General features: G+C 70.8%; 55 protein-coding genes and 4 pseudogenes (1 of these 59 cut by a window edge). 31 read left to right on the top strand and 28 right to left on the bottom strand.

Features of this window, described 5'->3' with window-relative positions; translation table 11 throughout:
- A protein-coding gene (locus ABZW32_RS09705) for a VOC family protein (protein WP_356213634.1) crosses the window boundary here: on the top strand, positions 1-138 show its 3' portion. It extends 294 nt beyond the left edge of the window; the window shows 138 of its 432 coding nt (coding positions 295-432); its start codon lies beyond the left edge, outside the window; its stop codon occupies positions 136-138.
- Between the two features lie 73 nt (positions 139-211).
- Here the strand turns inward: ABZW32_RS09705 and ABZW32_RS09700 are convergent.
- Positions 212-976 (bottom strand): annotated as a pseudogene (locus ABZW32_RS09700) (transposase); the annotation flags it as partial.
- An 81-nt stretch (positions 977-1,057) separates the two neighbouring features.
- The gene (locus ABZW32_RS09695) at positions 1,058-1,615 is read right to left on the bottom strand and encodes a hypothetical protein (protein WP_356213631.1); all 558 of its coding nucleotides are present in this window, start codon (positions 1,613-1,615) and stop codon (positions 1,058-1,060) included.
- A 65-nt stretch (positions 1,616-1,680) separates the two neighbouring features.
- On the opposite strand from ABZW32_RS09695, the gene ABZW32_RS09690 reads away from it, so the two are divergent.
- Positions 1,681-1,860, top strand: coding sequence for a hypothetical protein (locus ABZW32_RS09690; RefSeq protein WP_356213628.1), 180 nt, complete (start codon positions 1,681-1,683; stop codon positions 1,858-1,860).
- Here the strand turns inward: ABZW32_RS09690 and ABZW32_RS09685 are convergent.
- Complete coding sequence (locus ABZW32_RS09685; RefSeq protein WP_356213625.1) at positions 1,836-2,219, bottom strand: hypothetical protein; 384 nt, start codon at positions 2,217-2,219, stop codon at positions 1,836-1,838. The two genes, ABZW32_RS09690 and ABZW32_RS09685, sit on opposite strands and share 25 nt — an antisense overlap.
- 650 nt (positions 2,220-2,869) lie before the next feature.
- Between ABZW32_RS09685 and ABZW32_RS09680 the strand changes: the two genes are divergently transcribed.
- Positions 2,870-3,787: a permease gene (locus ABZW32_RS09680; RefSeq protein ID WP_356213700.1), complete on the top strand. Its 918-nt coding sequence runs from the start codon at positions 2,870-2,872 to the stop codon at positions 3,785-3,787.
- Entirely contained in the window at positions 3,784-4,620 is an 837-nt protein-coding gene (locus ABZW32_RS09675) for a TIGR03943 family protein (protein ID WP_356213622.1), read from the top strand. Before ABZW32_RS09680 ends, ABZW32_RS09675 begins: the two co-directional genes overlap by 4 nt.
- Positions 4,621-4,734: 114 nt before the next feature.
- On the opposite strand, the gene ABZW32_RS09670 is transcribed toward ABZW32_RS09675, so the two are convergent.
- The gene (locus ABZW32_RS09670) at positions 4,735-6,471 is read right to left on the bottom strand and encodes an amidase (RefSeq protein ID WP_356213619.1); all 1,737 of its coding nucleotides are present in this window, start codon (positions 6,469-6,471) and stop codon (positions 4,735-4,737) included.
- 173 nt (positions 6,472-6,644) lie between these two features.
- Between ABZW32_RS09670 and ABZW32_RS09665 the strand changes: the two genes are divergently transcribed.
- Positions 6,645-7,280, top strand: coding sequence for a TetR/AcrR family transcriptional regulator (locus tag ABZW32_RS09665; RefSeq protein WP_356213616.1), 636 nt, complete (start codon positions 6,645-6,647; stop codon positions 7,278-7,280).
- Between the two features lie 68 nt (positions 7,281-7,348).
- On the opposite strand, the gene ABZW32_RS09660 is transcribed toward ABZW32_RS09665, so the two are convergent.
- On the bottom strand, positions 7,349-8,386 hold the full coding sequence (locus tag ABZW32_RS09660) for an alcohol dehydrogenase catalytic domain-containing protein (RefSeq protein WP_356213613.1): 1,038 nt from the start codon (positions 8,384-8,386) through the stop codon (positions 7,349-7,351).
- Between the two features lie 621 nt (positions 8,387-9,007).
- Here ABZW32_RS09660 and ABZW32_RS09655 point away from each other — a divergent pair.
- Both ABZW32_RS09655 and ABZW32_RS09650 read left to right on the top strand, forming a co-directional pair.
- Positions 9,008-9,337: a hypothetical protein gene (locus ABZW32_RS09655; protein WP_356213610.1), complete on the top strand. Its 330-nt coding sequence runs from the start codon at positions 9,008-9,010 to the stop codon at positions 9,335-9,337.
- Positions 9,338-9,577: 240 nt separating this feature from the next.
- Complete coding sequence (locus ABZW32_RS09650) at positions 9,578-10,312, top strand: alpha/beta hydrolase (RefSeq protein ID WP_356213607.1); 735 nt, start codon at positions 9,578-9,580, stop codon at positions 10,310-10,312.
- Positions 10,313-10,450: 138 nt separating this feature from the next.
- Here ABZW32_RS09650 and ABZW32_RS09645 read toward each other — a convergent pair whose 3' ends face one another.
- Entirely contained in the window at positions 10,451-11,410 is a 960-nt protein-coding gene (locus ABZW32_RS09645) for a DUF998 domain-containing protein (protein ID WP_356213604.1), read from the bottom strand.
- On the opposite strand from ABZW32_RS09645, the pseudogene ABZW32_RS09640 reads away from it, so the two are divergent.
- Positions 11,376-11,723: pseudogene (locus ABZW32_RS09640) on the top strand (DUF6193 family natural product biosynthesis protein); the annotation flags it as partial. The gene ABZW32_RS09645 and the pseudogene ABZW32_RS09640 overlap by 35 nt on opposite strands.
- Before the next feature lie 176 nt (positions 11,724-11,899).
- On the opposite strand, the gene ABZW32_RS09635 reads toward ABZW32_RS09640, so the two are convergent.
- Positions 11,900-12,832 (bottom strand): hypothetical protein, encoded by a 933-nt coding sequence (locus ABZW32_RS09635; RefSeq protein WP_356213601.1) that lies wholly within the window; start codon positions 12,830-12,832, stop codon positions 11,900-11,902.
- A gap of 177 nt (positions 12,833-13,009) precedes the next feature.
- Positions 13,010-13,525, bottom strand: a complete 516-nt coding sequence (locus ABZW32_RS09630; RefSeq protein ID WP_356213598.1) for a hypothetical protein — start codon at positions 13,523-13,525, stop codon at positions 13,010-13,012.
- A gap of 241 nt (positions 13,526-13,766) precedes the next feature.
- Here ABZW32_RS09630 and ABZW32_RS09625 point away from each other — a divergent pair, with 241 nt between their 5' ends.
- Complete coding sequence (locus ABZW32_RS09625) at positions 13,767-14,492, top strand: dienelactone hydrolase family protein (protein ID WP_356213596.1); 726 nt, start codon at positions 13,767-13,769, stop codon at positions 14,490-14,492.
- Between the two features lie 39 nt (positions 14,493-14,531).
- On the opposite strand, the gene ABZW32_RS09620 is transcribed toward ABZW32_RS09625, so the two are convergent.
- A complete protein-coding gene (locus ABZW32_RS09620; protein ID WP_356213593.1) occupies positions 14,532-14,963 on the bottom strand; it encodes a hypothetical protein in 432 nt (143 codons plus the stop codon).
- Positions 14,964-15,254: 291 nt separating this feature from the next.
- Between ABZW32_RS09620 and ABZW32_RS09615 the strand changes: the two genes are divergently transcribed.
- Complete coding sequence (locus ABZW32_RS09615) at positions 15,255-15,710, top strand: hypothetical protein (protein ID WP_356213698.1); 456 nt, start codon at positions 15,255-15,257, stop codon at positions 15,708-15,710.
- Here the strand turns inward: ABZW32_RS09615 and ABZW32_RS09610 are convergent.
- From ABZW32_RS09610 to ABZW32_RS09600, 3 genes are all read right to left on the bottom strand, one after another.
- Positions 15,707-16,264, bottom strand: coding sequence for a hypothetical protein (locus ABZW32_RS09610; protein ID WP_356213590.1), 558 nt, complete (start codon positions 16,262-16,264; stop codon positions 15,707-15,709). The two genes, ABZW32_RS09615 and ABZW32_RS09610, sit on opposite strands and share 4 nt — an antisense overlap.
- Positions 16,264-16,845 carry a hypothetical protein gene (locus ABZW32_RS09605; RefSeq protein WP_356213587.1) on the bottom strand — a complete coding sequence of 194 codons (582 nt, stop codon included), beginning with the start codon at positions 16,843-16,845 and terminating at the stop codon, positions 16,264-16,266. The genes ABZW32_RS09610 and ABZW32_RS09605 overlap by 1 nt, the downstream gene beginning before the upstream one ends.
- 565 nt (positions 16,846-17,410) lie before the next feature.
- Positions 17,411-18,262: an NAD(P)H-binding protein gene (locus ABZW32_RS09600; protein ID WP_356213584.1), complete on the bottom strand. Its 852-nt coding sequence runs from the start codon at positions 18,260-18,262 to the stop codon at positions 17,411-17,413.
- A gap of 105 nt (positions 18,263-18,367) precedes the next feature.
- On the opposite strand from ABZW32_RS09600, the gene ABZW32_RS09595 reads away from it, so the two are divergent.
- Positions 18,368-18,745 (top strand): helix-turn-helix domain-containing protein, encoded by a 378-nt coding sequence (locus ABZW32_RS09595; RefSeq protein ID WP_356213580.1) that lies wholly within the window; start codon positions 18,368-18,370, stop codon positions 18,743-18,745.
- Positions 18,746-18,902: 157 nt separating this feature from the next.
- Positions 18,903-20,141, top strand: coding sequence for a serine hydrolase (locus tag ABZW32_RS09590; RefSeq protein WP_356213577.1), 1,239 nt, complete (start codon positions 18,903-18,905; stop codon positions 20,139-20,141).
- Between the two features lie 41 nt (positions 20,142-20,182).
- Here the strand turns inward: ABZW32_RS09590 and ABZW32_RS09585 are convergent, their stop codons facing one another.
- Positions 20,183-21,052: a glycosyltransferase gene (locus tag ABZW32_RS09585; RefSeq protein ID WP_356213574.1), complete on the bottom strand. Its 870-nt coding sequence runs from the start codon at positions 21,050-21,052 to the stop codon at positions 20,183-20,185.
- Positions 21,053-21,373: 321 nt separating this feature from the next.
- Between ABZW32_RS09585 and ABZW32_RS09580 the strand changes: the two genes are divergently transcribed.
- The gene (locus ABZW32_RS09580) at positions 21,374-22,942 is read left to right on the top strand and encodes an alpha/beta fold hydrolase (protein WP_356213571.1); all 1,569 of its coding nucleotides are present in this window, start codon (positions 21,374-21,376) and stop codon (positions 22,940-22,942) included.
- Positions 22,943-22,964: 22 nt separating this feature from the next.
- Here the strand turns inward: ABZW32_RS09580 and ABZW32_RS09575 are convergent, their stop codons facing one another.
- The gene (locus tag ABZW32_RS09575; protein WP_356213568.1) at positions 22,965-23,672 is read right to left on the bottom strand and encodes an SDR family oxidoreductase; all 708 of its coding nucleotides are present in this window, start codon (positions 23,670-23,672) and stop codon (positions 22,965-22,967) included.
- A gap of 502 nt (positions 23,673-24,174) precedes the next feature.
- Between ABZW32_RS09575 and ABZW32_RS09570 the strand changes: the two genes are divergently transcribed.
- The 4 genes from ABZW32_RS09570 (at position 24,175) to ABZW32_RS09555 (ending at position 26,886) form a co-directional block, all read left to right on the top strand.
- A complete protein-coding gene (locus tag ABZW32_RS09570; protein WP_356213565.1) occupies positions 24,175-24,600 on the top strand; it encodes a lactococcin 972 family bacteriocin in 426 nt (141 codons plus the stop codon).
- A gap of 161 nt (positions 24,601-24,761) precedes the next feature.
- Positions 24,762-25,397, top strand: a complete 636-nt coding sequence (locus ABZW32_RS09565) for a DUF6518 family protein (RefSeq protein ID WP_356213563.1) — start codon at positions 24,762-24,764, stop codon at positions 25,395-25,397.
- A 16-nt stretch (positions 25,398-25,413) separates the two neighbouring features.
- Positions 25,414-25,851, top strand: coding sequence for a transposase family protein (locus tag ABZW32_RS09560; protein ID WP_356213560.1), 438 nt, complete (start codon positions 25,414-25,416; stop codon positions 25,849-25,851).
- 324 nt (positions 25,852-26,175) lie between these two features.
- Positions 26,176-26,886 carry a CDP-diacylglycerol diphosphatase gene (locus ABZW32_RS09555; RefSeq protein WP_356213557.1) on the top strand — a complete coding sequence of 237 codons (711 nt, stop codon included), beginning with the start codon at positions 26,176-26,178 and terminating at the stop codon, positions 26,884-26,886.
- Between the two features lie 70 nt (positions 26,887-26,956).
- Here ABZW32_RS09555 and ABZW32_RS09550 read toward each other — a convergent pair whose 3' ends face one another.
- A complete protein-coding gene (locus ABZW32_RS09550; protein WP_356213554.1) occupies positions 26,957-27,256 on the bottom strand; it encodes an antibiotic biosynthesis monooxygenase in 300 nt (99 codons plus the stop codon).
- Between the two features lie 363 nt (positions 27,257-27,619).
- Between ABZW32_RS09550 and ABZW32_RS09545 the strand changes: the two genes are divergently transcribed.
- Positions 27,620-28,663 (top strand): hypothetical protein, encoded by a 1,044-nt coding sequence (locus ABZW32_RS09545; protein ID WP_356213551.1) that lies wholly within the window; start codon positions 27,620-27,622, stop codon positions 28,661-28,663.
- Between the two features lie 107 nt (positions 28,664-28,770).
- On the opposite strand, the gene ABZW32_RS09540 is transcribed toward ABZW32_RS09545, so the two are convergent.
- On the bottom strand, positions 28,771-29,142 hold the full coding sequence (locus ABZW32_RS09540) for a hypothetical protein (protein WP_356213548.1): 372 nt from the start codon (positions 29,140-29,142) through the stop codon (positions 28,771-28,773).
- A 268-nt stretch (positions 29,143-29,410) separates the two neighbouring features.
- Between ABZW32_RS09540 and ABZW32_RS09535 the strand changes: the two genes are divergently transcribed.
- Positions 29,411-31,630, top strand: coding sequence for a hypothetical protein (locus tag ABZW32_RS09535; protein WP_356213545.1), 2,220 nt, complete (start codon positions 29,411-29,413; stop codon positions 31,628-31,630).
- Here ABZW32_RS09535 and ABZW32_RS09530 read toward each other — a convergent pair.
- Complete coding sequence (locus ABZW32_RS09530; protein ID WP_356213542.1) at positions 31,597-31,959, bottom strand: hypothetical protein; 363 nt, start codon at positions 31,957-31,959, stop codon at positions 31,597-31,599. The genes ABZW32_RS09535 and ABZW32_RS09530 overlap by 34 nt on opposite strands.
- Positions 31,960-32,166: 207 nt before the next feature.
- Positions 32,167-32,724 carry an inositol monophosphatase family protein gene (locus ABZW32_RS09525; RefSeq protein ID WP_356213539.1) on the bottom strand — a complete coding sequence of 186 codons (558 nt, stop codon included), beginning with the start codon at positions 32,722-32,724 and terminating at the stop codon, positions 32,167-32,169.
- A 140-nt stretch (positions 32,725-32,864) separates the two neighbouring features.
- Here ABZW32_RS09525 and ABZW32_RS09520 point away from each other — a divergent pair, with 140 nt between their 5' ends.
- A complete protein-coding gene (locus ABZW32_RS09520; protein WP_356213536.1) occupies positions 32,865-33,770 on the top strand; it encodes a LysR family transcriptional regulator in 906 nt (301 codons plus the stop codon).
- A gap of 194 nt (positions 33,771-33,964) precedes the next feature.
- On the top strand, positions 33,965-34,261 hold the full coding sequence (locus tag ABZW32_RS09515) for a hypothetical protein (protein WP_356213533.1): 297 nt from the start codon (positions 33,965-33,967) through the stop codon (positions 34,259-34,261).
- Positions 34,262-34,365: 104 nt separating this feature from the next.
- On the opposite strand, the gene ABZW32_RS09510 is transcribed toward ABZW32_RS09515, so the two are convergent.
- Positions 34,366-34,707 (bottom strand): HopJ type III effector protein, encoded by a 342-nt coding sequence (locus tag ABZW32_RS09510; protein WP_356213530.1) that lies wholly within the window; start codon positions 34,705-34,707, stop codon positions 34,366-34,368.
- A 284-nt stretch (positions 34,708-34,991) separates the two neighbouring features.
- On the opposite strand from ABZW32_RS09510, the gene ligA reads away from it, so the two are divergent.
- Positions 34,992-37,076, top strand: coding sequence for an NAD-dependent DNA ligase LigA (gene ligA, locus ABZW32_RS09505; protein WP_356213696.1), 2,085 nt, complete (start codon positions 34,992-34,994; stop codon positions 37,074-37,076).
- A gap of 275 nt (positions 37,077-37,351) precedes the next feature.
- Complete coding sequence (locus ABZW32_RS09500) at positions 37,352-38,320, top strand: SGNH/GDSL hydrolase family protein (protein ID WP_356213527.1); 969 nt, start codon at positions 37,352-37,354, stop codon at positions 38,318-38,320.
- 61 nt (positions 38,321-38,381) lie between these two features.
- Here ABZW32_RS09500 and ABZW32_RS09495 read toward each other — a convergent pair whose 3' ends face one another.
- Both ABZW32_RS09495 and ABZW32_RS09490 read right to left on the bottom strand, forming a co-directional pair.
- The gene (locus ABZW32_RS09495; protein WP_356213524.1) at positions 38,382-38,645 is read right to left on the bottom strand and encodes a hypothetical protein; all 264 of its coding nucleotides are present in this window, start codon (positions 38,643-38,645) and stop codon (positions 38,382-38,384) included.
- Between the two features lie 263 nt (positions 38,646-38,908).
- Positions 38,909-40,714, bottom strand: coding sequence for an alpha/beta fold hydrolase (locus tag ABZW32_RS09490; RefSeq protein ID WP_356213521.1), 1,806 nt, complete (start codon positions 40,712-40,714; stop codon positions 38,909-38,911).
- Between the two features lie 394 nt (positions 40,715-41,108).
- Here ABZW32_RS09490 and fabG point away from each other — a divergent pair, with 394 nt between their 5' ends.
- Entirely contained in the window at positions 41,109-41,903 is a 795-nt protein-coding gene (gene fabG, locus ABZW32_RS09485) for a 3-oxoacyl-ACP reductase FabG (RefSeq protein ID WP_356213518.1), read from the top strand.
- 474 nt (positions 41,904-42,377) lie between these two features.
- On the opposite strand, the gene ABZW32_RS09480 is transcribed toward fabG, so the two are convergent.
- Together ABZW32_RS09480 and ABZW32_RS09475 are read right to left on the bottom strand one after the other, a co-directional pair.
- Positions 42,378-42,986 (bottom strand): ester cyclase, encoded by a 609-nt coding sequence (locus ABZW32_RS09480; RefSeq protein WP_356213515.1) that lies wholly within the window; start codon positions 42,984-42,986, stop codon positions 42,378-42,380.
- A gap of 64 nt (positions 42,987-43,050) precedes the next feature.
- The gene (locus tag ABZW32_RS09475) at positions 43,051-43,425 is read right to left on the bottom strand and encodes a DoxX family protein (RefSeq protein ID WP_356213512.1); all 375 of its coding nucleotides are present in this window, start codon (positions 43,423-43,425) and stop codon (positions 43,051-43,053) included.
- A 116-nt stretch (positions 43,426-43,541) separates the two neighbouring features.
- Here ABZW32_RS09475 and ABZW32_RS09470 point away from each other — a divergent pair, with 116 nt between their 5' ends.
- Positions 43,542-44,021 (top strand): MarR family transcriptional regulator, encoded by a 480-nt coding sequence (locus ABZW32_RS09470; protein WP_356213509.1) that lies wholly within the window; start codon positions 43,542-43,544, stop codon positions 44,019-44,021.
- Positions 44,022-44,695: 674 nt separating this feature from the next.
- Positions 44,696-45,109 carry a peptidoglycan-binding domain-containing protein gene (locus tag ABZW32_RS09465; RefSeq protein WP_356213506.1) on the top strand — a complete coding sequence of 138 codons (414 nt, stop codon included), beginning with the start codon at positions 44,696-44,698 and terminating at the stop codon, positions 45,107-45,109.
- Positions 45,110-45,973: 864 nt separating this feature from the next.
- Here the strand turns inward: ABZW32_RS09465 and ABZW32_RS09460 are convergent.
- Entirely contained in the window at positions 45,974-46,348 is a 375-nt protein-coding gene (locus ABZW32_RS09460; protein WP_356213504.1) for a hypothetical protein, read from the bottom strand.
- A 684-nt stretch (positions 46,349-47,032) separates the two neighbouring features.
- Between ABZW32_RS09460 and ABZW32_RS09455 the strand changes: the two genes are divergently transcribed.
- From ABZW32_RS09455 to ABZW32_RS09440, 4 genes are all read left to right on the top strand, one after another.
- Complete coding sequence (locus ABZW32_RS09455; protein WP_356213501.1) at positions 47,033-47,245, top strand: hypothetical protein; 213 nt, start codon at positions 47,033-47,035, stop codon at positions 47,243-47,245.
- Positions 47,232-48,632: an amidase gene (locus ABZW32_RS09450; RefSeq protein WP_356213498.1), complete on the top strand. Its 1,401-nt coding sequence runs from the start codon at positions 47,232-47,234 to the stop codon at positions 48,630-48,632. The genes ABZW32_RS09455 and ABZW32_RS09450 overlap by 14 nt, the downstream gene beginning before the upstream one ends.
- A gap of 28 nt (positions 48,633-48,660) precedes the next feature.
- Positions 48,661-49,227: a TetR/AcrR family transcriptional regulator gene (locus tag ABZW32_RS09445; protein WP_356213495.1), complete on the top strand. Its 567-nt coding sequence runs from the start codon at positions 48,661-48,663 to the stop codon at positions 49,225-49,227.
- 218 nt (positions 49,228-49,445) lie between these two features.
- Positions 49,446-49,919, top strand: coding sequence for a nuclear transport factor 2 family protein (locus tag ABZW32_RS09440; protein WP_356213492.1), 474 nt, complete (start codon positions 49,446-49,448; stop codon positions 49,917-49,919).
- Positions 49,920-50,725: 806 nt separating this feature from the next.
- Here the strand turns inward: ABZW32_RS09440 and ABZW32_RS09435 are convergent.
- Positions 50,726-51,076 carry a hypothetical protein gene (locus ABZW32_RS09435; RefSeq protein WP_356213489.1) on the bottom strand — a complete coding sequence of 117 codons (351 nt, stop codon included), beginning with the start codon at positions 51,074-51,076 and terminating at the stop codon, positions 50,726-50,728.
- Between the two features lie 298 nt (positions 51,077-51,374).
- Here ABZW32_RS09435 and ABZW32_RS09430 point away from each other — a divergent pair.
- Positions 51,375-51,863 (top strand): annotated as a pseudogene (locus tag ABZW32_RS09430) (hypothetical protein); the annotation flags it as partial.
- Between the two features lie 443 nt (positions 51,864-52,306).
- On the opposite strand, the pseudogene ABZW32_RS09425 reads toward ABZW32_RS09430, so the two are convergent.
- The 3 genes and pseudogenes from ABZW32_RS09425 to ABZW32_RS09415 form a co-directional block, all read right to left on the bottom strand.
- Positions 52,307-52,417 (bottom strand): annotated as a pseudogene (locus ABZW32_RS09425) (DUF1330 domain-containing protein); the annotation flags it as partial.
- Positions 52,418-52,420: 3 nt separating this feature from the next.
- Entirely contained in the window at positions 52,421-53,854 is a 1,434-nt protein-coding gene (locus tag ABZW32_RS09420; protein ID WP_356213486.1) for an MFS transporter, read from the bottom strand.
- Positions 53,851-54,213 (bottom strand): MarR family transcriptional regulator, encoded by a 363-nt coding sequence (locus ABZW32_RS09415; RefSeq protein ID WP_356213694.1) that lies wholly within the window; start codon positions 54,211-54,213, stop codon positions 53,851-53,853. Before ABZW32_RS09415 ends, ABZW32_RS09420 begins: the two co-directional genes overlap by 4 nt.
- Positions 54,214-54,624: the final 411 nt, after the last annotated feature.

Below are 54,624 nucleotides of genomic sequence, written 5' to 3'. Positions count from 1 at the left end.
CTGGCCACACTCGAGGCCGAATGTGCACGGCTGATGGCGCTCGGTGCGAAACACGTGCTGACGCAGCGCGCTGATGGCGTCAACGAGTCGTGCATCACGATGCAGGACGTCGAGGGCAACGAGTTCTGCCTCGCCTGATTCTCGTCCGAGACTGCGAGGTGGGGGAGCCGTCTCCCGGGGACCTTCTAGGTCCCGCATGCGGCGGGAGGCATCCCGTGAGAGCGAGGTTGTGTAGGCGGCCAATGCCGTGCATCGCGTGGCGCACACCATCGCCTCTCAGGCGGCAGTCTCGCAGGATCTTCCAGGTCTTCATCCGGGCGAAGGCGTGCTCGACGCGGGCGCGAACCCGTTTGTGGTCGTGGTTGTGTTCGGCCTGCCAGTCAGTCAGTTCGCCGCCCCGGGGTCGGCGGTGCGGGATGACGAGGCCGGCTCCAGGATAGCCGCCGTCGGCGATCGTGGTTGTCCGGCCGACGGCGGCCTCGGCCCCGGATTCCTCCCCTGCCCTGCAGTCGTTGCGGTTGCCGGGCGGGGGCCGGCCCACCGCCACAACCAGGCGAGTGTCGGCGTCGATGACCACCTGGTGGTTCGTCGAGTAGCGGTAGTTCTTCGACTGCTCGGCTCCCTGGTGGTCGCGGGTGGGTACCAGTGTCCCGTCCACGATCAGCACCGCGTCCTTGGCGAATCGCCTACGCGGGGCGAGCGCGAGCCTGGGGGCGAGATGGTCGGTGACGCGATCGGCGGTGGACTTCGACACTCCGAAGAGCGGCGCGAGGTGGCGCAGAGTCAAGTTGGTGTGCCAGTAAGCGGCCACCAGTAGTACCCGGTCTTCCAGGGACAGCTTCCGCGGTCGGCCACGGCCCGGCGCGTCGCCGCCCTTGCGGCGCAGCTGCCTCATCAACGTGCCGAAGGCGCGCGGGCTCAGTCCGAAGAACGGGGCTATCCACGATGGCTCAGATGCCGTGATCACACCAGCCACGGCCGAGACCATCCCACGGCAAGATCACTTACGGGACAGCCCTTAGGGGCGCAGCCGCCTGAGGAGTCGACGAGGACGTGCTCAGCCGGTGGCTCGTGGAGTGTGCAGCGACCGGGCGAAGCCGGCGAGCGTGTGGAAGTCGTCCTCACGCAGGCCGACCCGCGGGTTGACGTGGTGCAGGAGCCCGGACCCGCGATGGTGGGCGGTCACGTACGCCTGATCCAGCTCGCTCTGTTCATCGTCCACCCAGGCGAACGGGCGGCCGTTGGCGTAGTCCACCAGCGGACCGGTCTTCCAGTGGACTCCATCAGGGCGTTCTTGCAGCACGACGTCGCCGAAGTCGACGAAGGGGAGGTCCGGAAGACCGAGTACCGGTGCGATCCACCGGTTGGCGTCGTCCATCCACGTGGTGGCCCAGCACAGCTCGAAACCGAGCCGGAGCAGGAATCGGCCGTGCTCGGGGTTGAGCCAGACCTGCGGGGGGCGGCGCCGCCGGGACGGGCGGCTCCTGTGCCCTTCACGGGCCTCGCCGTCCAGAGGCGTTCTGAGCGTGGTGTAGCCGTCGGGGCATCTCTCCGGCTCGGCCGCATAAGGGTTGAGCGGCCCGTCCACGTCGAGGAACAGCAATGGTCGGTTCACGTTTTCCCCCGGTCGTGCTCGCTCTCGACTGCCCGGAGAAGCGTATCTGCGGAGATCGTCTCGGCATGGGGCCGGCCCGTTTGATGATCATGACGGGGCCGGTCCCCACCGCCACCCTGGAGCTGCACTCCGGCAGGGGCACCCCCGGCGGGACCAAGACCGTCGGCCGGATCCTCGACCGCGTCTGCCGCTCCTGCTCACGCGCCTGCGAACCAGGACATCAGGGCGCGGTGCACACGACATAGGCGTATGCCGAGGCCTCGCCCGTGGAGGTGTTTCGCACGCCGATTTCCCAACCCGTCGCGGTCGGGGCCGAGTCGGTGAGGAAGGTGGACGTGCTGCTGGTCCGGCCGCCTCCACCGGTCGGTACCAAACCGGAAGGGCAGTTCGCCATGGCGAAGGCGAAGCCACCCGCGGGGATCGTCACCGTCGGGCCGGAAATCGGGAAGTGCTGGGACAGCGGCGCCGCGACCCCGGGCGCGGCGGGCCGAGCGGGCTTCGGCGGGTCGTCGCTGGATGCCCCCGCCGTCGAGGTGGTCACACCCGTGACGAGGAGCACGGCGGTGGCCACGACAGCCAGGGCAACGGGGCGGATCGGCTTCATGTCTGCCTTCCTTGGAGCAACGGAGCTGGGGACACCCTTGTGCTCCCCGGCTCCACCGCGGTGATGCGCCCACCCACTCGTCCGGTCCAGGAAGAAACGTATGTGCGGGTATCAAACGAGTGACCCCCATACGCTGCGGTCGGTTCGGTCGGTCCTTGCCGCGGAAGCGGGAGAGGAAGCGGGGGAGCGGGGGAGGAAACCGGGGCCCCTCGGTCGCCGGAGCGCTGATCGCGACCACCGGCGCCACCGGCGCGATCACCCTCGACGCGCTCGGCTACGCCTGCGCGGCTCTGCTGATATGTGGCGCCATGCGTGAATCGTCCCCAGTGGGAGTGATATTCGTACATCCATTTGCCGCACGTTCTGATGGGGGGCCAGGTCGGGTTCTCGCAGGTCACACCGGCTGTGACGTCCACTGGAGGGGTGGGGTGTTTTGCCGATTCTTGGAGGGAATCATCATCTCTATCGATAATCCGGCGAATTCGGGGAGGTAGATTTTTCGACCCCAACGTCCGACACGCGGAGATGGCATGTACAAGACGGCCGAGCTTTCCGGGGAAGCGGAGGCGACCGGCAGGGCCCCCGCGCCATCCGGTGACTCCTCCCCCCGGGTTTCGATCCCCGGGTGGATGTACCCGTGGTGCATGGCGATGGCTTGCTGCGGTGTCGTGATTTCGGTCGGCTCCGGATGGCTGGACGCGGCGGCGGTGCAGGCGTGGCGGACCGTCTGCCTTGCCGTCACGGTGCAGGCCCTGCCGTTCCTGCTGCTCGGCACGGCGCTGTCCGGTGCAATCAATGCCTTCGTGCCGGAACGGGTGTTCAGCCGGATGCTGCCCAAGCGGCCGGCGCTCGCCGTCCCCGTCGCCGGTCTGGCCGGGGTGGTACTGCCCGGCTGCGAGTGTGCGTCGGTCCCGGTCGCCAACAGCCTGATCGGCCGGGGCGTCACCCCGGCCGCGGCCTTCGCGTTCCTGCTGTCCGCGCCCGCCATCAACCCGGTCGTCCTGACCGCCACGGCCATCGCGTTCCCCGGAAACCCTGCCATGGTCCTGGCCCGGCTCATCGCCTCGCTCGCCACCGCCGCGGTGATGGGCTGGCTCTGGCTGTGGCTGGGCCGCGAGGAGTGGCTGCGTCCTGCCGCGCGGTACACCGGCCATCAGACGGGGCACAGCCGCTGGAACGAGTTCCGGCTCGGTTTCCAGCACGACTTCCTGCACGCCGGGGGCTTCCTGGTGCTCGGAGCGATGGCGGCGGCCACCTTCAACGTGGCGGTCCCCCGCTCGGTCCTCGACGTGGTCTCCGGTTCGCCGTGGCTGTCCGTACTCTTCCTGGCGGGTCTCGCCATCGTCCTCGCGGTGTGCTCCGAGGCCGACGCCTTCGTGGCGGCCTCACTCACGGGCTTCTCGCCCATGGCGCGGCTGGCCTTCATGGTGGTCGGTCCGATGGTCGACCTGAAACTCATCGCCCTGCAGGCGGGCACGTTCGGCCGGCCGTTCGCGGTTCGCTTCTCCGCCGCCACGACCGTCGTGGCGGTGCTCTCGAGCGTCCTGATCGCAGGAGTGCTGCTGTGAATCGCCCGGTACAGGTGGTCCTGCTCCTGCTCAGCGGCTTCGGACTGCTGCACGTCTCCCTGTTCACCGACCTGTGCCTGAGGTACGTCAAGCCGGGCATGCAGCCGCTACTGGTCGCCTCCGGGGTGCTGCTGCTGGTACTGGCGGCGGCGGAGGTCTGGTCGTACGGCAGGCAGCGGACGGAACACGGGAATGAAGGGGCTCACGAGCGCACAGGCCACGGTGGCGATGACGATGGCGGGGCCGACGAGCCCGACGACGCCGTGCACCGACACGACCACGACCACGACCACGGCTACGGCCACGGCCACGACCACTCCAGCGTCCCCCGGGTGGCGTGGCTGCTGTTCCTGCCCGCCCTGAGCATGCTCGTCTACGCCCCACCAGCCCTCGGCTCGTACACCGCCTCCCGCGACTCCGCCAAGGTCGTGACGGAGCAGCAGCGCTTCGAGGAACTGCCCGCCACGTCGCCGCTGCCGATCACCCTCACGCAGTTCACCCGGCGGGTACAGCAGGACCGCACACAGGCCATCAAGGGGCGGACGGTCGAGATGAGCGGCCTGGTCACACTCGACAGCGGGGGTGACGGCTGGTACCTCACCCGGATCATCATCTCGTGCTGCGCCGCGGACGCGCAGTCCGTCAAGGTCCGCGTCCACGGAGCACCCGCCCTGCCCGCCGACACCTGGGTCTCGGTCACCGGCACCTGGCACCCCGGCGGGACGCTCGGCACGATGTCCGCCCCGGCCGAGCTGGACGCCCTCACGGTCGCAGAGATCGACCGGCCGGTGAACGGGTACAGCGACAGTCTGCCGCTCGTTCCGTCCGGTTGACGGCGGAGACCGGAACAGGCCGACAGCGGTGACCTCGCAGCGGTTACCACCGCTGCGAGGTCACCGCCCACGCCCACGGGCACGACCCGCTCGAACGAGGTCCGTCAGGTCACGTCACTGCGCCGACAGGCGCGGGGTGCGCGGCGGCACCGTGCGTCGGCTGCCGGTCTTCTCGAAGGCCGCCGCGAGGGAGAGCAGGGCGTTGTCGTCGTAGGCGCGGCCCGCGAAGGTCAGCCCGACGGGCATGCCGGTGTCCGTCATGGTGCCCATCGGTACGGTCACGGTCGGAATGCCGAGGTGGCGGGGGACCAGGTTGCCGTTCGCGACCCAGACACCGTTGCGCCAGCCGAGGTCGGCCGACGCCACGTCGACGTCCATGTCCGCGGGGCCCACGTCCGCGACGGCGGGGAAGACCACGGCGTCCAGGCCCAGCCCGTCCATCCACAGTTCCAGGTCGGCGCGGCGCGTCTCCTCCAGTCCGCGCAGCCCCTGCTCCAGGTGCGGCATGTCGGTGAGGGACGCGTACGGGTGCTCGCGCACCAGGCGCGGGTAGTCGCCGATCGTGTCGTCGAAGCCGTCGTAGCGGTCGGGCAGTTCGCCCTCCTGCTTGGGCCAGATGCGGGTGGCGTCGACCTCCGCCAGGGTGGAGAGCGCCGGGTCGCCGTTGGCGCGCAGGAAGTCGTCCCAGGCCCAGGCGGACAGGTCCTCGATCTCGAAGGTGAGGTACTCGCGGCTGACCAGTCCGCGGGTGAACAGCGAGGGCGTGCCGGGGCGGTCGGACTCGTAGTTGGTCACGACGGGGAAGTCGACCTCGACCACTTCGGCGCCTGCGGCCTCCAGGTCGCGGCGGGCGGCTTCCCACAGGGCGATCACCGACGGGCGTGTCTCGATGCGCTGGCCGGTCTGGCCGCCGATGCCTCCGTCGGGGTTCGTTCCGGCGTCGGGGTCGGCGTTGATGTACATCCGGGGCACGCCGACCCGCTTGCCCGCGAGCGCGTCGGACGCGGCCCCGGCGTCGGCGGGTGCGAGCGTCGGGTACGAGGCGGGGCGCAACTGCGACGGGGAGGGCAGTGCCACCCACGGCTGTGCCCGCCACAGGTCCCCGCGCGTGTCCGGGTCGTCGGCCACGATGACGTCGAGCAGTTCGAGCAGGTCGGCCATGGTGCGGGTGTGCGGGACCACGACGTCCATGGTCGGTACGAGCGGCCAGTTGCCGCGGACCGAGATCACGCCGCGGCTGGGCGTGTAGGCGCACAGCGCGTTGTTCGAGGCGGGGGCGCGGCCCGAGGACCAGGTCTCCTCGCCGAGGCCGAAGGCGCCGAACGACGCCGCCGTCGCCGTGCCCGAGCCGTTGGAGGAGCCGGAGCCGTACGCGCTGGTGAGCCAGTCGGCGCTGTACGGGCTTTCCGCGCGGCCGTACACGCCGCGCTGCATGCCGCCGTTCGCCATCGGCGGCATGTTGGTCAGGCCGATGAGGACCGCGCCGCCCGCGCGCAGCTGCTCGATGGCGAAGGCGTCGCGCTGGGCGACGAGGTGCTCGAAGGCGGGGGAGCCGGAAGCGGCGGTCAGCCCCTTCGCCAGGTAGCTGTCCTTCGCGGTGTACGGGATGCCGTCCAGCGGGCCGAGCGTGGCGCCGCGTGCGCGGCGTGCGTCGGAGGCCTCCGCTTCCGCGCGGGCGTCCGGGTTCATCACGACCATCGCGTTGAGAGCGGTGGCCGTACCGGGCCGGTCGTACGCGTCGATCCGCGCGAGGTAGGCGTCGAGCAGCCCGACCGAGGTGGTCTCGCCCTTCTCCAGCGCCTCGCGCAGGTCGGCGATACAGGTCTCCACAACATCGAATCCGCGCGTCATGAGGGTGTCTCCCGGGTGGTGGGTCGTACGGACGGGCCGCCGGCCGTCGGGGTGGCCGCACACGCGGCCGTCACACTCCCCATCGTCCTGACTAGATTTTCAGTCTAGACTGAAAGTCTAGATTTTGGGAACCTAGACTTGGGCGCTGGAATTCCGGAACCGAAAGTGAGCTCATGCCGACGTCAGGGACCGGGCCCGCGCTGCCCGACAGGAAGCGCCAGCCCAGCGGGGACGAGGCGCGGGGACGGGCGATGCGGGCCGCCATCAGCGTGATCGCCGAGAAGGGCACCGCGGCCCTGCGGATGTCGGACATCGCCGCGCGGGCCGGCATGAGCACCGGGCACATCCTCTACCACTTCGGCAAGAAGGACCGGCTCCTGCTCGAAGTCCTCGCGTGGAGCCAGGCGGACCTCTGGGCCCGGTTCCAGCAGGCGGCCGACCAGGCCGCGTCCCCCGCCGAGAAGCTGGACCTGTTCGTCCGCTTCTACCTGCCCCGCCACCAGGGCGACGAACGCTACGCGCTGTGGACGCAGGTACTGGCCCAGCGCCACGACGAAGCGGGCCGGCACATCCTCACCGCGCTGCTGGACGGCTGGGACGAGCGACTGGAAGCCATCCTTCGTGAGGGCCGGGACCTGGGACAGTTCGCCGACGTGGACCTTCGCGAGTTCACCATCCGGGCCGTGGCCATGCTGAGCGGTCTCTCCGAGGACGTGATGTTCGGACGGTCCCGCTGGCAGGACACCTCAGCGCACGCGTTCGCCCTGTCCGCCCTGGAGCGCGAGCTGCGCCCGACCGGCCGGGCGTGATGACCCTTGCGGCCGCCGATCCCGCCGTTCGCGGGACGCATCGCGCCCGACATCACGACCGCGGGCGCTCACGGGCGCACCACGACCTTGAGGCTGGTGCGGTCGTCCATGGCCTTGTAGGCGTCGGCGACGGCGTCGAGACCGACCTCGGCGTCGAAGACGCGGCCGGGTTCGATGCGGCCGGCGAGCACGTCCTCGATGGCGGGTTCGAGATAGGCGCGCACGGGGGCCGGGCCGCCGGCGAGCTGTGCGTTCTTCCCGAACAGTGACCCGAAGCCGACGGGAGCCTCCTCGTACTGCGGGACGCCGACGCGGGAGATGATCCCACCGGGGCGCACGATGCCGTAGGACTGCTCGTAGGCGGGCATCAGGCCGACGGCCTCCAGCACGACGTGGGATCCTTCGCCGCCCGTCAGGTCCATGACCTTGGCGATGCCCTCCTCGCCTCGTTCGGCGACGACGTCGGTGGCGCCCCACTCCCTGCCGAGGTCGGTGCGGGATGTGTGGCGGCCCATGAGGATGATCCGCTCGGCGCCCATGCGGCGGGAGGCGAGCACCGCGGACAGGCCCACCGCGCCGTCGCCGATGACGGTGACGGTCTTGCCGGGTTCGACGCGGCCCATGTGGGCGGCGTGGTAGCCGGTCAGGTAGACGTCGCTGAGGGTCAGCAGCGAGGGCAGGAGCGCGGTGTCGACGTCCGCGGGCAGCTTCACCAGGGTGCCGTCGGCCTGGGGGACGCGGATCGCCTCGGCCTGGGCCCCTCCGACGCCTCCGACGCCGTACCAGCCGCCGTGCGGACAGGCGGTGTGGAAGCCGTCCCGGCAGATCGGACAGGTGTTGTCGGCGTACGCGAACGGAGAGACGACGAAGTCGCCGCGTTCGAGGCCGGTGACCGCCGAGCCGGTCTCCTCGACGACGCCGAGGAACTCGTGCCCCATCGGGGCGCCCTCGCCGGTCCTGTCCATCGAGTGATAGGGGTGCAGGTCGGAGCCGCAGACGCAGGCCATGGTGATCCGGACGATCGCGTCCGTCGGCTCGACGATCTTCGGGTCGGGGACGTTCTCGACCCGGACGTCGCCGGGGCCGTACATGAAGGTCGCGCGCATGATTCTTTCCTTCCGAGGGGACGATGTCCGGCGTGCCGCAGGTCGGCGCGGGCCCGGTCGGTGGGGGCGTGCTCGACGACGGTCGTGCGGCGCCGGTGTTCCGTGCGCGCCATGATCACTCCCATCCGCATCGATTCCCACGACGACGATTCCCACGACGACGAATCCCGCGTTGTACACGCGGCACGCACGCGACTCCACACAGCTACCGCGCGGCGGCTCCGGCCCTGCAGCGGCTCGCCCGCAGCGGGCCGGCCTTCACCCCCGCCGACGGTGAGCGGCACGCCGCTCGGCCCCGCTCGGCCCCGCGCGTAGCGGGGCGGACCACCGCTGGCGCCGTCGGCGCCGTGTAGGAACACCGCCCCGTGCACCACCGTCCGCTCGGCCGCACCGGCGTCCGGATCGGCCCGCTCTGACTGGGCGCCATGATGTTCGGCCCCTGGGGCAATCCGAGAGACACAGGCCGGTGCCCGGCCATGGTGCCGTCCGTGAGATGCCGCAGGACAAACCGGACGATAGGATTGACCGGCCATCAGTACGGCACAGCGGCTCGACCGCTGCCGCGGGACTGGCAGCCGTCGCGCCGCACCGGCCGTACCGCCAGCATCCAAGGCAGGTTGAATGATGAACCGGACACGTCGTCTCGCAGCCCTCACGCTCCTGGTGGCCCCCGCTCTCGTGGTGGGCCCCACCGTCGCCGCCCATGCCTCGGCCCCCGCGGCTCCCGCCGCCGCGAAGTGCAACGTCGAGGTGGACTCGGCCGGCAAGTACCACGTGTGGGGCCAAGGATTCCCCGCCGGTACGACGGTGACCTACTCCGGCTCCACCTCGGGCTCGGTCCCCATCGACAAGTCGGGACGCTTCGACCTCGGCGGTCTCACCGGAGCCAAGTACACGGTCAAGACGGCGGACGGCAAGACCACGGTCACCTGCGCAGCGGTCCAGCACTGAGCCTCAGCCCCACCACCTTCGGGTCAGTGCGCACCCGACCGGTCCCGGGGCACCGGAGCCCGCGCGAAAACCCGTTGGCGGACGACGGCCGCCGCTGCTAGTTTTCCGGAGGCCGTGCGAGAGAACGAGGAGGTGGTACCCGTGAACGCAGTATCGACATGGGTGCTCTCCTCCGGGGTCACGGTCGGGCGATAGATCGTCCGGGAGCGCCGTTCATGAGCACTCCCGAAAGGCACGACCGTGCACTTCACTTCTGAACAGCATCTCGACGACGGCGTCCTGGAGCGCGAGTTCACCCTCGGCGAGATCCCCGGCATCCTGTGGACGCCGGCTTCCGCCTCCGCACCGGTGCCGCTGATCCTGCTCGGCCACCCCCCGCTCGGACTGCGCACGATGTACCCCCGCCTCGTGGACCGGGCCCGGCACGCCGTGGCGGACGGCTTCGCCGCGGCCACCATCGAGCTCCCCGGAAGCGGCGACCGGCCGCGTTGGGCCGCCGCCGAGCAGGCCCGCGCCGACCTGCGCCGGGCGATGCGAGCCGGCGAGCCGGTCGGGGACGAGGTCGTCGACGCCCTCGTCCTCCCGCTCGTCGACAGGGCGGTCCCGGAATGGCAGGCCGCCCTGGACGCCCTCCTGTCGCTGCCCGAGATCGGTGGCCCGGTCGGGTACTCGGGGGGCGTGATCTCCATCGGCGTCCGCCTCGCGGTGGTCGAGCCGCGCATCGTGGCCGCCGGACTCTTCGCCGGGAGCCTCGTGCCGCGCGCCGTCTTCGAGGAGGCCCGCCAGGTCACGATCCCGCTGCACGTCCTGCTGCAGTGGGACGACGAAGGCAATGACCGGCAGGCGTCCCTGGACCTGTTCGACGCCTTCGGTTCCGAGGAGAAGTCACTCCACGCCAATATGGGCGGGCACACCGGCGTCCCGCAGTTCGCGGGGGACGCCGCGGCCCAGTTCTTCACCCGGCACCTGAGGTGAGACCGGGACGTCAGACCACAACCACCGGCGGACGGTAGGCCGTTCCGACTCCTCCGCGCGCCTGCGCCTGTGCCGCGTGCCCCTGCCGACTCGGCAGGGGCACGCGCGCCCTCACGGATGCAGGCTCCGACACGGCTCTCAGCCCGCGCGGCTCAGACGTGCTGCCGGTACCGCCTCGCGCCTGCGACCTGACCGGCGGATGACGCCCTGAACGCCGATGGCCAGCGCCCAGAAGAGGAGAGGAAGAGCGGCGACCCGTTCCATACCTCCCATGCCGAGACCGAGGTAGCGGTGGGAGAGGAACAGTACGAAGGCCGTGACCGCCGTGACTCCCAGCAGGCCGGTGGACCACCTCAGGGGGGCCGGTACGTCTTCCGCCAGACCGGGCCCCGCCAGAACGAGACCGACGTTGCCCGCTGCCATGATGAGGACGGCCCCCAGGACATGCTGGTTCTCGTTGACGTCCGCGGGAGCCAACCCGGCCAGGACGAATCCCGCGCCGGCACCGGCGAGCAGCAGGCGGGCCACGGCAGCGGCCCGGCCCCTGCGCCAGAGGAAGCCGCCGATCATCACAGAGCCGAGGACGAGCAGCACTCCCAGAGCAACGAATGAGACGTTCATCAGACCGTGCTCGGGGGAACAGACGTACCGGGGCTCAGGCTCTGGCTGCAGGGCGCAGTGAGCGTTGCCCAAGTCGCTGATGTTGTTCCGCGCCCAGCTGTACGGTCTGGCCCAAGCCGACTCGACGATCCCGTGGACGATGAAGAACTGCACCACGCCCACGATCCATGCCGAGTACCCGATCCGGACTCTCACCTGTCCACCTTCCGTCACGTGAATCCCGTGCGGACAGCCGATCACGCGGTGCCGGGCCGAGGCACTCCGACGAGCCCCCTGGAACGGAGTGGGGCAGACCCTACCGTGGCGGGGGCGCGACCCCGTTGGCGCAGGCGCGTCCGTCGGTGGACCGGCGGCAGGTGTACCGGCGCCGATCAGGTACGCCCGGACCGGGTAGGGGGCAAGGAAGGCCCATCGGGAGTCCGTTGGTCCGGTAGAGGCCAAGTGGCAGCTGGTGCGGGAGCTGAACGAGAACCTCATAGACAAGCGTCTCGTCGAGGCGGCTTACGCCGATCCCGCTCTCAGGGGACTGTTCCCGCTGGTCAGTCATGGATCGCTGCAGTTCAGCCGATGCACCGGCTTTCCCTGGTCCGGCGACCTACCCTCGATCTTCCCCCTCCCCGGTGAACGGTTCCGCGTGCTGAGGCCGTACGAAGCGTGGGGCTCGGGACGGGAACAAGTCGGTGAAGCCGACACGGCCGAGGCAGCCGTCGAACTCGTCGCCTCCCACCTTCCCGCAGGCTGCAGCCCCGCCGTGGACGGCACGCCCGACGTCCTCGAACCGCTTCGCTGACGGCGCGCCTCGCCCGCTAAGCCATCTCGGCACCGTCGGCGGAGGCCTCACTGCCGTCGACTCGGCGTCGGGCAGATCGGCCGGTGAGCAGCGCGCGCGGAACCTTTCGGCGTCGGCCTTCCCCGGCTGGTGAGCCAAGCAGTCACACACGGGAGCAGGCCCCTTCGGGTGGGCCGTCAAGCTCTGTTCCAGGGGACACCCGGTGTGAGCATGTCGTGGATGCAGCGGCGCAGTCCGCGGTTGGGGTCGACCGGCCCGAGCCACGGCACCCGCTGGAGCAGGTCGGCCTGCCGGTCGGTGCCGGGATCGAGGAGGAGGGCGCGGAGCTCGCCGGGGACGGGGTCGTCGACCAGGCACAGCCAGGCGAGGCCGGCACCGATGCGGGTCTCGGGCGAACGGCCGGAATCCGACCACAGGTCCCGGGCCCAAGAGGGGGCGCGTTCGTCCTGGTGTTCGCGGGCGAGCTGGGCGATCGCCAGGATCAAGCTCACCCGGGCCACCCGATCGTCCTCCACCGCCAGCCTGCGATGCAGGGCCGAGGAGATGTACGGGATCTCGCCGGTCGCCACCGCCAGGACGAAAGCGGCCGCGGAGCGGACCTCGGCATCGGGGTCGGAAAGAAGCGGGAACAGGAGGTGCAGGTCGTCCGTGATGGCGTCGCGGGCGGCCTGAATCGTCCAGTTCACCGGGCACATCGTGGTGCCCTCGATCAGCGACGGCTCCTCGGTGACTTCGAGAAGGCCTTCACGCGACCCGTCCCCGAGGTGCTGGCTCCGTGCGATCTCGGCAACCAGACGAAGGGTGTCCGCACGGAGCCCGGCAAATCCCGTGGCCGCGATCCGGAGCAGGAACGGCACCGCCAGTGCTCCCACCGCGATCGTGCTGCCCTGGTGGTGCAGGTGGTCCCACAGCTGCCGGAGAGCCCGGCCGGCGGCTTCGGCGGCTTCTTCGTCTTCGGCGTCTTCGGCGTCCGCGGAGGCGAGCGCGGCCAGGCGGACGGAGACTTCCTCGCCCGGGCCGTAGAAGTGCGGAAACCGCTGCCAGGGGATCTCGTCGTACCTGAACCCGTCCTTCACCTCCCGCGGGATCGCCGCCACGACCGTCCGCATGTCGCAATCCGTGCCCACCCACGGCTCCGGCCACCGGGCCCAGGGGTCATCGTCCATGGTGTGGCCTTCCCGTCCTGCGACACCAGCCGAGCCCCGGGAGTCTAGCGGCCGATGATCAAGAGGGCGGACCGCTCCTGCCGCACCACGGTGACGTCAACGCGGTCGCTGCCGCCGGTCTCAGGGCTCCACGCCGCAGCGTCGCGCAATCGCCTCCAGGCGTTCGAGTTCCCGTCGCGCCGCTGTCGGATGGGCGAGATCAAGGGCCATTCCGGCACGGGCCGAGACGTAGAGGATGTCCTGCTGAGTGGCGGCGTCGAGGCCGGGAGCGGTCCGGAGCCGGCGGCCCGTGACACGCAGGTAGATCGCGATGCTGTCGAGATCCTCGCGCAGGTGCACGGGAAGCACCTGCCGCAGTCCGTCCTTGGCGTAGTCCCGCGCCTGGCGGTCTGCCGCGCGGGGGCCGGGCGGCACGGGAGCCCAGGCAAGGCCGGCTTCTGCGGCATCCTCGTACATCTCCGCCACCAAGGCGCGTGCGGATACGGGATCGCCCTCGGCGGCTGCCGCGCGGGCCGACTGCAACGCTGAGCGCAGTCGTGCACGGACCTGAGGGTCCTCGCCGGTCCGGGCGTCCAGATAGCCGGACCACACGTCGAACGCCTTGCCCAACTCGGCATCCAGCATGATCCTGTACACGTCCGGCACTCCGCCGCCACCCTTCCCTCGGGCCCGTCCCGGCATGGACGGCAGCGGTCAGGATAGGACAGGCGCGGGCCGGGACGCCTGCGATCACCGGGTCTCGACCGACCTGCTCAGCCTCATCCCGCCCGCGATCCCACCCGCGACCACGCGTACGGGACAGCTCCGAGACGGAGCGATATCCGCCGGTGGTGAACACCCGTCCGAGCGTACCTGCCGGTCGCTACGGTCCAGTCGCATGGCTACCGTCACCACGCGTACGGTCGAATACCCGGCCGACAACATGACGATGATCGGGCACCTAGCGATCCCGCCCGGGGCCGCTCGTCGGCCCGCGGTCCTCATCGGGCCCGAGGGCATGGGGCTCAGCGACGTCGAGCGCCGCCGGGCCGAGGCCCTGGCCGAGCTGGGGTACGTGGCGCTGGCCTTCGACCTGCACGGCGGACGCTACTTGAGCGATCCCGAGGAGATGCTGGCCCGTTGCATGCCGCTGCTCGCCGACCCGGACCGGATGCGGTGCATCGGCCACGCGGCGCTCGACGCGTTGCGTGCCGAACCACGGGTCGACCGCGACCGCATCGCGGCCGTCGGCTACGGGACCGGGGGTGCCATCGCGTTGGAACTCGGACGCGACGGCGTCGACCTGCGCGCGATCGGGACGGTCAACGCACTGACCACGGGCCGACCGGACGAGGCGGCACGCATTCGCTGCCCGGTGTGGACCGGAGTCGGTTCGCTGGACCCGATCATGCCGCCCGCGCAACGGGAGGCGTTCACGGCCGAGATGCAGGCCGCGGGCGTCGACTGGCGCCTCACGGTCTACGGCGGAGCGCTGCACGCCTTCCACCACCCAACGGTCGACCACACCGTGCTGCCCGGCGTCGGCTACCACCCGCGGCACGCCGAGCGAGCTTGGCGCGACGTCGTCGCCCTGCTCACCGAGTGCCTGCCCGCATCGGATTGATCCGGTCGGCTCCCGACGTCGGACGCCCGGGTCGGATGCTCAGGTCCGGCCTGTCGGGAAGGAGGTGGGCATGGACGGGACTTCCGGGCCTGGTTTGACCTTGAAGGACAGGAGGGGGCGGCCGGTCACGCTCATGCCGATGCTCAGGGGGGTGGCGTCGGCGGGTGCCCCGGAGCACGCGTCGGTCTCGTAGATGTAGATCGGGTTGGTGTTGGCGTTGTGGACGGACAGGAAGGTGCTTCCCGTGGGTGCGTCGGGGAAGACCTCCTTGACGGTGTAGCAGTGGTCATCCAAGGGGTTCTCGATGACCTTGCGAGGTGCGGTCAGCGCGGACCCGCCTTCGGGTGTGCCGAGCACTACCTGGAGTTTGCCGTTGGCGGCCGACGCCGGACCGGTCACGGTCGTGGCCAGTGCGACGGCGGCCGCAGCTGCCAGGCAGAGCCCGGCTCGGCGGGCGATCGGCGTTCGCATGCGACCTCCAAGACATCGCAGGAGCGTGTGTGCCTTGCCTCTCCAGTGTCGGGCGGCCTGCCCGGCCCCGCACTGCCTGAAGCACACGTACGTCGCCCACCTGCGGCTTTCGGTCCGTGGCGCAGGCACCGGACCGCGCCGCCCCGCCCCCGGCTCGCCCGACGAGAGGTGACCAGCGGGTCACGACCCCGGTGCGGGCCGTCAGGATGCGACGGCCGTGGCCTACGCCGCGGCCGCCGCGGTCAGCCGCGCCGCGCGTCGGCACCGACGGACATAATTCGAGCTGTGGACATGAGACCGGAGTTGCTGCCCCCGCCCGTGAGCCGGGAGCGGCTGGACGAGCTGTGCGCCGAGGTGGAGCGAATCGCCGAGCTGCTGGTGGCCCGCCCGGAAGTGGCGGACGAGGCGATCGCGGCGTTCAACGCGATGACCGGGCACGACTACGCGGCTCTCGACTTCGCCGAGTACGACGGAAGCAGGAGCCTGGAGGAGTTCGCGAAGGAGGCGGCCCGGCCGGCTCGCCCCGTGGTTGCGGACATCACCCGGGACGAACTGGTTGAGATCGTTCGCAGACTCCTGACCGCCTCGGGGGACAGCGACTACTGTCTGCGGCTCCTGGAGGCGAACGTGCCGCATCCCCGGGTGAGTGACCTGGTCTTCCATCCCGCGGACAGCCTTCAGGACCCGTGCGCGGAGGAGATCGTCGATGAGGCCCTGCGGTACCGGCCGATCGCGCTCCCGGCCTAGCCGGCCGGTGCGTCGGTGACGACGTCCTCGCACGGCGGTTGCGGGGTGGCTTCCGCGACCGCCCGGGTCCACGCGTCCGGGGTGGCGCGGGTGTCGTCGGCGGGGTCGGCGGCGATCACGTAGCCGCCGCCGTACTCGGGGGCGAGCGATCCGGCGATCACGTACCGGCGGCCCGGTACCAACACGGCCTGGTGCTCGGCGGCCGGGCCGGAGTAGTAGGCGCCGTCGGCGTTCACGCCGATGGGCTGCCCGACGGCGAACGTGGCCGGGACGGCCGCCCCGTCACCCTTCAGCCGGTCTTCCACGGTGAGGGTGGACAGCAGGACGCCGCCGGAGTCGCCGGGCGTCTGGTCGAGGTAGCGGCCGCGTTCGGCGACCTTCGCGACGACCACCCACACCGCGTGGTGGGTCACGTACTCGCGGCGGCTGGTGTCGAGTGCGCACACCGCCTCGACCGTCACGTCATCGTGGCCCCACATCGTCCACGCCCCGCCGACGGCTCCGGCCGCCACGAGCACCCCGGCCACGCCGACGGCGAGTGTCCTGCGCTTCATCAGCCCCACAACTTCCGGTAGTTCGCGATGTCCACGTCGGTCGGCTCCGTGACCCACAGCGTCGATCGGGGGGCGGCCCACAGGATCGACGCCACGTCGCGGCTCTTGTGGCAGAGGCCGAGGGCGTGGCCGAGCTCGTGCCCCAGGACGTTCAGCCGCCCGCTGGTGTCCGACTCGACGGCGGGCGGGTCGAGCTTCGACGCGTTCAGGTAGATGTAGTCCGTGGCTCCGGCGTTGCCGTGCCGCTCCCAGTAGGCGGCCCGGTGGTCGGCCTTGGAGTAGTCGCGCCATTCGAGGTCGTTCACGGTGGTGGCGGTGTCGGCCATGATCTTCACCCTGCCGAGCGCGTTCCACGACTTCGTGACTGCCGTCCTGGCGGTGTCGTACTTCGTGGACTCCGTCCAGGCGATCTCAGGGCCGTCCAGGTCTACGGAGGAGAATCCCCTCGTCTCCGTGGCGGTGCCCTCACACGGAGCGGCGGCGGCCGCCGCCGATGAGGCCGCCGCGGTGTACGGCGCCCACACGGCGGCGAGCGCGAACGCGGTGGCGACGGCGAGCGCGGTTCCTGCCCGGTCCGGCATCGTGCCCCTCCTCGGCCGACGGCGTGCAGCCCCGGAGCGTAACGGCGCCGTCCGGCACGGGAGCCACAGTGGGCCGGTCCGCCACCCGCCCGGGTGAACACGTCGGCCGGGACTGCGCGCGTTGGCCGTAACCACTCGCTTCCTCAAAGACGCGCGGCGTTGGCTCGCCGAGCGGGGCGTCGTGGAGACACCTGCCGGTTGGGCCGACGCGGAGGTGCCGGCCGAGCGGGTACGGCTGGCCTTCGGACTGCGGGACCTCCTCGACGAGTACGGGGTGACGTGCGAGATCGGACTCGCGGACCGGGGAGCGCGGGGGCCCCTGCCCGCCGACCTGCTGGGGGAGGGCTACCGCAGACGCCTGGAGGCGGAACGGGACGCCGAGGCCGTCGTCTGCTCCCTCTGGGCCGACTGGTTCGAGGACCCCGAGCACCTTGGCCCGCGAAGAAGACGGCGTAAACCAATACAGCAGCCCCCGGGCCTGGGACGACGCGACACGGCCGCGACGGACTCGGTGACAGACGGCGGTGGATCGCCGGGCTCGCGGGCGGGGGCGGGCGGAGCGGTTTCAGCGGAACGCGGCGACGTTGCGGGCCGCCCAGTGGGCGAAGGGACGCGGAGGGCGGCCGAGGACCCCTTCTGCGTCCGGGCTGACGCGCAGTTCGGCCGGGCTCGGGGAGCCGAGGATGTCCAGGGTGTCCTCGGCGAGTTCCACGGGCATGCTCTGGGCCATGGCGGCTCTGGCCTCGTCGCGGGTCAGGTCGTGAAACCGCACGGGCGAGCCCAGCGCGGTGGCGATGGCCTCCGCCTGCCCGCGCGGGGTGATCACCTCAGGGCCCGTCAGTTCGTAGACACCGCCGATGTGCCGGTCGTCCAGAAGGCAGGCCGCCGCGACCTCGGCGATGTCCGCAGGGTCGATGATCGGCACCCCGACGTCGCCGAAGGGCGCGGCGACGACCCGCCGCGCGCGGACGGACCCGGCCCACCACAGGGCGTTGGAGGCGAAGCCGCCCGGCCGCAGGATGGCCCACTCCAGGCCGGAGTCCCGCAGTGCGTCCTCCACCTCTCGTAGCGCGATCCGCGTCGGGCCGAAGGGCCTGGTCGCCACCCCCAGCGAGGAGAGCAGGACGACTCGGCGGACCCCGCCTGCCACGGCTTGGCCGATGATGTCGGCCGGCCGGGCTCCGACGGCGTGCAAGTCGCCGGGCAGCAGCAGGAACAGCGCCTCGGCGCCGACGAGTGCGGGCTCAAGGCCGTTCGGCTCGGCCAGATCGGCCACCGTGTGGCGGACCCCGTCCGACGCCGACGCCGACGCCGACGCCGCGTGCCGCGACACCGCCGTCACCTGCCGGCCCGCCTCGGCGAGTGCCCGCGTCAACGGCCGGCCCACGTTCCCGGTGGCCCCGGTCACCACGATCATGATCAGCTCCTTGTTCGATGCCCGATGTCCGATGTCCGATGTGGCATTGACGCTAGGAGTTGGGCTAACTCCTGGTAAGGACATACCTGCGGGTAAGCTCCTCACATGGCGGAAGGCGCGCAGCTCAACCAGGCCGGGGCGGGGCAACGGTATGAGGTGTTTCACATCGACTGCCCCGCGCGTGATGTGGTCGACCATGTGACCAGCAGGTGGGGTACCTGGGTGTTGATCGCCTTGCGGAGCAACGATCTCCGGTTCTACGAGCTGCGCGACGGCATCCGGGGCATCAGCGAGAAGATGCTCGCCCAGACCCTGCGCGCGCTGGTCCAGGACGGCCTGGTCTGGCGGAAGGTCGAGCCGACGACGCCGCCTCAGGTCACCTACGGGCTGACCGAGTTCGGCCGGGACATCGGCGAGCCGCTGACGGAACTGTTCGACCGGATCACGCGGCGGCTGTCACCGCGCAGCGCGGGACAGGGGTAAGGGCCGCCCCTGACCAACGGCCGAGCGGGCCCGGGGTTCGGCGAGCCGCCACCGCTGACCTGGTATTGGTCCCCGTCCATCCGCAGACCGGCGACGTGTGGCAGCAGCCTCGGGCCGGGGCGGTGCCGGTGCCGGTGGAGCTGCTTTCGAGAGCGCGATGTCCCGCATCCGCGACGTGCGGGGCCCGGACACCCGGGCGGTCACCGCCCTGCTGATCGCCGTCCTCGCGGCCGACGGCACCCCTACGATCGGCGGCATGTACCACCCGGCGCGCGGCTACGGGCACTTGCTGCCCGATCTGCCCGCGCACCGGGCACCGGGCACCGGCATCACCATCACCATCACCATCACCGCCCGCGGAGGCACGAAGCCGATGACGCACGTCCCGTTCACGTCCGACGACACCGCCCGCCTCGCCGAAGCCCTCGACCAGGCCGTCGCCGACGGCGCCACCCCCGGCGGTGTCATCGCCCTCGGCACCCTCGGCGAAGCACCGCGCTTCCTGACGGCCGGCCGGGTCGCCGACGAACTCGGCGGTACCGCGCCCGGCCCGGACACGATCTACGACATCGCCTCCCTCACCAAGGTCGTCGCCACCTGGCCGCTCGTCTGCCGGGCCTTCGACGCCGAAGTCCTCTCCCGAACCGCCCCGGTGCGCGAGTACCTGCCCCCCATCGACGGCCCGGCGCCCAGCGGGGAGGCCACCATCGAGCAGCTCCTCACCCACACCGCCGGTCTGAAGGCCTCCACCCGCCTCGACCACTACCGCGGCACCGACCGGCCCCTGCACGAACTCCTGTGCCGCGAAGGCCTCGAAGACACCCCCGGCCGTCACCGGTACGTCAACCGCGGCTACATCCTCCTCGGCCTGGCCCTCGCCCACACCCGCGGCCGTCCCCTCGACGAACTCGGCCGCACGCTGTGGGACGACCTCGGCATGACCAGTACGACGTACGGCCCCGTCACCCGCAGCCCGCAGGTCGCCCCCACCGAGCGCCGCATCCCCGGCGCCCCCCGGATCTGGGGCCAGGCCCACGACGACAACGCCGCCCTCCTCGGCGGCGTCGCCGGCCACGCAGGGGTCTTCTCCACGGCCCGGGACCTCGCCCGCTACGCCGGGTACCTCATCGACCCCACCGGCGACCTCCACGACTGGCTCCGCGCCTCCACGCTCCCGTACGTCCCGATCGAGACCGGCCTGGACCGCGGCCTCGCCTGGATCTGTGCACCCGGAGACGTCGCGTACCACCACGGCTTCACCGGCACCAGCCTCTACCTCGCCCCTGGTTCGGGCCGCTACCTCGCCATCCTCACCAACGCCGTCTACCACGGCGAAGCCCGCAGGAAGACCGCTCCCCTGCGCACCCTCGCCCTGAAGACCATCACCGCCACCTGACCCGGGCACCGACCGCCACGCACAGGGTGGGTGTCCGCCCGTCAGAACACCGGGGGACGTCCCAGCCGCGTCATCCGCCACACGGTCCGCCACCGCATGGGCCGCCTGGGCGGGCAGGGCACGCGCACCCCTTCGAAGAAGCCCGACCACCAGGCGGCCAGCCCCGACAGCGGTGGCCGCTGCACCAGGGTGTACGCGGCCCACGTCGCCAGGTAGACCGGCACCAGGACGCCGGGCAGGTGCCGCTTGGCCAGCCAGACCCGGTTCCGTCCGGTGTTGCGGTAGTACACCTCGTGCCGGGACGCCGCAGTCCGCGGGTGTTGCAGCACCATGTCGGCCCGGTAGTCGATCTCCCATCCGGCATCCAGCGCCCGCCAGGCGAAGTCGGTTTCCTCGTGGGCGTAGAAGAACGGGGCGGGGAAGTCGCCCACCTGGTCGATCACGCTCATGCGGATGGCGTGGCCGCCGCCGAGGAACGTCGTCACCGGCCCGGACACCAGCGGGTTCCTGCCTCCCAGGCGCGGGACGTGCCGGCGCTGGCTCGCCCCGGTCTCGTCCGCGATCCGGAAGCCGGCGATGCCCAGCCGCGGGTTGGCGGCGAACGCTTCCCGGACCAGCCGGAAGGTGTCCGTACGCGGCAGCGATCCGTCGTCGTCCAGGACCACCACGACGTCGACGTCGCCGCGCTCGCGCAGCCGGCGCACACCGGCGTTCCGGCCCCCGGGGATGCCCAGGTTCTCGGGCAGCCCCACCCCGTCCACCCCGTCCGGGAGCGGGGGCAGGGCGACGCCCTGGGCCAGGACCACGACCGTTGCCGGACCGCCTTCCTGAGCGGCAACCGAGTCCAGCAGAGCCCGCAGCTCCGCAGGCCGGTCGCCCATGGTCAGGATCACCACACCGATGTTCGGCATTGCGCTGTCCGTTCCCTTCGCACGTGGTGCTGTTCGGCCGCCGGGTGGGCCCGCATCACGGCCAGGGTCCTGCCCGCGTGCGACGCGACCGTCGCCGTGGCCTCGACGGCCGGCAGGGCACCCGCCGCCCATCCGCTCGTCCAGGCTACGGCGCTGAACGCGGCGCCCGGTGAGCGGCGCGGCGTACCGGCCCGGCGACGGTCCGTGTGCACGTACCCGGACCGGCGAGTAGCGTTGGTCGTGTGCGTTGCGCCCGCACCGCCGCGGCGTCGCCCAGCGGGGCGGCCGTCGAGCGGCAGAGGATGCGGCAGAGGATCTCCCATGGCAGAGCACGGCTTCCGTAACAGGGCGGCACCTGCCGGGGCCCTCCTCGCCCTCCTGGCAGCACTCGGCCCGACACCGGCGGGCGCCGCACCGCCTACCACCGGTACCGCCGCCGCTACCACCGCCCCCGGCAAGGCCGCCCCGTCACGTTTCGTGCCGGGTCCCTGCCCCCGTACGCCCGAGCCGATCGAAGCGCTGGCCACCGCCCGGTGCGGATACCTGGAGGTCCCGGAGAACCGCGCCCGCCCCGACGGCCGGAAGATCCGGCTGGCCGTGGCGGTCATCCCGGCCGCTTCGCCGAAGCCCGCCCAGGACCCCGTGGTGTTCATGTCGGGCGGCCCCGGTGGCGAGACCTTCGACGACATCCCCTTCCTGGTCTCCTCCGGCCTGAACCGGGACCGCGAACTGATCGTCATGGCCCAGCGCGGCAATCTCTACGACGAGCCCGCCCTCACCTGCCCCGAGCTGGACCGCTTCTACGCGACGTCCGTGGGCCTCCCCTCCTACGCACCGCAGACGCAGAGGCTCATGCTCGACGCGGTGAAGCAGTGCCGGGACCGCCTGACGTCCGACGGAACCGACCTGAGTGCCTACAACAGCACCGAGAACGCCGCCGACTTCGCCGACCTGCGCAAGGCGCTCGGCATCGGGCAGTGGAACGTGTACGGCCACTCCTACGGCAGCAACCTGGCCATGACCTACCTTCGCCTGCACCCCCAGGGGATCCGCGCGGTGGCGCTCGACTCCATCGCCCCTCCGCAGTACGTCTCCCTGCCCTTCGCCTGGGCCGGCGCCCGTGAAGGCCTCGACCACCTCTACGAGGCCTGCGCCGCGGAGCCCCGCTGCAAGAGCCGCTACCCGGACCTCGCACGCACCCTGAACGAGCAGGTGCGCAAGCTGCAGGCCCACCCGCTGACGCTGAACGTCAAGCCGCCGCAGGGCGGAGAGCCGGTCAAGGTCGTCCTCGACGGCGGCGCGCTGGTCAACCTGCTCGTCGCCAAGGCGATCCCGTTCAAGGACGTGCCGGCGGCGATCGACGAACTCGGCCACGGCAATCCGGAGCGCTTCGCCCGCGCCCGCGCCGCCGGATCGGTCCAGGCCGTCGGCCAGACCGCCCACGGACTGACGAACTCGGTGGTGTGCGGCGAATGGGTGCCGGACCACTCGGCCTCCGATGTGCTGAAGGCGGGCCGCAAGGCATTCCCCGACTGGCCGGAGCCGGTCCTGGCCCAAGCGCCCCAACTGGCCTTCCAGGACCAGGTCTGCCGCGTCTGGAACGTGCCGGACCGCACGGCCACGATGCGGGTGGCCCCCGCCGGCACGGTGCCGACGCTCTTCCTCAACGGGACGTTCGACATGAAGACCGGGGCGAGCTGGGCCCGGAAGGCCGCCCGTACGCTGCCCCGCTCGACCACCGTGCAGATCCCCGGCATCGGGCACTGGGTGGTCCCGCAGTCGCCCTGCGCCCAGAAGGTCCTGGCGTCCTTCCTGGCCCGTCCGACCGCGCCCGACACCGGCTGCGTGGCGAGCTTCAAGTCGCCACCGTTCACGATCACCCCGAAGTGACCCGAGGTGGCGGGAGCCCCGCCTACCAGGCCAGTGGCTCACCGTCCCGGAAGAAGCCGCCGGTGGGGCCGGAGTCGGGCAGGGTGGCAGCCCAGACGACACCGGCGGCGCCCTGCTCGACGGGTGCGCCGCCCGAGCCGCCCATGTCGGTGGCGATCCAGCCCGGACAGACGGCGTTGACCAGGATCCGCTCGGCGCGCAGTTCGTCGGCGAGCTTGCGGGTGAGGGCGTTGAGGGCGGCCTTCGAGACTCCGTAGGCGGGGGTTCCGCCGGACATGTGTTCCAGGGATCCGGACTCGCTGGAGACGTTCACCAGGCGCGGGCGGGCTGAGCGGCGCAGCAGCGGCAGGAACGCCTGCGCGGTACGCCAGGCGCCGAAGAGGTTGGTCTCCAGGGTGTCGCGGACCTCGTCGAGGTCGACGGAGACGGCGCGCCGGGTGGTGTCGTAGTTGATGGCGGCGTTGTTCACGAGGACGTCGAGGCGCCCGAACTCCACCTCCACGCGGCGAGCGAGCGCACGCACACCGTCGGCGTCGGTCACGTCCAAGGGGTACGGCACAAGCCTGCCCGGCACTCCGGGAGCCAGGTCGGCGACGGCCTGTTCGGCGTCCCGCGGACGGCGGGCGCACAGCAGGACGGTGTGGCCGAGCGCGGCCAGCTGACGCGCGGTCTCCCGGCCGATTCCCCGGTTCGCGCCCGTGACCAGCGAAATCGGCGTGGCGGTGCTCATGTTCTCTCCTCGGCGCGGATGATCTGGATTCGAACCTCACGCTATGCCGTCGCCCTGCGCACACGGATCAGGCTCGAGTCGCAGGCGGCCCGAGGCCTTGGACGTAGTCCCCACGGACCACCGTGACCGTAGGGCTTGATCAAATTCCGTAAGCGTCTGGATTGACGGTGATTCCCAGGATGGGGACGTGCCGAAGGTCGGGCCGCTCTTCCCCGGTCTACGAGTGGCCGTCAGGATCCGGCCAGAGTAGCCGAAAAAATAATGGATTGGAAAGTATCGGGCCCGCGTGCTATTGGGTCGTTTCACGCAATCTCAGCCATGCGGAATGCCTGAATTCGGGTGGGTGTCTGTCTCAAAGGTGACTTCTCGGCCAGATCGACATGTACGCAAGATGTTCACGTCAACCAAAGCGATCAGAGCGCGAGGGGCATGTTCTGATCACAAACAGACGGGGATTACGTTGAAGAAGCCCGGGAAATTCACTCTCGCCGCGGTCTCCATTGTGACCGCCGCTGGAGCGCTCGTCGCCGCCGGACCGGCCACTGCGGCCACCCCGACGGCCCCGCAGTTCCAGGTCTTCACCTTGGCCAGCGGAGCCACCCCTCCGGCCGCGCTCATAGGCCCGCACGGCGAGAAGCCCACCGAGTGGGGCGTGGCGTCTTACAAGGTGGACGCGTCCGCCAAGTCGAGTGTCGCTCCGATAGCGAACGCCAGTGTCGGTGGCGGGACTTGGAACTACGGCACCGCGGCCGAGTGGAACGGCAAGAGGTGCTACTCGAACTACATTCACCCGAGCAAGAAGCACTCCGCGAGCGTGGCGTTCGCGGGCGGCACCGACAAGGACATCCAGGAAGCTGATATTTGGGCCGGAGCCTGGCTCGTTGCCGGCGCCGCCTACACGTGCAACGCCTACTGGGGCGTCTACTAAACCCCGGCTGGGTCGCAGTCCTGTTTGCCGAAGGTCTGGCCGGCTGTGCTTACTGCGCGGTGCGGCCAGGCCTTCGGGTTTCTTGCTTGCAACCTAGCGGGACGTGAAGAGACTCGGTAGGCTGGCGCGCACCCTTCATCCCATGCATCGAGGTTCTGCACGTGCGTACATCCTTATCGACCGTCACGCTCACCCTCGCAGGCTGTGCGATCGTCGGAATCTCTGGACCGGCTCTGGAGTCGGTAGGCGGGCACGCCAGTCATGCGGCAAGCATCGCCTTGGTGGCAGGGTGGATGTACGCATTGGTGGCTTTCATTGCCGGGCTTCTGGCTCACTCGAAAAAACGTGCGGCCATAATGGGTTTTGTTTCTCTAGTGGTTACCGTGTTCGCCTACTACACAACAAAGGCGATTCAAGGTGACTTCAGGACGCCCGATTTCAGTCGCCCGAGTTCAGGAGCTCTGACTTTCGCATGGGGTGACTTCCTCTCCATGCTCGCCTTGTGGTGTGTCTTCGCTCTCCTCCTGGGTCCGCTCTGCGGGCTCGCGGGGCAGTGTGCACGCACCGGGCCCTACCGTCTCCCTTGTCAGCTCGTGGTCCCACTGGTGGTGATCGTGGAGACCTCCATGCGACTGTCCGTGGAGGCGGGCAAGCAGGAAGCACTAGTGGGTACCACCTGGAGCGTCACCCGCGGCCTGGCGGTAGTTGTGATCCTGGCCCTCGTCTGTGCCGCTGCTGTGGGCACCCGGCGCCGACGGTCCTCCGAGGCCCGGCAGGACTCGACGACACGAAGCTGACCCGTACCTCGACTCGGTGCCCGACCCCCGTGCATGGCGGGGCCGGTGGTACTCGCTGACAGCGATCCTGCTGGTGGGTGCCTGTGCGGTCGTCTCGGGAGCCCGGAGCATCGACGAACTCGCCGAGTGGGGCCGGCGTGCCGCAGACACGCTGCTGAAGACCATCGGCATCCGCCGCCATCTGCTGGGATGGCGGCGTACCCCGTCGGCGGCCACGATCGGGCGCGTGCTGGGGGCTGTTGACGGTGACGCCCTGGACCGGGCGGTCGGCGCCTACCTGGCCGACCGACACCGCGCCGCCACCGGGACCCGCGCCGCAAGCCCTGGACGAGCAGCCGTGATAGCCGTCGACGGCAAAGCACTCAAGGGGTCATCCCGTCTCGACGCGCACTCCCCATCCTGGGCATCACCGTCAGCCCAGATGCCTACGGAACTTGATCAAGCCCTGCCGTGACCGCCTTCCGGCGTAATACCTGTCCTTCCCCCATTTCCTTGCCGGGAAAAGGGCGGACCACCGCCTAATTTGTGAGCGGACCAGAGGCCGTCGATCATCGGAGCCCACCCCGTGAAAGAAGCCGGCAAGACCAATGACATGCCCCGGCGTCATTTCGTGGTGCTTTCGGGTGCCCTGGGCGCCGGAGCGCTGCTGGCCGGTACGGGGGCCGGCGCGTCCGCGGCGACACGTCCCGGCTCCACAGCCGGAGAGCCGTCGTGTTGCCCCTGTCCCACGGACCCGAATCCCCCGGGAGCCGGACAGAGTCCCTGCCCACCGGCCCAGATGCAACCCGTCTGCGGCAGCCCCGCCGACACCGACCCGCTGTGGCAGGACGTGCAGTACTGCACGCAGGGGATCGTCCCGCCGGCGGGGAAGCCGGAATGCCTGAAGACGACGCCCAACTACGTGGTGCTGCACGGCAAACCCGAGACGCAGCACAATTACCTCCTCCTGCCGAGTTGCCGGATCACGGGCATCGAATGCCCGTTCCTCCTGTCGGCCGGCGTCGCGAACTACTGGCACGAGGCCTGGGAGAACGCCCGCCAAGGAGGAGACGTCCCCGTCCAGTACCCCAACCTCGGGCTGGGGATCAACTCACAGTCCGCCCGGCGCTACAACCAGCTGCACATCCACATGGCGGGCGTCCGGGAGAGCACGCAGCGGCGGCTCCAGGCCCTTGAGGCATCGGGGCGTGTCGCCCCTCAGCCGTCGCAGTGGGGGGACGCCCAGTACCAGGCTGCCGTGACGGGAGCGGATGGAACGGGCGACCGCACGTACCGGATCCTCCGGCTCAACGCGCTCACGCAGAACCTCTTCGACCTGCTGAACCGCTACGTGGTGCGGAGGTTCGGGCTGGACATGGCGGGCCAGACCCTGATCGTCGTGCCGAAGATGACCGCGACGGGATTCGCGGGAACCTTCTACGTCCTCAACAGCGATTCCTCCCTCCACGACGGGACGAACACCTGCGACCACCTGCTCGTGTACAGCTGAAGCCCTCCGGGCGGCCTCCGGCAGACCTCCGGCCGAAGGGCTCCGGACGGAGCGGCCACGACGGGCGGGTTCACGACAGCTTGGCGGCCAGGATGTCGATCTTCTGGATGTCGGGGGTGCCGGCGAGCAGGGTGGGGGTGATGTTCATCAGGGCGGCCGCGATCTTGCCGTTCAGATGGGCCTGGCGCCCCGCCTCGTCGTCGAAGGTGTCGAAGACCCCGAAGCTGGTGGGACCGAGCTTGAAGGAATACCAGGTCACGGTCTGGGTTTCCTGACGGGCGAGTTCCAGGGCCTGCTCCAGGAGTTCCTGGACCTGTGCCGCGTGCTCGGGCTTGGCCTCGATGCGGGCCAGAAGACCGGTGTGGGTCATGGGTTCCGTACCTTTCGTTCCGAGTCGGTCCGTGGCGACCGGTAGAGCCGGGATGGAAACGGACGTGGTGGGAGCGAGGGCCGTCGTCATTGCGGATGTCCGCACTGGCCGCCCTCGGGCAAGGACGGAATGCGGAGCGGCCGCACGACGGGCCGCACCGGACACGGGAGTACCGATCGTCACACGTACCTGACACTCCGTCATGCAGGCTCGGCGGCGCGGCCCCCATGGTTCCGCCGCCGCTCACCTGGACGGACGCACGGAGGGCCGCACACCCTCGGTGACCGCCCCCGCGGACCGACGGTGAAGCCGCCCCGCCCCGGGCAGCTCCCGGTGTCACAGGTCGCTGGCAGCATCTCCGTCATGACCTTCATCCGCACCACCCCGCCGAGGCCGGTCGACGTGACCGCGGTCTTCCCCCAACTGGCCGCGCTGGCACGCCCGGCGACCCGGCTGCACCCCCGCCCGGGGACCCCGACTCCGCAGGACAGCTCGATCGGCGGGCCGCTGCTGTGGCCCGCGGACGAGCCGTGGCCGCACTGCGACGCCCCGCACGAGGGAGGCGACCACGTGCTGGCCGCGGTGCGGGTGGATCAGCGCGTACGGGCGAGAGCGGCGGCGCACCCGGACGGGACTCCCGGCGCCTCCTCGCGCACGCCGCAGGAGAACGCGCTCCTGGAGCGGATCGACTGGGACGAAGAGCGACCCGACGGCCCGATCCCCCTCCTGCCGGTGGCCCAGTTGTACGTACGTGACGTCCCCGTGCTGCGTCCGCCCGGGCAGGCCGATCTGCTCCAGGTGCTGTGGTGCCCCTTCGACCACCCGGACATGTACATGCCGCGGACCGCTGTGTTCTGGCGGTCCGCGTCCGCCGTCACCGACCTCCTCACCTCGCCCCCGGAACCGTTCGACGTGGAGTTCGAGGAGTACGTGCCCGAGCCGTGCGTGCTCGCGCCGGAGCAGGTCACCGAGTACCCCAACCCCCTGGAGTTGAGCCAGGAGCTGCGAGAGCAGCTGGGCGACTGGGGCAGGTGGGAGGCGGCCGACGCCGGTGTGGACAGCTCCTACGCTCCCTACCCGGATTCCTACTACCGCAGCGATCTGTCCGTCGCCCCCGGCTGGAGGGCCGGTGGCTGGCCCCAGTGGGGCTACACCGACCCCGCCCCGCGGCAGTGCCCCGCCTGCGACACCGCGATGGACCCGCTGCTGACCATCGACACGTTCGAATGGGACGGCGCCGACAGCAGCTGGATACCGTACGAAGACCAGGCCGCCGCGTCCTCCACCGGTGACCGCCACCGCGACACGGTGCGACCGACCCGTGTCCAGATCGGCAGCGGCTACAAACAGCAGCTCTACGTCTGCCCGGCGGCGCCGGAACATCCCCACATCGAGCTGATGCAGTAGCCGGCCGGACCACGCAGGGCATGGAACCAGCCGTCCGAGAGGAGCGTGATACGACGCAGTCCGCCGTGAACGCCGCGGCGGGCTCCCTCACCGATCTCGGTGACTGCTCAAGACTCCCCGCCGTGGGGCGGTCCCGCTTCCGCCGCGGCTTTGTCGAGGATCCGCCCGATCTCCGCAGCGATCATCCGTCCCTCCTCCACGTCGGTGACGTATGCGGCCCGCGCTTCCAGGTGCGGCAGCCGCGCCGCGAGGTCCGGATGCCGCTCGATCGCGACGTGAAGGGCCCACTGGCGCAAAAACCTGCGCATCGGCGCCGAACTGACGTCCTGCCGCGCCCGCGCCACCGCCGCAGCGCGCTCGGCGTCGAAGGTGGCCACCGCATCCGGTGCGATCCGCGCCAGCGCCGTCCGCAGTTCCTCGACCGTGGCCGCCGGCTGCGGCACGCCCCCACCGTCCGGGCGTTCGGCAGCGGTGCTCATACCGCACCCTCCCGTCCGTTGTTCGGCTGCCGGCGCCGATGCGTGGCGGCCAGGGTGGAGACGTGCCGACGGGACCACATGGGTCAGGCGTGGGGAGGTCGTCATGAAACGACCTTGCCCCACCCCACCCGCAAACGCACGCGCGCTTGACAACCAGGGCACGCTGGCTGCACAGCGCGAGGTGCCGGAACGGGGAGAGCCCAGGTCTTGAGCGCCCGGTCTCCGAAGCGCCGGGGCGATGTCGGACCCGGCTGGCAGGATGCCCCGCATGGATCTCGTACACCCGCTCGCCGGCCTGGATGCCCATCCCTGGCACTCCTTCACCCATGCGTACGGCAGCGCCGAAGACGTGCCGGATCTGCTGCGGGCCCTGACCGCGACCGACGGGGACGCGGCGCACGAGGCACTGTCGGAGCTGTACGGGTGTGTGCTGCACCAGGGGACGGTCTACGCCGCCAGCGCGGAAGCGGTGCCGTTCCTCGCCAGGATCGCGGCCGCCGGCCACCACACGGCGGACGTCCTGGAACTGCTCGGTGGCATGGCCGAGAGCGAGGACGAGCACGGCCTGGTGCCGGGCACGGTACGGGCGGCGGTGGCCCGGGAGCTTCCCCTGCTCATCCCGCTGCTGGCCGCGGCGGAGCCGGACGTCCGCCGGACCTCCGCATGGGCGATATCCCACACCCGAGCGACCGAGGCCGCGCTGCCCGCACTGCGCGTGCGCTGGGAGGCGGAATACGAACCTGCCGCGCGCGCGGAGGTCCTGGGCGCGGTCGCCCGGCTCGACCCGCGGGCGGGAGCGGCGGTGGCGGCCACGGTCCTGGACCCGTCCCGGCCCGCGCAGGTGCGCATGGCCGCCGTCTTCGCCCGCCTCGACGCGGACGCTCCGTGGACCGACACCCTGCACGTGACGATGATGTCCCTGCTGCCCGCCGACGCCCTGCGCTCCGGCCTCGACCTCCGACGCGGTGAGCCGCTGGCCGCCGTCGTCGAGGCCCTCCTGGGAAGGGGACGCCGGCCGGAGCGTGAGGCAGCGTTCGTCCTGCTCGACGCGGCCCTGCGTGACGGCCGCGCCGAGGTGCGGGCCGAAGGTCTCTGGGCGGCCGACCGCGCCTGCATGCTCTCCCGCAGTGCCCCGCCGCGGCTGGTGCCGAGCCTGTGCGCGGCGGCCGTCGACGAGAAGTCCGTGATCGACACGTCCTCCCTCCTCGGCCGACTGGGTAGCGTCGCCGCACCGGCTGCGGACGTCCTCGCGCCGCTCGCCGGACGGAACCCGCACGAGGACGACGACCACGCCGACCGGGCCCTGGCCGCGCTCGTGCTCGTCGCGCCCGCTCGGGCGGTTCCCCTCCTGGCCGCGAGCCTCGGATGGCGCCCACGGGCCCTGGACGCCGCCACCGGCCGCCGGAACCCCGCTGCCCGTGTCCTGCCCTTCGACGGGGATCTCCTTGACGCCGTCCGGGGCCGCCTCTGCCGGCCCGAAGCCCTGAACGGCAACGAACCGTCGCAGCTGACCGGCCTGCTGGCGGGATGGGGCGCCGACGCCGCGCCTGCGCTGCCCGAGCTGTGCGCGGCGCTCCCGCACCATCCGAGCCAGGCAGCCCGGGCCATCGCCTCCGTTGCCGAGGCCGGCGCTCTGCCGGATCGCACGCGGGCCATCAACTCCTTGCGGGCAGCGGCCGAACAAGGAGTCCTGCACGCGGCGAAGGCCCTGTACACCCTCGCCGACGAGCCCGCACCGCTGTTGAGCTGCCTCGAACGGGAACTACGGGGCGGCCGTGACCTCGCAGGGGCCGCCGCGGCCGTCGGCCTGCTCGGTTCCCGGGGAGCGACGCTGGCCCCGCTCCTGCGCGAGGCACTCAGCGGCTCCGACGGCGACACCACTCCCGGGCTGGACGCGGACACGGCGCTCGCCGAAGCCCTCTGGCGCGTCACCGCAGACGCCGCCGCGGCCGTTGCCGTTCTCGACTCGGTACTCGCCCGCGCCGAACGCAGCCCCTGGTCCCGGTGGTCGGTGGTGCGGGCAGCCCGGGTGGCGGCGCTGCTCGGCCCGGCGGGCCGGCCGCTCGCCGCCCGTCTGGAAGCCGCTCTCGGCGATCCGGTCCGGGCACCGGCCGCGGTGGTGGCCCTCACGGCCGTCGCAGACCCGGCCTCGCTCGACCGCACCGCGCTCGCCGAGGTGGCCCTGCGCTCCGCCGAACAGGACGCGGATCCCTCAGGGGCGTGCGACGCGCTGGAAGCCCTCGGCTCCTCCGCGTTGACCACGGACCACCTGCGCCGAGTGGCCGCGCTCGCCGACGGCGACACCCGGATCGTTCGCTCGGGAGTCGAAGACCGCATCATCCACCAGGACGAAGCCCTCCGCATCCGGGCCCGCCGGCTGGCGCTCGCGTTCGACGCGTGCGGCGCTGGGGCGACTGACGGCCGGTGCCCCGGCCGCCAGTCGGCCGTTGTGGGTCAGCAGCTCACCCAGGTCACGCCGGCCACGTAGAACCAGTCACCGCCGGGTGCGAAGATCTCGACGTACCGGGAGGCGCCCTTGGGCCCGACGGACTGGGAGTGGACGTAGGACCGGCTGTTGTAGAGGTAGCCGGAGACCCGCGGGCAACGACCGTCCGCCTTGTCGTCCGTCACGGTCGCCACGATGACGTTCTTGTCCTCGCAGTACTGGATCCAGGCGTGGCCCTCGGCGCGGCTGGAGTACCAGGCGTCCCCGCACAGCCAGGCGGCCCCTGCGGGAGCTGCCGACGCGGATCCGCTGAGCAGCGTGGTGGCGAGCAGTGCGGCGCTGCCCAATGCGGCTGCCATCTTCTTGCGCATGCTGAACTCCTTCACGATGACGGTGGACGACAGGGGTGACCTACCGACATCACCCCCCCCGTGACCCAATATGACGGACCGTCAGTCACGTTGGGCGCGGGCGGGTGAGGAATGGCCGGGCGAAGCGTCCATCCGACCGAGCGGGCCGTCTTGACGGATGGAGCCTCCACCGCTCCGAGGAGGGGAAGGCGGTGTGCCGGTCCGGGGTCAGCGGGTGAGCGTGGCGACGGCCGTCGCGTGGACGCCGGGCGCGGCGGCCAGGAAGCCTGCGCTCTGCGGGGTCCAGGGGCGGCCTTCGGTGTCGGTGATCCGTCCGCCGGCCTCGGTGACGAGGAGCGCGCCGGGCAGCAGGTCCGCGCGGGCGCCGGCGAACTGCCAGAAGGCGTCGATGCGGCCGGCGGCCACGTTCGTCAGGTGCAGGGTGGCGGTCACCGCCCACTCCGGCAGCGCGTGCAGGTGGTTGACGTTGCCCTCGGCCGGGTCCACGACCCACCACTCCCCGGACGGCAGCGCCCCGCCGTCCAGCTCGTCCTCCACCCAGCCGGCGTCCGGGCGCAGAGCCGTGAGGCGGGGCCGCAGGATACCGAGGGCCGTGTCGTCATTCGCGGCGAGCGCGCCCATCAGCTCCTCGCGGCTCTCGTAGCGGACCACCTCGCCGAACCGCTCGCGCAGCGCCGAACCGGCCTCACGCACGGCGGCCGCGGTCCGGTCGAGCAGGTCGGCGTCGGAGAGGGCGGTGTCAGGGGTCTGAAGGGTTGCGGACATGGTGGTACTCCCTTCTGGGCAAGGGGTGTTGACGAAGGTCTCGGGCCGGGCCGTGCGTTCCGTCCTGCGCCGTGGTGATGACGCTACGCATCCCCTCCGTTAACATCAAATGCATGTCAAGCACGTCCGGGATTACTCCCATGCAATTGGATTTGAATCTGCTCACCGCGCTCGACGCGCTGCTGGAGGAGGGCAGCGTGGCCGGGGCGGCCGCACGCCTGCACGTCACCGCCCCCGCGATGAGCCGGAGTCTGGGCCGCATCCGGCGCACGACCGGGGATCAGATCCTGGTGCGCACCGGCCGCACCATGACCCCGACGCCCTACGCGATCGCCGTCCGGGAACAGGTGCACGAGCTGCTGCACCAGGTCCGGGGCGTGCTGGCACCCAGCCGTGAACTCGATCCGGCAACGCTGGAACGCACCTTCACACTCCGCTGGCACGATTCCCTGGTCGCCCTCAGCGGCCCCGCGCTGCTCGCGGCCGTACGCGGACAGGCGCCGGGCGTGCGACTTCGTTTCGTCGCGGAATCGAGCACCGACACCCCCGAACTGCGACGCGGCGAGGTCGACCTGGAGGCGAACGCCAACCACCCGAGCGCACCCGACATCCGCGCCGAGCGCGTCGGCGAGACCCGCCTCGTCGCCGTCGTGAGGCAGGGACACCCCCTCACCCGCGCCCGAAGCATCACCGCAGAGCAGTACGCCGCCGCCGAACACGTCACCGTCTCGCGCCGCGGAAACCTCAGCAACGCCCTGGACGACGCCCTCGGCCGGCTCGGCCTCACCCGCCGCGTCGTGGCGGCCGCCCCCACGGAAGCGGCGGCGCTGGAGTTCGCGCGCGGCACCGACCTCCTGATCAGCGTCCCCGAAGTCACCACCCGCACCTCGGCCGCCGACCTCGGCCTGGTCGTACTCCCCCTGCCGCTCGAACTCCCCTCGGCACCGGTGTACCTGTCGTGGCACCAGCGCTACGACACCGACCACGCCCACACCTGGCTGCGCGCACTGGCGCGAACCGCACTGGCCGCCTGCGGAGCGTCGTAGCCGCCGCACGGCCCCTTCACGACGTGCTCAGCTTCACGCAAGCAAAGCTCGACATGCTTCCGGGTCTGCGCCGCCGACCTCGATCCGCACCTCCGACTCGCGTCCCAACCGTCAGAAAGTCCTGCCGCGTGTACTAGGATCCGCCGCTAGCGTCACTCGATCGACTGTTGCTCACCCCATCGACAGGAGGCCCGATGATCGGCGTGCTCGTGACTTTCACGCGGACCGACAAGTTTGATCGTGCAACTCTCGCAAAGACCGCCGGTGAACTCCGAGCGCCGTTCGAGGGCATGGCCGGCCTTCGCTTCAAGAGCTTCATGCTCGACGAAGACGGCGTTCACGCAAGGAACTTCTACGTGTGGGACGACGAGGAGAAGGCCCGTGCCTTCTTCACGAAGGAGCTCGTCGACAAGGTGACGGGGATCTACGGCGCCCCGCCCACCATCGAATACCTCGACATCGTGGGGTTCGTCGACAACTCCGGCACCTGACTCCCGAGGAGCCTGCCGCACGAACCCCCGCTGCCGCCGCCCCTCGACCTGCGCGACTGGCTGCTCAAGGGCGCCCGAGGGCCACCTCGCCCGGAATCGGCTGCTCAGCCCTTGCGGGTCAACGGCTGCCCGGCGAAGCTCACGCCGTCCAGGCCATGGGCGATGAGGTTGCGGATGTTGCCGTGATCAGTGTCGTTCGGCGTCGCCAGCACACTGCGGTAGTGCTCGCCGAAGGCCAGCAGCGCCTCCTGGTCGCTCAGCCCTTCCAGCAGGGCCAGTCCCAGCGTCTTGCAGGAGCCCTCGTTCGTACCCGCGGCATTCTCCAGTTCCCCGTTGCGGAACGCCTGTGGCTGGTATGCGTAATGCGCGGCGACGAAGGCCAGGGTGTCGGCGAACTCGTGCTCACCTGACGCAAGGCTTGCCCGCAGCGAGTTCAGATCAGTCATGTCGGTCCCCTCGGGTTGACCGGACGACCGATTGCCGTCCGTGACCGGACGACAATAACCCCCTCAAGGCCGGCCGGTAACGAGCAGCATCTCCGCAGGTCAAGAAGTGCATCTGTACGATCCGCCGAGAGCCGGTTCCGGTCCGGGCGATCGACCGCGAGGGCGGTGCCGATTAGCGGGCCGTCGCGGTTGCCCACCTGTGCCGCGGACGGGTCGCTCGCGTGCCGCGGCAAGGCGGCGTCGGGCGGCGTCGGGCGGCGGCGTTGTCAGTGGGGGGCAGGATGATGACCTTCATGACCGAAAACAGTTCCCTGCCCTCTCCCGCCGCCTACGTGGAGGCCGTGACCACCGCCCTGGCGGCGTCGGCCGCGTACTACGGCGACGGGACCACCCCGCTCGGTGACGACGAGTACGACGGGCTGTTGCGCGCCATCGCGGCCTACGAGGAGGCCCACCCGGACGAGGTGCTCGCCGAGTCGCCCACCGGGAAGGTGGCGGGCGGGGCCGTGCAGGGCGACGTGCCGCACTCGGTGCCGATGCTCTCCCTCGACAACGTCTTCGACGCCGACGAACTCGCCGAGTGGGCCGCAGGGCTGGAAAGGCGTCTCGGGCACCCCGTGGCCGCGTGGTGTGTGGAGCCCAAGCTCGACGGCCTCGCGGTGGCCGCCCGGTACCGGAGCGGCCGGCTCGTCCAGGTCCTCACCCGCGGCGACGGCCTGGCCGGCGAGGACATCACCCACGCCGCCGAAGCCGTCCTCGGTCTGCCGCCCGTACTCACCGAGCCGATCGACGTCGAGTTCCGAGGCGAGGTGCTGCTGACGACCGCGCAGTTCGAGGAGGCCAACCGGATCCGGCTCGCCCACGAGGCCACGCCCTTCGCGCACCCGCGCAGCGGGGCGGCCGGCACGCTGCGCGCCAAGGACCGCCCCTACCGGATCGAGTTGACCTTCTTCGCCTACAGCGCGATCGGCCTGGAAGACCTCGGCCACGCGGCTCTGCTGGAGAGGCTGGCCGCGCTCGGCGCGAACACGGCCGCCGGCTCGGCCGCCGCCCCGATGCGGTGCGAGACCGTGGAGCAGGTGCAGGAACGAATCGACGTGATCGCCGGCCTGCGCGCAGACCTGCCGTTCGGGATCGACGGTGTCGTCGTCAAGGCCGACACGGCCGAGGACCAGCGGCAGGCCGGCAACGGCTCGCGCGCCCCGAGGTGGGCGGTGGCCCGGAAACTGGCGGCCGAGCACACGGTGACGCGCCTGCTGGCGGTGGAGTGGAACGTCGGCCGGACCGGGATCATCGCCCCACGTGCGGTCCTGGAGCCCGTCGTCATCGACGGGGTGACGGTCACCTACGCCACGCTCCACAACCCCTCCGACATCACCCGTCGCGGGCTCATGATCGGCGACCAGGTGTTCGTGTACCGGGCCGGCGACGTGATCCCCCGGGTCGAGGCGCCACTGGCCGACCAGCGCACCGGCGCCGAGAGCCCGATCGCCTTCCCCGAGGCGTGCCCCCGCTGTGGCGACGCGATCGACACCTCCGAGCAGCGGTGGCGGTGCGTGCGCGGCCGGAGCTGTCAGGCCGTGGCCTCGGTGATCTACGCGGCGGGCCGGGACCAGCTCGACATCGAAGGTCTCGGCGGCACGCGCACGATCCAGCTGGTGGAGGCGGGCCTGGTCAAGGACGTCGCCGACCTGTTCACACTGACCCGCGAGCAGCTCCTCGGTCTGGAGCGGATGGGTGAGACCAGCGCCGCCAACCTCCTGGCCGCGATCGAGACCGCCCGCGGGGCCGCGCTGAGCCGCGTGTTCTGTGCCCTGGGGGTCCGCGGCACCGGGCGTACGATGTCCCGCCGGATCGCCGCGCATTTCGGCTCGATGGCCGCGATCCGGGCCGCCGACGCGGACGCACTGGCCGGGGTCGACGGCATCGGCACCGAGAAGGCCCGCGTCATCGCGGCCGAACTCGTCGAACTCGCCCCGCTCCTCGACAGACTCCAGGCCCAGCAGGTCGGCACACAGGTCACCGAGCCGCACAAGCCCGCGACGGAAGCGAACGACGCGACGGAAGCGAACGACGCGACCGACGCGAACGACGGCGAGGACTCGGCAGGCGCCCCGCTGGCCGGACAGGCCGTCGTGGTGACCGGCTCCATGACCGGCCCCCTCGCGCTGTTGTCCCGGAACGAGATGAACGAACTGATCGAGCGGGCCGGCGGAAAGGCGTCGTCGTCGGTGTCCAAGCGCACCACCCTCGTCGTAGCGGGAGAGAAGGCCGGCTCCAAGCGCACCAAGGCCGAAGAACTGGGCATCCGCATCCTCGACCCCGAGGAATTCGCCGTCCTCGTCGCCGCCCTCCTTCCCGCCACCTGACCATCGCGGTCCGCCGGTGATCGAGAACAAGACAGCCACCGAGAAGAGGTGTTGCAGCCGGGACCCTCGCGGTCGATCAAGAACCTTCCCGTGCTGCGCACGAACCGCGCAGCAGCGGTCACCAAGAGGGGTCAAGCGGTCGACACGCTGAACCCCCGTCACCCGCGCGGGGCGCACCCCACCACACTTGGTGACTGTCTGTATTGTATCTAGCGCACACGGTAACTCTCCGCTTAGGGTCAAAGCGATATCAACACCGTATCCATGGAGAAATCGTGACCCGCTTCCGCACTCGTCTGGCCCTGCTCGGCTCGGCCGCAGCTCTCACCGCAGGCGCCGCCGTCCCCGCCCAGTTCGCCGGGGCGCACCCCGCCGCCGCGGCCGAGCAGAAGCAGTGGGTCGCCCTGGGCGACTCCTACACCGCCGGCGTCATCCACGCCGCGGGCAACACCTTCGAAGTCCCGCGCGACGGATGTGAGCGCACCGACCGGTCCTACCCCCAGGTCGTCGACCGCGATCTCGGCGGCCTGTTCGAGCTGACCAACGTCAGCTGCGGCGCCGCCACCGTCGAGAACGTCACCGACACACCCCAGCACCCGATCGGCCGTCACCTGCCGCCCATCTCCGAGGACCCGGACTACCCCTTCCCTCCGGTTCCCCCTCAGTCTGCGGCGGTAGGCGCGGACACCGACGTCATCACCGTCGGAGTCGGCGGCAACTCCCTCGGTTTCGCCGACTTCCTCACCAAGTGCGCGCAGCTGGGCGGCGAGAACGACGGCAAGGGCACCCCGTGCAAGGACGCCCTGGCCGCCGGCGTCCCGAACCGGCTGAAGACCGTGCGCCATGCATACGACCGGATGCTCGCGGTGCTCCACCAGCGCGCCCCGCACGCGAAGATCCTGGCCGTCGGCTACCCCACGGTCATCCCCAAGGACGTCTCCAAGTGCGGCTTCGGCGACCTGACCAAGTTCGGCACGATCACCCAGGGCGACCTGGCCTGGTTGCGCCACGACGTCCTGGAACCCCTCAACAAGGCCATCGACGACTCCACCGGCACGCAGGACGCCGCCGGCTTCGTCGACCTCTACGCCTCCTCCCGGGACCACAGCGTCTGCGACGACAGGAAGTGGGTCGAAGGCTTCGTCACCCTCCCCGACCAGCTGTCCTTCGTGCACCCCAACGCCCTCGGCCACCGCAACGCCGCCGACCACGTCGAGGAAGCGATGCTGAACACCATCAGCTGACCCGAACCCGGTCGACGACCCCGCAGCGGACCGGCCTCCGGCACCGGCCGGAGGCCAGGGTTCAGGGCGTGTCGCCTTCCCAGCGGAAGGGGCCCTGCGGGTCGGCTTCGGAAGGGCTGTACAGGGATCGGCCGCCGGGCCCGTACAGCCCGCGGTCGGTGATCAGGAGTACGCCCTCCGCCCACTCCCGCAGGGACAGGCTGGTCACGTCGAGGAGCTGACCGTCCAGGGGGCCACCCGCCAGCCTCACGTACACCCGGCCCGGAGCGGGCCGGACCACGTGGCCCTCGTCGCCGCAGTACACCCGGTCATCAGTCGTGCTCATCCCTCCGCCTGCCCTCTCCCGCCCCGGGTCCACCGCCCCGAGCGTCAATCCCCGTAGTCCACTTCCTGTGGACGGCCGGCAGGGGAACGCCAGACCGCTTCGGGCCATCATCGCGTACCCGGGCGGCCGGGTGCGTTCGGGCCGCGTACCGGCGGAGGCGGAGGGCGGGCCCGCAGCACGGGAGGGGGCCCTGGCGACCCCGTACGGCAGCCCGCCGCACACCGATCGGCGGGCTGCCGTACGGGCGGTGGAGCCCCGGGGTATCAGCCCAGCGGCAGCTCCAGCCGGGCCTCGCTCCCGCTCACGGAGCCGACCGTGGTGGTGGTGAGGGCGGGGAGGTCCGAGCCCGCGTAGGAGTACAGCGGGTCACGGCTGTTGACCACCAGGGCGAGGCGGTGACCGACCGGCAGGTCGTAGGAGACGGCCTGGAGGTACCAGACGAGGGTGGTGTCGCCCTTCGGGGTCAAGTCGGTGGCCGTGTACGGCTCGTGGGTGATGATCCTGGCGGTGCCGTTGGGGGCGACGTCGTACAGGTATGCGACCACCGTGGCGGCGTCCACGCTGCTGCGGATGGTGAGCCGCACGGTGGCGGCGCCCCGGATCCGGCGGGCCACCTCACCGGAGCCGGTCAGCGGGTCGGTCGACCAGACCAGCAGCTGGTCGCGCTCGAACTCCGCGAACTTGTACGTACCGGGGTTGCCGAACCACTCCCGCTGCCCGGCCTTGAGCAACTCCCCGGCGATGGAGGAGGTCAGGGCGCCGGCCTCGAAGTCCCGCGACCACCCGACGGCCGGCTTGTCGGTCAGCGAACCGTCACCGGCCTCGCCGGCACCGGTGAGGTACCAGGTCTCGCTGCCGGTGGCGGCCTCGTACCAGGACGCGTACGTCTCGCGGCGCGCCGGGACGGTGATCCGGTCGGTGTCGCCCGGGTTGGCGACCGTCTGGTAGGTGAACATGCTCTGGCTGTTCACCGCCGGCCAGTTCGGCACGTCGTTGGCGACGCCGAGCAGATGGTGGTCCAGCCACTCGTAGGCCTCCTGCGTCGGCACGGCCAGCCCGGGGAACGGCACCCCGGGCACCAGCCCGGCCAGGCCGGGGCCCTCGGGGGCGCCGTGGTCGCCGATCCACAGGTTCAGCCGCTTCGGCACGGTCAGCCGCTCGAAGAGGTCGAGCACCGGGTTGACCGGGAACAGCGTCTCGTGCCAGGTGTTCGAGATGAACGTCGGGATGCCTCGCGCGTTCGTCTGGTCGACGTACGTCTCCGGGGAGCGCTCGGTGCCCCACTCGACCACCTCGTCGAGGTTCCGGCCGCTCAGGAAGTCCTTGAGGACCTGCTGGGTCCTCTCGTCGAACTTCTTCTCCAGCGGGCCGCCGGTGAAGTCGATCAGCGCCTGCACGGCCTCCAGGTGCCGGGTGCCGTTGTTGTACAGACTGGTGGCGAGGTTCCCCCAGGTGCTCAGTGCGACTACGGCGTCGACCCGGCCGGCCGGGTCGTGCGCGGCGATCAGTTGGCTGATCCCGGAGCCGTAGGACTCGCCGAGGAAGCCGATCCGGCTGGGCTCGAGGGACTCCTGCGCGTAGTCGATCACGTGCGAGCCGTCGGCCCAGTCGTTGGGCCCGGCCACGTCGACGAACCCCTCGGAGGTCGACGGCCAGCCCTCGATGCCGATGCCGCGCGGCGAGTAGGCGAGCACGTGGTAGCCGCGCTGCGCCAGCTTGAGGTACGAGTAGAGAAAGGGCAGCCAGCCGAACGGGTTCCAGCCGGCGGGCACGATCACCACGGGACGCGGGGCGTCGCCGTTCAGCCTGATCCTGAACGCGGACAGCCGGGTGCCGTCGTGCGTGACGATCCGGGGAAGCGTGAAGGTGCCGATTCGCTGCACCTCGGCCACCAGCTCCGAGAGCTCCGGCGGGAGTTCGACGCCCTCCTCGCCCTGGAGGGAGGCGAGCAGCGCCCTGGACACGTCGACGACGGCCTGGCTGACGCCGTGGCCCGGGCCCCAGATGCCGTTGGTGGCGATGTCGGTGAGCGTCGCTTCGGTGACCGACGGAGTCTGGTCACTGGTCATTCGGAACCACCTTCTCTGTAAACGGATGCCGATCGCATCGTGATCAGATCGGTGAGAACCAAACCGATACGGCGGCACTATTCACCAGAACCGGTGATGTTGTTGCAATATGCACCCTCACATGCCTCACCTACGCTAAGCACCATGAACCTGGCGCTCCACCCCTGAGCGCACGGCCCACGAACGGCGGCCGTACGGCCTGCACGTACAGGGCGGTTCATGAGTCCTTCGGTGGTTCGGTGGTTCGGTGGTTCTGTGGTCGCAGGTGCGGGCCACCGATTCGCCCGTTCGGGGGTGGAACGCTCCCCGCCCTCCGGACATCTCACTACGGTGGTCACCGCCCCGACCGATCCGACGTCGGGATGCGGACCGACGGCACGGCGAGGTACGGCACATGACGATGACCCACTGGCACGACCGGTCCGTGATCGTGACGGGCGGGACGCGGGGCATCGGGAGGGGGATCGCGGAGCTGTTCGCGCGGCGCGGCGCGGCTGTCGTGTTGACGGGCCGTACCGCGTCGGTCGCCGCCGAGGTGGCGCGCGAGGTCGCCGAGTCCACCGGGGGCCGGGTCTGCGGGATGGGCGTGGACCTGCGGGACCCGCAGGCGATCGAGGACATGGCGGCCGAGGCCGAAGACCGCCACGGGCGGCTCGACGTGCTCTGCGCGAATGCGGGCATCTTCCCCGAGAAGCCGCTCGGCGAGATGACGGCGGCTGATGTCGACGAGGTCCTGGCCGTCAACCTGCGCGGGACGATCCTGGCGGTCAGGGCCTGCATGCCCGCCATGCGACGGGCGGGCCGGGGCCGCATCGTGCTCACCTCGTCGATCACCGGTCCCACCACGGGTTACACGGGATGGTCCCACTACGGGGCGAGCAAGGCCGGGCAGCTGGGATTCCTTCGCGGTGCTGCTCTGGAGCTGGCCCCGTACGCCGTCACGGTCAACGCCGTGCTGCCCGGCAACGTCCGCACCGAGGGTCTGGCGGCACTGGGCGAGCCCTACCTGCGCCGGATGGCGGCCTCGATCCCGCTGGGCCGGCTCGGGGAGACCGCGGACATCGCGCACGCGGTGCTCTTCCTCGCCTCGGACGAGGCCGCGTTCATCACCGGCCAGACCCTCACCGTCGACGGCGGCCAGACCCTCCCGGAGTCCCTCGACGCCTTCACTCCCGCCACCACCCACTGACCGGGCCACCACCCGGCCGCCGGGCCGGCGGCCGCTGCGCCGGAAGCCGCCCCGGCTCCGTGTCGGCGCGGCGGCGAACAGCCGCGGGTGACCATCGCGCAGGAGTACATCCGGGTCCTCCGCGCCCTGACCATGCCGTCCGGTCTCCCGGTTACGGGGTTGTCGGGTGCCTCGTGCGGCCCGCAGCCCGGTGGGGTGGTCACCGATGAGTCTGGTGGCGATCACGATGGCGTGGATGACGGAGACGCCGTGGTGGTCGGCGATCTCCTGGGCACGCTCGGGGGACAGCCCGTGGACTGGGGCGAGGAGCTCTTCTGCGGTGGGACCGGGCATGCCGGGATTCTCGCAGGGGACCGCAGCCGACGGGGCAGGGCCCGCTCTCCCGCCTCAGGCGCGGCTTCGGCGGGTGGTGGGGCAGGGGGCCTCGTCGTCGCGCGGTCCGGTGGTTCCCGCATCGCCGGGCCACGCAACGGGTCAGGCGAGGCCGAGCTGCTTGTAGAAGGTCTGGTTGTCCCAGAAGAGGAACTCCTCTTCCATGACTCCGGCCTTGTTCCAGATGCCGACCGTGACCATGTTGACGGAGAACTTCTTGCCGGTCGGCTGGATGAAGCCGCCCTTGCCGTCCGGCATGGGGCGGGTGAAGGTGCCCTGCATGACGCCGGTCACCGAGGTGAGGTTGCCCTTGGCGATGCGGTTCGGGTGCTCGGTGATGTGTGTGTCCGGCGCCCAGGTGAACTGGTTCTTCATGTCGGCGATGTGCCGGTCGAGGCCGTCCGTGTAGTGGCCGTCGGGCCAGTGGACGCGGATGTTCTTGGCGTGGCTCTCTTCGATCCGGTCCCAGTGCTGGCCGGAGTAGATGTTGAGGTCCAGGTCGTCGAAGGTCTTGAGGTTCCTGCGCTCCTCGTGGGTGAGGTTGGTCGGCCAGGACGACTCGGCCTGCGAGGTGGAGGCCGGGTCTCCGAGGGGTCCCGGGGTGCTGGCGGCCGGGGCTGCCAGGCCGGTTCCCGTGGCTACCGCGGTGAGGGCGAGGGCGCCCAGGGCGGCGGCGCCCGCGCCCTTCAGTACGTTGCGGCGGTTGATCATGTCGAACTCCTTGACTACGAGATCACGCTGGGGGAGGGCAGAGAGGACAGGGAGGGGGCGGGGCTCAGAAGGCGTAGGGGCCGAAGCGGCCCCAGGCCACGACGGCGGCCAGGCCGAGCAGCAGCAGGGCGACCAGGAGGGCGGTCGCCTCCTTGCGGCGCAGGTGCAGCGCGGTGGCGCCGAGCATGGTCGCCGCGAGTCCGAGGGCGGCCCAGGCCGCCAGGGCCGGGGCGACGCCGAGCGCGGCCGGGACGATCAGCCCCACGGCACCGAGCACCTCGACGGCGCCGACCGTCTTGACGGCCCCCGGGGAGAAGTCCGCGGTCCAGGCCATGCCGGAGGCGGCCAGTTTCTCTCGCGGCTGGCTGATCTTCATCAGTCCGGCCGCCAGAAACGCGAGCGCGAGGACACCGGCAATGACCCACAGGGCAGTGTTCATCAGGGGATTTCCCATCCATTGACTTGAAACTTCAAGTTCAAAGCTAGCCCGCTTAACTTGAAGCGTCAAGCATCGGGGATTGGATTTAACTTGAAGGATCAAGCTAGGATGGGCCCATGGACACGCATGAGCCCCGCTGGCTGGACACCGAGGAACGGCAGACCTGGCTCTCCCTGGCCGCCATGGTGATCAACCTGTCGACCGCGCTGGACACCCAGTTGCAGCACGACGCCCAGATCAGCCACTTCGAGTACCAGGTCCTGGCCAACCTCTCCGAGGCCCCCGAACGCACCATGCGCATGAGCGACCTGGCGCTCCTCGTCAACGGCTCGCTCTCCCGCCTCTCCCACGTCGTCAAGCGCCTGGAGAAGCAGGACTGGGTGCGCCGCACCCCCGACCCGGAGAACGGCCGCTACACCCTGGCCGTCCTCACCGACGCAGGGTGGGAGAAGGTCGTCGCCACCGCCCCGGGCCACGTCGAGGAGGTCCGCCGCCTCGTCTTCGACCCGCTCACCCAGGCCCAGCAGCGCACCTTGCGGACCATCGGCCACCGCGTCAACCAGGCCATCGACCCCACCGGAACCTTCCCCGAGTGACGATGTGCCCCGCCCGTCACTCCGGCCCGCCCTGCGGAAGGCTCACCGGGAGCCGGGGCGGTACGCGGCGGAGGCCGGGTAGAGCCGGTACGAGCCGGGAAGGCCGTGAAATCGCGGCCAAGTCTGCCGATGGCCCCGGCGGGTTGGTCTTGGAGGTAGGCGCGCAGGCTCGGCGCAGCCAGGACGTACGAGCCGGCTGAGCGGGCGAGGCGCAGGGCGCGGATGAAGTGCTGCTGGGCGGTGCTGCGGTGGCCCCGGTCGACGGCCGTCCAGGCAGCGACGCGGGCGAGTTCCGCGGTCGCGGCCGACCTGAAACCGCACTCCTCGCGGCCGCCCTGGTCTGCGTCTCCGAGCTGCGCGTCGGCCCCCTCGGGGGCCTGTGCCTCCCGCGCCGACCACCTCGCCCGCCACGAAACTCCCGACCATGGGGAACCGGCAGCCCCGCAGCCCGCCTCCTGAGGAGAGACGGGAGGGTGCCGGTCGAGCGCGGCCCTGCCTCTGCCCGCTGCGAGCGCACGCCGCGTGGCGACGGGCCACGCCAACTACTTATATTCGATTGTCAGTTCGAATCTAGCCCGTAAGCTGATCGCCGTCCGGCCCGGTGGCCGGATTCGTTCGGGATGCCACGGGGGGCATCCCGGATCCCTTCCTCCACCCCGCTACGGGAGCACCTCATGAAGCGACGCATCGCCGCACTCGGCATGACCGCCGCATCGATCGCGGCCACCCTCGTCGGTTTCGCCCCGACCGCGAGCGCGGCCACGCCCAACTGCACCAGCGAGACCCGGATCTGGCAGGGCGACTTCTACACCGACGTCCCGTCGACGTCGAGCGGCTCGACGAACTGCGTCCTGCGCAAGGGAATGACCAGTGACGCCGTCTACCGGCTCCAGTACACGCTCTGGGTGTGTAACGGCGCCAACAGCCTGGGCGTGGACGGCATCTACGGCGACGAGACGGCCGGCGCGGTACGCATCTTCCAGGACCGCATGCACATCGGAGTGGACGGCACCTACGGCCCGCAGACCCGCAGCGCCATGTACTGGGTCTTCAACTCCAAGACCGACTGGTACTGCGGCAAGATCTGACCCGCCCCGGCCGGCCGAACGGTGAGCCCGGACGCCCGCCGCCCGAGCGGCGGGCGTCCGGCATCACAGGCGGCCTTCCACCTCTTCGGGCCGATCCGGGGCTGGGGACCGGTGGGCTCGCATGTCCCGGTGTCGCGGGCTCGCGGCCCGGCCCGGAAGGGGCTCGCGCCGAGTGATCCGCGCGAGGTCGGCGGCAGCCGGCAGCCTGCGGGCAGACGCGTCACCCCACCCGTGACCTGCTGTCCGGGCTGGGCGCCGGGGGCATCGTAGGAAATCGTCTTGAGGGCGTCGAACGCATCGAACGGTCGTCCATGGGTCACGTCTACGGCCCAGCCGACGGCCCTTCGGCAGCTCCTGCAACTCGGCCCACCACCACGGCGACATCTCTTCGTGAACGGCAGCGAGTCGCATGAGGTGCAGACGGCCGGCGGCCGGCAGCAGCCGTCGTTGCTACGCCTTGCTCTTGTGGGGTGTGGGCGGATGCGGTGTCTGTGGCGCAACGGCGGTCGCAGCCCGTACGGCGAGGACGCGGTGACCGTGCTACGGGTGATCAAGTCCGCACAGCGGGCTCGGGTTCACGCTGGGGGCGGTCGCCGGGCTGCTTGAGCCGGCCGCCATCGCCGCGACTTCCTGACCTCGTCCAAGGCGCCCCGACCTCACCGGCACGAGCTCGGCAACGGCAGACGCCCGCCCTTCGTCCTCGGGCCGAGGGCGAAGGGCGGGCGCGGGTTCTCGTGGCGGCGCTCACCGACGAGCGGGGTGGGGCGACGCGATCACGGCAAGGGCCGCACGCGGTGCGATCTCGCGCCGTCCTACCCGTGGATCACGCGTGGCCCACGTCCCCCGTGGTCAGGCCGCACTGGTCTAGTAGCCGGTGACGTAGGTCCAGTCGCCGTTCTGCGAGTACGGGACGGAGACGTGGGTTCCCCAGCTGTAGTTGTTCTGGCAGTTGTAGCTGTTGTACACCTTGACGGTGAGGTCGCCCCGCCACCACCAGCCGGAGATCTTGGTGGTGCTGCCCGAGTTGATGTTGAAACAGCCGAGGCTCTCCTCGCCGTTCTGGTTGTATCCGTAGAGCTCGATCGAGTGCCGGTAGCCGGGCGTCGCGTGGTCCGTGTAGGAGATCTGCTGCCCGCTGGAGCCGGCGGATGCCGTACCCGCGCCGGCGAGGATTCCGGTGGCGGCCAGGGCGAGGCTGCCGGCGGCCACGGCGGCGCGTGCGGCGATGTTCTTGGACATACGAAAATGTCCCCCGTTCGGTCGATGACATCGTGTTCATCCGGAGAATTGTTCGATCTCCGAAGGTCTCATGATCAGGATAGGTGATCGCACTGATGTCCTAACAACCTTTTTTCAACGGGGAGTTGGGACCACAGCCACATGCGGGGCCACCGCGGGTCGAACACCGGGATCAGCCTGCGTGCGGCACTGTCGATGCAGGTCGCATCCGTCGTCGACAAGTCCGGGCGCCTGACCGGTTCCGGGCCGCTGCCGGGACGCCGCCCGGAACTGGTCAGGCGCTTGAAATCCATCGGTCTGCAGGGCCGCCAGCAGGGTCAGGGCGCAGGCGCTGAAGACGGCCGTGATGGTCAGGGCGTTCAGGCTCCATCGGTCCTTGTGCGGGGGATGCAGGCGGTGCATGGGGTGCAGCGGCGTCGGCGCACTGGAAGCAGCCCCGGCGGGAAGGCGGCGATCGATACGTCGAGGGGGCCGGGAAGTCGGCGCGGGTGCGGGCGGCGGCGGGGCGCGGGCATGGCGCAGCTGCACCTGACGCGGCGTTGGGCGCGGACTGGACCCCTCCCCGTAAAAGCAATCGTTTTGCTTTAAGCGCCCCTCGGGTCTACCTTCATTTAAAGCAAACCATTAGCTTTAGATGTGCATGCAGTCCTCCGCTCCCGTCCGTCCGACCAGGAGAGAACGCCCATGTCCACTGCCGCCGAACTCACCCCCTCGGAGGCGGCCCGCTGGGCCGACCGCGCCGGGCTCCCACTGCCGGCCGACCGGATCGCCGCAGTCGCCGCCACCGCCAACCACATCCAGTCCGTCGTCTCCGTCCTGCGGGAACTGGACTTCGGAGACACCCCGCCCGCCGCCGCCTACCGCGCCGTAGAGGAGAAGAACGATGCAGCCGTATGAACTGTCCATCGCCGCGGCCGCCGAAGCGATCCGGGCGCGAGAGCTGTCCCCCGTAGAGCTGGTGGACTCCGTCCTCGACCGCCTCGACCAGGTCGAGCCGCACCTCCAGGCGTACGTCACCGTCGCGGCCCACGACGCCCGCCGAGCGGCGCGCGAGGCCGAGCAGGATGTCGCAGCCGGCCGTCTGCGAGGCCCGTTGCACGGCATCCCCATGGGACTGAAGGACCTCATCGACGTCGCCGACACGGCCACCACCGCCAGCTCCCGGGTCCGGGCGGACCACCGGGCCGAGGCCGACAGCACGGTCGCCGCCCGCCTGGCCGCGGCCGGCGCGGTCCTGCTCGGCAAGACGCACACCCATGAGTTCGCCTACGGTCTGACCACCCCCCAGACCCACAACGCCTGGGACCGGGACCGGGTCGCCGGCGGCTCCAGCGGTGGCTCCGCCGTCGCCGTCGCCGCGGGAGCGGCGACCTTCGCGCTGGGCACCGACACCGGCGGATCGATCCGGGTGCCCTCCGCGCTCAACGGGGTCGTCGGCTTCAAACCGACCTACGGCCTCGTCCCCCGCCACGGCGTGACGTCCCTCTCCTGGTCGCTGGACCACGTGGGCCCGATCACCCGCACCGTAGAGGACGCCGCCCTGGTCCTGTCTGCCCTTGCCGGCCACGATCCCCGCGACCCCGCCTCCCTGGCCGCACCCCGCCCCCACTACCGGCCGGACGGCGCGACGGAACTGACGGGCCTGCGCATCGGCGTGCCGCGCAACTACTACTTCGACCACGTCCACCCCGAGGTGGAGGCCACCGTCCGGCTCGCCATCGCCGAGCTCGAGAGTCTCGGAGCGCAGCTCGTCGAGGTCGACATCCCGATGACGCGCTACGTCCGGGCCACCCAGTGGGGCCTGATGGTTCCCGAGGCCACCGCCTACCACGAGCGCACCCTGCGCGCCGTCCCCGAGCGCTACCAGGACGACGTACGGATCCTCCTCGAAGCCGGCGAGCTGATGCCGGCCGGGGACTACCTGCGCGCCCAGCGCTCGCGCACCCTCATGCAGCAGGCCTGGGCCCGTCTGCTGGACGAGGTCGACGTGATCGCCGCCCCGACCGTCCCGGCCACCGCGGTGAAGGCGGACGAGGAAACGATCACCTGGCAGGACGGCACCGTCGAGGGAGCGTCCGACGCCTACGTACGCCTCTCGGCCCCCGCCAACATCACCGGGGTGCCTTCGCTGTCCGTCCCGGTCGGCCACGACACGGCAGGCCTGCCCATCGGCATGCAACTGCTCGGCCGCCCCCTCGGGGAGCGGGTGCTGCTGCGCGTCGGCCACGCCTACGAGCAGACCCGTCCCGCACGCCGCCTGGCGTCGGCCCAGACGACCGCTTGAAGCATCATATTTGCTTTAAGCTGGCCCCATGAGCCGAAAGACCATGGTGCGCCCCGGAGGGCGCAGCGCCAGGGTGCAGGCATCGGTACACGCCGCGGTGCGCGAACTCGAGGCCGAGGTGGGCCGCGAAGCCCTCACGGTACCCCTGGTGGCCGCCCGGGCCGGAGTCACCCCGTCCACGATCTATCGCCGCTGGGGCGACCTGCAAGAACTGATGTCGGACGTGGCGGTCGAGCGGTTGCGGCCCGAGACGGCGCCGGAGGACCGGGGCACCCTCAGGTCCGACCTCGAGGCGTGGGCCGAACAGTTCCTGGAGGAGATGGCCGCCCCCACGGGCCGCGCCTACATCCGCGACGCCCTGCTAGGCGACCCGGACGGCACCAACGCCGGCCAGTGCTCGGCCTACGCGGCCGAGCAGATCGACGTCATCCTCGGCCGCGCGGCCGCCCGCGATGAAGCCGCACCCGACATAGAAACGATCCTCGACCGCATCGTCGCCCCCACGATGTACCGCATCCTCTTCCGCCCCGAGGGACTCGACACCACGTACGTCCACCACCTGCTGGCCGACCTCCTCACGCCGAACGACCACTGACCGGGCACCCCGCACCCCGCACCCCGCACCCGCACCCCGCATCCGGATCCTGCGGACCGGAGCCGGACCGCCTTGGGTCTTCCGCCGTACGTGCCAACCGCCAAGCGGTGGGGGCGGCCACGGACGGGCACGGACGGCTCTTGGGACCATGAGACCGGAACCGGCGCCGGGCTCGGGTGGGGCTGCCTCAGGCAGGGGCGACCTGATATGAGTCGATCATGAATGCTGAAACTCTTGACTCGATGGAGCTCCTGCTCGCAGAGCGGGCCTGTGAACGGCTGGTCGTCGAGTTCGTCCACCGGCTCGACCTCGGGGACCCGGGCTCGGTGGCGGACCTCTTCACGCAGGACGGTACCTGGGAATGGCCCGCCGGCGACCGCCGCATCGCGGGTCGCGACGCGCTACGCACCTACTTCGGCAACCGGCCCGCAGACCGACTGTCACGCCGCATATGCACCAACATCCTGGTCACCGTGACCTCCGCGCACACCGCCGCCGCCACCACCTACTTCACCACGTACCGTGTCGACGGCTACAGCGGGGGCCTCGTACCGCCGCGGCCCCCGGTTCAGGTGGGGCACTACGAAGACACGTTCCGCAAGGTGGATGACACCTGGCTGCTCACCACGCGGACTCTCTTCCTCTCCTTCGCCGGTCCCACGGAACGCCTCGACGGGCCCGGCCAGTCATGAGAACGGCTCCCAGCCGACCGGCCGTCAAGGGTCCTGCGCTGCGGGGAGTGACACTCCACAGAACGTGAGCCAGAACCCGAGTTCTGAAGTCATCGGGGTGCTTGCCACAGGAGCATCGGGATGCTTCCGGCGGGATCATCGCGGTGGCATGAAGATCACGGACCATCATCGAAACCGGGACCGCTTCTACCGCCCTCGCCAGCACCCGAGCCGAGCGATAGAACCGTCTACTCGCCGGCACGGGCCACAAGCAGAGGCTGGAAGAAGCCCGTCTCCTGTGGCACCCGCCACTGAGGGCTGACAAACCCGGCTTCGGCTGCGAGGCAGGCCAGCCGGTCCCGGCCGAGTGCCCAGTAGGTGGTCCGGCGGACCTGGACGCGCCATTCTCCGCCTGCCGGGAGGAGCTGGAAGTGCTCCAGGTCGTAGTGCTCGCCGTCGTCGTGCCAGTGCCAGAGCTGGAAGGTGACGGGTTCGCTCTCCCGCGTCGGCTTCGGCGCCCCTGTGGACCTGAGGAGGCGTCGAAGCCGGACGATCGCGCAACAGGTCGTCGTAGGGCCGTGTGCTGATCAGCAGCTGCCCGCCGGGGCGCAGGACACGGCGCATCTCGGCCAGGAAGCCGCGGCCGCCCGACAGGCGGCCGCGACCTCCGAGACGGCATCGGCAAGCACCGCCGGGTCGTCCGCGAGCGCGACCAAGGCGACGGTGAAGTACCGACGACGGCCTCCGTCGACGGGCCGCGTTGCAGTCAGCGGCCAGGGGTGTGCGGCCGCAGACGGGGCGGAGCCAGGCCGGCGAGGCCATCCGGGTCAGTACCCCTCGCGCACCTCGAAGACGCCGCTGCCCCAGTGCACGGACGGCTCGTCGGCCCCGCTCGGCCAGTCGCTCTGCAGATGGCGGCGGCCGTGTCCGAGGGCTCCGACCCGGTGTGGGCTCAACCGCCCCGCCATCAGGTCGTCCGCTTCGGCGTCCGTGATCGGCAGAACGGTCCGGTACTGCGCGTCCCGTGAGGCGACCCAGTCAACGTACTCGGTGAAGACGCTCGCGAAGGCCTGCGAACAGAGGCCGCAGCGCTGGACAGAGACGATGAAATGCGAGTCGTCCTGAATTATCCTCTCGACCCGGACCCCGTTGTGGCTCTGATGGTGCGCCTGCGCCACCAGAGCGTCCTCGGCGCAGCAAGCCGCACACCCGAAACCTGCGTGGTCACTTCCATACTGCGAACCCACGGATCCCCCCCGCCTAAGCGTCCCTGATCGTCCGTCACCATAGCAACCCACCGGCGAATGCCGTCCAAGGAGCACCTGAGCCGGCTGCTGTCGCGCCCCGGCCTCGCCCGGGGGTAAGCGCCCATCTGCGCAGGTCACAGGGTGCGACAGCGCCCGATGCGACAGGGGGTGCGACGGCAGCCGGCTCTCAGCGGCTGTTGTCGTTCCGGACTTGAGGACGGCGTTCTCGCTGTTCAGGCGTAGTTTCGGCAGTCTCGTGGGAGTGGTGAGGTGTCGCGTCGACGAACTACGAGAAGAGGCCGACCGTATCCACGCCGAGCTGGCCGTGGCCGAGCGGGAATGGAATGAGTGGGTCATCGCCCGCTCACGCGCCGGCGAGGTGCTGGTGCCGGACGGCGACGTCGTCGTCTCCGACCCCTTCGAGGGCCTGCCGGATCCCGGTGGACGACCGGTTCGACCCGGCCCCGCGGAAGCGGCGAAGCCGAAGTCGGTGGTGCCCATGTGGCGCGCGGGCTTGGTCTGGTCGGCACTGTCGCAGGACTACCAGCGCATCCTGCAGGCTCTCGCGGACCGGGACCGTCTCGGTCAAGGTCCGCTGACGTGCCAGGAGATGGCCGGCTGCTTCGGACTGGACCCCATGCCCGCGAAGGTCGAGGCGTTGCGGTCGAAGGCGAAGCAGCTGGTGGCCCGGGGCTGGCTGGCCGAGTCGGCGCCGGGCCCACGGCCTCACCCTGGGCTGCGGCCGACGGTGATCCCTGGACCGGGGCGCCGCGCCCATCCCTTCACGGACCTGGTCTTCATCGGCGTCCGCGACTGTCTGACCAGGCAGTTCACCGGTGAGCAGCGCGGAGAGCCCCTTCGGCAGAGGCGGAACCGCCGACTCGAAGCGCTGGGGGCAAGGACCTGTTCGGCGATCCCCACCGTCCCTCCGGGCCCCGAATCGAAGTGGCCACCCACCCCGAAGTCATTCTGCCCACCGGCCTGTTCACCTCCCCGCCCTGGCACGACCACCCCCCACTGCCTGCGGAGGCAACACGCCGCTTCGGCGTAGCTCAGACCCAGCTCGGGCCGGGACCGGTCCGGAAACGCCACCTTCACCGCGAATCCTGGAGCAGGTCGTCTCACCACCCTGACTTCAGAGAAGATCAGACTGCACCTCGGTCAGTCGAAGCCTTCGACGATGCGGAAGTCGCGCTCGACGCCGTCGGAGAGGACGACCAGCGCCTCCTGGCAGGCCGCACTCTCGCACGCCGCGACGGCCTGCTCGAAGCTGACTTACGGGTTGGTCTCGGACGAGCGTCGGCGGGCGAGAGCGAGGCTCGTCAGCGTTGTGACCGCCATGGCGGTGATGCCGACCAGCGCCGCGGTGGTGTACGCGCTGTCGTCGGGGAAGAGGTGGCCGGGGCCGGTGCCCGCGGCGAGGATCAGGCCGCCGATGGCGCTGCCCAGTGAGTACCCGACGCTGCGGACGACGTAGTGGAAGCTCATGGCGCTCGACGTCTCGCTCTTGGGGGTGACGGCCAGGATGACGCCGGGCATCGCGGCCGAGAAGCCGCCGACGCCGAAGCCGAGCACGCCCATCGCCGCGAACAGTTCGGCCAGGTCTGACCGGGCCGCCGCGAACAGGGCGAACCCGCCGCCGACCACGACGGCGCTGCCGGCCAGGAGCAGGGGGTCGGCGATCCGCGTCCGGACCCGCGGCGTGAGCTTGCCGGCGACGAACCCCAGCACCGAGAACGGGACGAGGACCAGCCCGGCGACGAAGGTCGTCAGCCCGAAGCCGTAGCCGGCGCCGTGCGGCGTCTGCGCGTACCGGGTGATGAGCGTGAGCAGGAGGTACATGCCGATCCCGCCGACGAACATGGCGAGGTTCGCCCCGGCGACCGCCGGGTGCCGCACGGCCCGTACATCGACCAGGGGCGTCGTGCTGCGCAGCTCGATGACGACCCAGACGCAGAGCAGCACCACCGCGACGAAGGCGAGACCCGCCGCCACGGCGAGGTGCCGGCTCCACAGATTCCGTTCGCCGGCGAGGAACAGCACCAGGAGCAGCCCAGCGGCCAGGACGACCGTGCCTGCCACGTCCACGTGGGCGGAGCGGCCTTCGGGGGCTTCGGGCATGGAGAGCCACGCGGTCAGGAGGGCGGCGGCGGTGACGACCAGGCCGAGGCCGTAGGCGGCCCGTACCCCGCCGAGCTCGGCGAGCAGTGCGGCCAGCGGGTAGCCGACGCCGGCCCCGATGATCGAGACCACTGAGATCAGGGCGATCACGGCCGCGCTGCGCTCCTCGGGGAGGTGGTCCCGGGCCACGCCCATCATCAGCGCCGTCAGCCCGAGCCCGACGCCCTGGGCCGCCCTGCCGGCCAGCAGCCACGCGAACGGCAGCGGCAGCACGGTGAGAGCGCTCCCGGCGACGACGACCGCCAGCGCGACGAGGATCGTGGCCCGCCGGTGCGGGCCGGCTCCGAGCCGGCCCAGGACCGGCGTGGCGACGGCGCCACTGAGCAGCGCGACGGTCAGCGTCCACTGCGCGTTGCCGAGCGGGACGTGGAACGAGGTCGCCACGCTGGTGATGAGCGGCGTCCCGAGGCTGGCGACCGCCGCCACGACCAGAGCGATGAACATCAGGGCGGGGACCAGCAGCCGCGCCTCGGAACGCGCCACCGGGAACACCTTCACCGCGCCCCCGCCGACCGGCCGCCCGGTCACTGCTTCGGCCCTTCGCGGTCCTGATTTTCGAGCTCTGCCAGATGCTTCAGCGCCGGAAGGGCCGCCACCAGCGCCTCGACCTCATCGCCGGTGAGCCCGCCGATCAACCGCTCGAACGCGTGGACGCCCGCCTGGCGCCGCGTCCGGACATAGGAGGCGCCGGCGTCGGTCAGGCATACGAGGGTGACCCGCTTGTCGGACGGGTCGCCCCGCCGCTCGACATGGCCGGACTCCTCCATCACCCGGACCAGGGCGGTCATCGCGGGCTGCGTGACGCCCTCGACCGCGGCCAGATCGGTGATGCGCCGTGGGCCGGTCCGGTCCAGGGTGGCCAGGGTGGCGGCGGACGTCAGGCTCATGTCCCGGGGCAGGCGTCTCGCGGCCCTGGTGGCCAGGCCGTAGAGGGCTGCCCCGATGGCGGCGGACGAGCCAGGAGCGGTGTCTTGACGACTCATGCTCAAAGCATAGCGCTTTTATATTCACACCTTATGTAAATAGTCCCTGCGCTGTGATGACGCCAAGGAAAGCGACCCCGGACCTCAAGACTCCCGAGAGAGCCGCGGAGAGTCTCTCCGGCAGAGGTGGGACCGCCGACTCGAAGTGCTGGGCGAGGACCTGTTCGGTGATTCCCACCGTCCCTCCGAGCCCCGAATCGAAGTGGCCCCCCACCTCGAAGCCTTCCTGCTCACCGCCCTGTTCAGCTCCCCGTACGGGCGCGGCCACCCCCCACTGCCTGCGGAGGCAACACACCGCTTCGGCGTTGCTCAGAC

It is taken from the genome of Streptomyces sp. NPDC004667 (genome assembly GCF_040609475.1).
In the GTDB taxonomy this organism is placed as follows: domain Bacteria; phylum Actinomycetota; class Actinomycetes; order Streptomycetales; family Streptomycetaceae; genus Streptomyces.
Note: the sequence above shows the minus strand (reverse complement) of the source record. Positions and strands in the feature narration are given on the sequence as shown.

Bases quoted from the DNA above. Each gene is read 5' to 3' on its own strand.
- ABZW32_RS09620 (WP_356213593.1), bottom strand. From the start codon at position 14,963: ATGCGAACGCCGATCGCCCGCCGAGCCGGGCTCTGCCTGGCAGCTGCG.
- ABZW32_RS09525 (WP_356213539.1), bottom strand. From the start codon at position 32,724: ATGTCCGCAACCCTTCAGACCCCTGACACCGCCCTCTCCGACGCCGAC.
- ABZW32_RS09545 (WP_356213551.1), top strand. From the start codon at position 27,620: ATGACCTTCATCCGCACCACCCCGCCGAGGCCGGTCGACGTGACCGCG.
- ABZW32_RS09445 (WP_356213495.1), top strand. From the start codon at position 48,661: ATGAGCCGAAAGACCATGGTGCGCCCCGGAGGGCGCAGCGCCAGGGTG.
- ABZW32_RS09585 (WP_356213574.1), bottom strand. From the start codon at position 21,052: ATGCCGAACATCGGTGTGGTGATCCTGACCATGGGCGACCGGCCTGCG.
- ABZW32_RS09455 (WP_356213501.1), top strand. From the start codon at position 47,033: ATGTCCACTGCCGCCGAACTCACCCCCTCGGAGGCGGCCCGCTGGGCC.
- ABZW32_RS09690 (WP_356213628.1), top strand. From the start codon at position 1,681: ATGGGGCCGGCCCGTTTGATGATCATGACGGGGCCGGTCCCCACCGCC.
- ABZW32_RS09575 (WP_356213568.1), bottom strand. From the start codon at position 23,672: ATGAGCACCGCCACGCCGATTTCGCTGGTCACGGGCGCGAACCGGGGA.
- ABZW32_RS09480 (WP_356213515.1), bottom strand. From the start codon at position 42,986: ATGATCAACCGCCGCAACGTACTGAAGGGCGCGGGCGCCGCCGCCCTG.
- ABZW32_RS09655 (WP_356213610.1), top strand. From the start codon at position 9,008: ATGATGAACCGGACACGTCGTCTCGCAGCCCTCACGCTCCTGGTGGCC.
- ABZW32_RS09535 (WP_356213545.1), top strand. From the start codon at position 29,411: ATGGATCTCGTACACCCGCTCGCCGGCCTGGATGCCCATCCCTGGCAC.
- ABZW32_RS09590 (WP_356213577.1), top strand. From the start codon at position 18,903: ATGTCCCGCATCCGCGACGTGCGGGGCCCGGACACCCGGGCGGTCACC.
- ABZW32_RS09635 (WP_356213601.1), bottom strand. From the start codon at position 12,832: ATGCGGACGGTCGTGGCGGCGATCCCGCGGGAGGTGAAGGACGGGTTC.
- ABZW32_RS09610 (WP_356213590.1), bottom strand. From the start codon at position 16,264: ATGAAGCGCAGGACACTCGCCGTCGGCGTGGCCGGGGTGCTCGTGGCG.
- ABZW32_RS09540 (WP_356213548.1), bottom strand. From the start codon at position 29,142: ATGAGCACCGCTGCCGAACGCCCGGACGGTGGGGGCGTGCCGCAGCCG.
- ABZW32_RS09625 (WP_356213596.1), top strand. From the start codon at position 13,767: ATGGCTACCGTCACCACGCGTACGGTCGAATACCCGGCCGACAACATG.
- ABZW32_RS09660 (WP_356213613.1), bottom strand. From the start codon at position 8,386: ATGCGCGCGACCTTCATGTACGGCCCCGGCGACGTCCGGGTCGAGAAC.
- ABZW32_RS09685 (WP_356213625.1), bottom strand. From the start codon at position 2,219: ATGAAGCCGATCCGCCCCGTTGCCCTGGCTGTCGTGGCCACCGCCGTG.
- ABZW32_RS09460 (WP_356213504.1), bottom strand. From the start codon at position 46,348: ATGTCCAAGAACATCGCCGCACGCGCCGCCGTGGCCGCCGGCAGCCTC.
- ABZW32_RS09515 (WP_356213533.1), top strand. From the start codon at position 33,965: ATGATCGGCGTGCTCGTGACTTTCACGCGGACCGACAAGTTTGATCGT.
- ABZW32_RS09440 (WP_356213492.1), top strand. From the start codon at position 49,446: ATGAATGCTGAAACTCTTGACTCGATGGAGCTCCTGCTCGCAGAGCGG.
- ligA (WP_356213696.1), top strand. From the start codon at position 34,992: ATGACCTTCATGACCGAAAACAGTTCCCTGCCCTCTCCCGCCGCCTAC.
- ABZW32_RS09645 (WP_356213604.1), bottom strand. From the start codon at position 11,410: ATGAGGTTCTCGTTCAGCTCCCGCACCAGCTGCCACTTGGCCTCTACC.
- ABZW32_RS09600 (WP_356213584.1), bottom strand. From the start codon at position 18,262: ATGATCGTGGTGACCGGGGCCACCGGGAACGTGGGCCGGCCGTTGACG.
- ABZW32_RS09665 (WP_356213616.1), top strand. From the start codon at position 6,645: ATGCCGACGTCAGGGACCGGGCCCGCGCTGCCCGACAGGAAGCGCCAG.
- ABZW32_RS09670 (WP_356213619.1), bottom strand. From the start codon at position 6,471: ATGACGCGCGGATTCGATGTTGTGGAGACCTGTATCGCCGACCTGCGC.
- ABZW32_RS09595 (WP_356213580.1), top strand. From the start codon at position 18,368: ATGGCGGAAGGCGCGCAGCTCAACCAGGCCGGGGCGGGGCAACGGTAT.
- ABZW32_RS09550 (WP_356213554.1), bottom strand. From the start codon at position 27,256: ATGACCCACACCGGTCTTCTGGCCCGCATCGAGGCCAAGCCCGAGCAC.
- ABZW32_RS09495 (WP_356213524.1), bottom strand. From the start codon at position 38,645: ATGAGCACGACTGATGACCGGGTGTACTGCGGCGACGAGGGCCACGTG.
- ABZW32_RS09415 (WP_356213694.1), bottom strand. From the start codon at position 54,213: ATGAGCCTGACGTCCGCCGCCACCCTGGCCACCCTGGACCGGACCGGC.
- ABZW32_RS09555 (WP_356213557.1), top strand. From the start codon at position 26,176: ATGCAACCCGTCTGCGGCAGCCCCGCCGACACCGACCCGCTGTGGCAG.
- ABZW32_RS09520 (WP_356213536.1), top strand. From the start codon at position 32,865: ATGCAATTGGATTTGAATCTGCTCACCGCGCTCGACGCGCTGCTGGAG.
- ABZW32_RS09580 (WP_356213571.1), top strand. From the start codon at position 21,374: ATGGCAGAGCACGGCTTCCGTAACAGGGCGGCACCTGCCGGGGCCCTC.
- ABZW32_RS09465 (WP_356213506.1), top strand. From the start codon at position 44,696: ATGAAGCGACGCATCGCCGCACTCGGCATGACCGCCGCATCGATCGCG.
- ABZW32_RS09530 (WP_356213542.1), bottom strand. From the start codon at position 31,959: ATGCGCAAGAAGATGGCAGCCGCATTGGGCAGCGCCGCACTGCTCGCC.
- ABZW32_RS09615 (WP_356213698.1), top strand. From the start codon at position 15,255: ATGAGACCGGAGTTGCTGCCCCCGCCCGTGAGCCGGGAGCGGCTGGAC.
- fabG (WP_356213518.1), top strand. From the start codon at position 41,109: ATGACGATGACCCACTGGCACGACCGGTCCGTGATCGTGACGGGCGGG.
- ABZW32_RS09475 (WP_356213512.1), bottom strand. From the start codon at position 43,425: ATGAACACTGCCCTGTGGGTCATTGCCGGTGTCCTCGCGCTCGCGTTT.
- ABZW32_RS09470 (WP_356213509.1), top strand. From the start codon at position 43,542: ATGGACACGCATGAGCCCCGCTGGCTGGACACCGAGGAACGGCAGACC.
- ABZW32_RS09680 (WP_356213700.1), top strand. From the start codon at position 2,870: ATGGCTTGCTGCGGTGTCGTGATTTCGGTCGGCTCCGGATGGCTGGAC.
- ABZW32_RS09605 (WP_356213587.1), bottom strand. From the start codon at position 16,845: ATGCCGGACCGGGCAGGAACCGCGCTCGCCGTCGCCACCGCGTTCGCG.
- ABZW32_RS09510 (WP_356213530.1), bottom strand. From the start codon at position 34,707: ATGACTGATCTGAACTCGCTGCGGGCAAGCCTTGCGTCAGGTGAGCAC.
- ABZW32_RS09450 (WP_356213498.1), top strand. From the start codon at position 47,232: ATGCAGCCGTATGAACTGTCCATCGCCGCGGCCGCCGAAGCGATCCGG.
- ABZW32_RS09490 (WP_356213521.1), bottom strand. From the start codon at position 40,714: ATGACCAGTGACCAGACTCCGTCGGTCACCGAAGCGACGCTCACCGAC.